Genomic DNA, 57,671 nt, shown 5'->3' on the forward strand with positions numbered 1-57,671 from the left:
ATTGACTGTCGTCCTCACACCGGGCGAAAGCATCAGATACGCCGGCACCTGAAACACCTAAGTCATCCCATTATTGGTGATGCACGCTACGGAAAAGGACGCCACTCACGATACTTCCGAGACTATATGGATGCACCGCGGTTACTTCTTCATGCCTGGTCACTCGAGATGAACCACCCCTACACAGGTGAGCTTCTGACCCTGATCGCACGGCCGGATCGAATCATGCGTCAACTTTTCGACCGCTTCGAATGGAACCTGGCCTTACCGGAATCATTGCAGTCAGAGCTCCAACACCCTCCGCACCCCTCTATGGATGCCTTCTTACTCCCTCCGGAGCTCCGAAACCCAGAGAAACCGTGACCTGCGCACGGTTACCCACACTTTCTGTGGATAACTTTATGGATAAGTTTTTTAAAAGTGGCTGGAACCCGCATGAAACAAGGGGTGCTGTCATTTTGCTGAAAAAATTAACAGTAAATTTTTCTATATAAATCAGCAACTTATAGATTGACAACTCTATCGATAAGAAATTGACGCTATCCTGTCAGTCCTGTGACGCCATCGTATTTTGGTGTGAATAACAAGTTTCAAATAGTTTTCGACTGTCAACACCCGAACACAGGTTTTAGAGCTTTTTTTTGAAAAAATGTCGCAGTTTGTCCCTGTTAAGTTTCCCACAATTTCTGTGGATAACTTTGTGAGTAATAATTTAAAAACTCATTCCAGCCCAGATAAAATGGGCATAACACTTAGATTGTATGTTTTTTGAACAAGTAAAAAACCTATATTTTTCAATGACTTATGAAAATCAATAGATACTTTCATATTTTCTACGCCAGATTGACACATTTATTCGGCCACTATTGAAGATGTGCATAACAACGCACCAAAATAAACCCAGACGCACTGAAAAAACCCTCAAAGGGTCGTTGACATTCGCTTTTCAGGTTAAACCATCGCGTCAACCGGGAAGAGCACGCAAAGCTTCCTTTCTGGACAACTATCAGAACAATTTGTGGATAACTCACTCCAAACCCTATGCCTCCTGACGTCAGGTTATTCACAAGAGGTATGTGATCGAAGTGGGGGCGTAAAAAAACCCGCCGAAGCGGGTTTCTAAGATGGTGCATTAACAATGCATCGCTTATATACCGAGTCGCTCTGCAAGCTTATCTGCTTCCATATACCCCGGTATCAGCTGGCCATCCGAAGTGACAATAGCGGGGGTACCGCCTACACCAATGGCACGACCCAGATTGTATTGTGCTGCGACCGGAGACTCGCAGGAAACCGAGGACACCAACGACTGCATTTCACCGCGCTTCTCATCAAATGACTTCATGGCAGACTCTCTGTCAGATCCGGAAGCATTCCGTACACGACTATAAGCACCAGACAGTTCGCCCTGCAATGATTTGATTTCTGTCATAGCGTCAGCACGATCATCCTCGTCCTGGCACCATACGTAATTCACTTTACTGTATGACTCGGTGTAACCACCCGTCTGATCAAAAATACCCGCGCGCGGATACGCGAGGTAACGGACAGTTATACCCTTCGCATTGATATCGTCCATTTCGCGATGGAGCTTCTGGCAATAGCCACAATCAATGTCCGTAAACACATTAATGACTGCCTTCTCATCTCCCTTCGCAGGAAATACGACCGTATCAGCATCGGGAATGGATGCCATTTCTTTCTTGCGTAACGTCACTTTGCGCAGGTCACTGACGTTATCCAGCCCGCCCTCACTGAATTTGTACAGGGTGTTCTGATAGATGAGGTAGTTGAGGTCAGGCGTCATATGCATTAAAGACCCATCGATCATAACCACTTCATAAATCTGACCATCGCCCAGTGATACCACCTCGGTGACATCAGCCCGCGGGCCAAGCACTTCCTTCATCTTGGCTTCGATGGTTTCTTTCAGCTTCGCATTGTCAGCGAGAGCCGGCGCACTCATCAGCATGGCTGCGACCAGTGCGGTCAATGTCTTTTTCATGTCTTTGCTCTTCTGCATTCGTATGTGACTTTCACTTATCAGGCTGACCATAACAGGAATATGTATCTGTCACGCACAAAAAAACGGGCACACGGCCCGTTTTTCGGTAAAGAAAGGTATTCCCGGAGGATTATACCTTTTCTTTGATACGTGCAGACTTACCGCTACGCTCACGCAGGTAGTACAGTTTCGCCTGACGCACGTCACCACGACGTTTAACAGCAATGCTGTCAACCAGTGGGCTGTGAGTCTGGAAAGTACGCTCAACGCCAACACCGTGAGAGATCTTACGTACGGTGAAAGCAGAGTTCAGGCCACGGTTACGCTTACCGATAACCACACCTTCGAACGCCTGCAGACGCTCACGGTTGCCTTCTTTTACTTTTACCTGAACGACAACAGTGTCACCAGGGCCAAAAGCTGGAACAGCGTCTTTCAGCTGCGCGTTTTCAATCTGCTGAATGATTGGGTTCTTGTTGCTCATTGTTCGCTCCTTAACAGTCTGACGAGTGCTCAGCCGCGTTCTCGTCAAGGTATTCTGTCAATAACTTTCGTTGCTCGGTTGTCAGTTCCAGTTCAGCCAGTAAGTCTGGTCTGCGTTGCCAGGTTCGGCCCAGTGCCTGCTTTAAGCGCCACTGGCGGATTTTCTCGTGATTACCGCTCAACAGTACCTCAGGTACCGCTTCGCCTTCATACACTTCAGGCCGGGTGTAGTGCGGACAATCCAGCAAGCCATCCATAAAGGAGTCCTGCTGTGCCGACAGTTCGTGCCCCAATACACCAGGCACCAACCGGATCACGGCATCCATCAACGTCATGGCGGGTAACTCACCACCGCTGAGCACGAAATCACCGACAGACCATTCTTCGTCGATTTCCGCCTCAATCAGACGTTCATCAATACCCTCGTACCGCCCGGCTACCAGGATCAGCTTGTCATGCTGAGCAAGCTCAAGCACACCTTCCTGATCCAGCTTGCGGCCCTGTGGCGACATATAAATCACCCTAGCGCCTTCACCGGCCGCTGCCTTCGCAGCATGAATGGCATCCTTCAACGGCTGAATTTTCATCAGCATTCCGGGGCCACCGCCGTACGGTCGATCATCCACCGTCTGGTAATTGTCGTAAGCGTAATCTCTTGGATTCCAACAGGTCACACTGACTTTATCCTGTTTGACTGCGCGTCCGCTGACACCTTGCTGGGTCAACGCCTGAATCATGTCAGGAAACAGAGTTACAACACCAAACCACACCGGTCTTCACTCCTCTCTGGCCCTGTTGGCCAGGGGTTAAAAATCCGGGTCCCAGTCTACCTGGATCACACTGCTGTCCAGATCGACCTCAAGAACGTATTGCTCTACAAAGGGAAGTAAACGTTGCTGCTGATCGATGCTGCCTTCACAAGGCATCACCGTCATCACCTGATTACCACCACCAGAGTCAAACAGTTCTTTCACCTGGCCCAGCACCACACCTTCGGTATTTACTACCTTGAGTCCGATCAGCTGGAACCAATAATGTTCATCTTCTTCAAGCTCAGGAAGCGCCTCTTCAGGAACCCCGACCTCACACTGATGTAAGCTCAATGCCAGATCACGGTCTGTAATGCCCTGAAGGCTTGCCACCAGACCTTTACCCTGAGGTTTACCCTGCAGTACTTTAAATTCCTGCCAGCGATTATCCTTGCGGATGTGCCAGACAGGGTACTCCAGAATGTTTGTCATCGGCTGTGTGTAGGAGTACACCTTCACCCACCCTTTGATGCCAAACGCAGTGCTTATTTTTCCCAGAACGCGAATGTTCTCAGACACTGCTTACCCCCGGTTAAACTGAATTACGCTTCTTTTTTAGCAGCGTCTTTCAGCAGCTTCTTAACACGGTCAGTTGGCTGTGCGCCTTTACCTACCCAGTACTCAACGCGCTCAAGGTCGATACGCAGAGCTTCTTCCTGGCCACGAGCAATCGGGTTGAAGAACCCAAGGCGCTCGATAAAGCGACCGTCGCGAGGCATGCGCGCGTCAGCTACGTTGATGTGATAAAAAGGACGTTTTTTAGAGCCGCCGCGGGCTAAACGAATAACTACCATAAAGTGTGTCTACTCCGGTCGTTTTATCTAGTGGCAGGTTTTGAAATCGCCCACCGTTCAACATCCCTCAATACCAGCGTTACGCAATAAGCACGCGGCCGGCTTGAAGGGCCTGGGGGCCACCGTACAGGCAACCCACACAAAAGGGCGCGTAGTGTACGCCAACTGACCCTCCGGTTTCAAGCAGTACTAGGCCCGCTTTACGACCGTATTCTGATGCCTTGAGATACACTCTGCGGGCGTTATTCCAAACTCCCGACGAAACGCGGTGATAAAGTTAGAGCTGTGGTTATACCCCGCCTGATATGCCACTTCACCGATCGACAGATTACCGGTTATCAATTTACAGCGGGCGCGCTCTAAAACTCGTTTACGGATGTATTTCTGCACTGTGATGTTGAAGGTCTTTTTAAACTGACTCTGAAGTGTGCTGACGCTCATGCGCCCGTTTCTGGCAATCTCGCTTAACTCAGCACCACTTTCAACGGCACTATCGACCAGATCCAATAATTGGTATTGCGCGCGACGCCCTGATATCAACGGCTGTTTGAGTTTCACAGACTCCTCCAGGTGTGTAAGTGCCGCAGCGATAATACCGAGCACATCTGCTTCTATCGTAAGCCTTTGACGTGCATCCGGAGACGGCTTCATTGTAATCAGCCGTTCAGCGACAGCATCCAGGGCAGGAGGCAACGCCCAGGTCTTGCTCGATCCGTGACTCTGGTACAAGGCCTCTATCATAGCCGTATCCCCACGGAAACGAGCGCGAAGCCAGTCAGATGACATCGTGATATTCAACTTTTTCACACGATGACCCTTTTCAATATAACGGCTGAACATATCTGACCGGCCAACAACCAACGCATGCATCAATGGCTGCCGATCCGCTGCGTCCTTGACACTGTGCCTGAGTTCGTAGGATTCACCACCCAGCGAGAACCTGATATCTGCCTCGTAAACCAGATTAACACTCAGACCCGGCGATACCTCTGACGAACTTACGGTCGTCTCTTTTTCGTAGCAGTCAGCCAGATGGAGAAAGAGATCGTTACTCAGTTGGACAGGAAAAAGTCGCCCTTCCATCAACACTTGTGCTGGTTGGGTCTCCGGCAGATGGTGAAATCCAGTGCCACCGTTGATAGCGCGCACATCGGATTCGCGAATCTGGCCCTCAGGCCAGCCTTCTCTGACCAATGAATTACTTTTCTGCATAACATTCCGCTCTTTTCCATAGCACCTGATGGTATCGCATTATCAGTGACGGTATACAATGCGAATCATTTTCATTAACAAAAAGGAACTATAGTTTATGTCCGCTCGCTTTCCTACTATCCATAGCGGTCTTGCCTTGGCCGTCAGTATAAGTATCACGGCATCTGCGCATGCCACTGATCAGTCGACCAGCCAGGACACCAAACAGCAACCGATCGAACTTGATAAAGTCGAAGTCTGGGGAACTGCGGTTACTTCCTCTTCAGTAAACATTGATCAGGACAATATCCAGCTTCGCCAGGCAGATCACATCTCAGATCTGCTACGCACGATTCCTGGTGTAGATGTGGGTGGCGCCCACTCTCTCAACCAGCGCATAACGATCCGCAGCATGGATGACAAGGACATCGATATCAGTATCGACGGTGCGCGACAGAACACGTACATGTTTCACCACATGGGCAATCTGCAGATTCATGCGGATATCCTCGAGTCGGTAGATATTCAGGTCGGTAAAAATTCAGTCGTTAATGGCGGCCTCGGCGGTACAGTGAAGTTCCGCACTAAATCAGCAGAAAAACTACTCAAACCGGGTGATACACTGGGTGGACGAGTTCAGGCAGGATATAACAGTAATAAAGGGCACAGCCTGGCCGCCACAGGATATGGCAAGATCACAGAGAACGTCGATATCCTCGCTTATCACAACCATGTCGAACGAGGTAACTATACCGTCGGTGGCGGCAAGATCCTTGACTCTGACGGCGACGAAATTGATGGAACGGACGGAGACGTTCTGGGCCTCGAGGGTACACAGAAAGATAGCTTACTGAAGGTTGGTGTTGACCTTGATGCTAACCAACGTGTCAGCATCGGTTACGAGCGCTATCGCGATGAAGGCGATTACAGTCAACGACCGGATATGGGGTTAGCGACCGACCTGGCCATCGGAGGCTCTCTGGACATACCGCTCGAGTGGCCTACCGAGTTCAACCGCGACACATACACGCTTAACTACGACGCCCAACTGGGTGGCACACTGCTGGAAGCGACGCTCTACGACAATAAAAGCACATTTAACCGGGATGAAAGTGGTTACGCAGAGAATCCTGCCTACACTGACTGGGCTGGAAATGGCTCGGGCATCGCGCACTTAAGAGGACTGAACCTTCTTGCAGAGAGTGGCTTCGATGTCCATACCCTGACTTACGGCTTCGAGCATACGCTCTATGACACAGAGTATCGTTTCGATTACGACAACGGATCTTCTGAGGGGAATGAAGAAGATTCGTCCACCATTAGTCTATATGTTCAGGATCGCTGGAGTATTGCTGACCTTGATCTCATTATTGGTGGCCGTTACGACACCGTCGAGCTGAACACCACACTGACGGATGAATCTTTCAGTGAATTCACCGGCGCTCTCGGCCTTGAGTATGCTCTGACAAATGCACTGAACCTCGGACTGCACAGCACACAGCTGTTTAAGGCCCCAGAAGTTGCGGAAGTTTACGTCGGCGCAGGCCTTTACGACACCCCGAATCCAGACATAAAAGCGGAAACCGGGATCAATCACGAAGCCAGTATCGATTTCGTTGATTCAATTCTGGGCGCTGATGCCTTCAAAGTCGGGGCAACCATATTTCAGACTGAGATTAACGACTATATCTACGACTATGCCGCTCGCGGTTTCAAAGACAACGTAGGCGATCTGACCATTCGCGGCTCTGAACTCTACCTTGGCTACGATATTGCCAATCTGCAAACTATGCTGACGTTTTCTCGCGCTGCCAGCGATCTGGATGCTACCAGTGACTATCCGCAGTTCGACGGAGCAAGAATTGATCGTCAGCAAGGCAACACGATCAGTCTTAATCTCGACTATGTACTGGCCGCACCGGGAGTAACCTTGCATGCTGATGTTCTTGATGTTGATGATCTTGATGGCGGCCTTGATATCGACGGGGCATCACTGGATAAAGCCAAAGACGGTTACACGGTTGTTAACGTATCTGCGCGCTGGGCACCCTCTACTATTGATGGCCTGAGCATCACCGCTGGCATCGACAACCTGACCGATGAACTCTACGCCTCTCAATCCAGTCGCACCGGAGTATCCAGCCACCCTCGCTTTGGTGAGCTGTACCTGTACGACTACGAGCCCGGACGAAACTACAAGCTGACGCTGGCTTATCAGTTCTGATAACGACATCACCTGGCCAGGCGCGTCATAAGCAAGACGCACTGGCCCAACCTGATCTTCAGGTTGATTTAAACAGCGACTAACTAGCCATAATCCGCTGGACGCCACTCAGAAATAAGCGTCCAGTTAGCGAACTATGGCATGAGGGTAAGAACGGCAAGAACGGTAAGAAAGATAAACTGAATGAAATTTCAGATCTGGCGCAGCGACCGGGATTGTTCAATGAAAGTGGACTGCCCCGCATTACGCTCCAGCCAATGACGATTATTGCGGGCATAGTCGTCGGCCAGAGATTTAGGAAGGTCATAGACTTCTTGCAGAATATGCGGCAGCGTGAGTAGCTCCACCGGGCCAGAGGCGGTGACTTTCCCCTGCTTTAACAATAAAACCCGGTCAGCCCATGCAGCAGCCAGCGACATATCATGCATAACGGCGAGTACACCGACGCCACGATCCGCAAAACTCCCGACTTTTTCCATCATACTGTGCTGATGTGCGGGGTCTGCAGCAGAAAAACATTCGTCCAGCAGCAGAAAATAACCATCACCCGAATGTTGATGACAATCCCAGATCTGAACGAGCACACGGGCCATTTGGGTGCGTTGCTGCTCGCCGCCGGAGAGCGTCGGATACTCACGCGAGCGAAGATGCCAGACATCCATCATCTCCATCGCGGCTTTCTGCCAATGACGTGAACGGCGTTCATCCATATGGCGACTACGCCCCAATGCCACGACATCACATACCCGCAAAGGAAACGCCAGCGTCATACCTTGTGGCATAACGGCCATTTTCAGCGCCCGTTCGGCCGCTGGCAGATCACCCAAACGACGACCGTCCAGCGTTATAGCCCCAGACACTGCCGTATATTCGCCGGTCAGACACTTTAATAGCGTACTTTTCCCTGCGCCATTCGCACCCAGAACGGCGACGCGATCGCCAGCATGCAGGTCGAAACTAACATTTTCCAACAAGCGTCTATTGTGAAGGTTAAGTGATACGCTGCGAACCCTGAGCGTCATACCCACCTCCGACTTTGCTGAACAAGAAGAAAAAGAAATACTGGCCCACCGATAATTGCCATAAGCAACCCTACAGGCAGATCTGCAGGAGCGATCACTGTGCGTGCCAGTGTATCGGCGATGAGCAGCAACAGAGCACCAGAAAGTGCAGACAGCCCGATCAGCCAGCGATGATCAGGACCAACGATCAGCCGTAACAGATGCGGGACTACTAAACCGATAAATCCGATCATTCCTGCGACAGCCACGCCAGCGCCGACCATCAGTGCTGCAGCAGCCAGTAAGGCACGCTTTTCCCGTTGTACTGGAAAACCCAGATGGCCCGCCACCTGCTCCCCCAGCAACAACGCATTCAGAATCCGGAAGCGACTCAGGCAATAGGCCAGAGGCGCTAGCACGAATACTGCACAGGCTGAAATCTCACGCCAGCCACCGTTGGCCAGGCTTCCCATCGACCAGAAGGTCAAATCGCGCAGCTGTTGATCATCAGCGACGTAAGTCAGAATACCAGTGGCTGCACCAGCCAGCACATTGATAGCAATACCCGCTAACAGGAGCAGTGCGACCTGAGTTTCGCCATTGCGCGTGCCCAGCCGATAGATCACCATTGTTACTGCTAATCCACCCACAAATGCCGCCAGAGGCAATGCATAAGGCCCCGTAAGACCGCTCCAGCCCTGCAGCAGGCTACCGCTCAACACGATAACCGCCACGGCCGCAAATGCCGCGCCGCTGGACACGCCTATCAGGCCCGGATCAGCAAGTGGATTGCGAAAGACGCCCTGAGTAACACATCCAGCCACTGCCAGTCCGGCGCCAACCACACAGGCCAGCACCACGCGCGGCAGGCGCAGCTCACGGATTACCCAGTCCGCCGTACCAGCCGTCTCGGCACCGCTGAACAATAGCTTTGCGGAGGTGATGATCTCGCCAGTACTGAAACTCATCGGGCCCGTCAACAGAGATACAACAATGGCCAAGAGCAGTGTGATACTCAACAAGATCGTTACCCAAGGCAGAGGCCTGAGCAGCGGACGATCTACCGGCTCATGATCCGCTGCGTCACCTGCGCCCTTCACAGGCTCAATGCTGCTGCGCGCACTCATATCCATGATGGCGTTACTCTGATTCCGCCAGTTTGTTCAATGAAGGCTCCAGGGAAAGTTCAGACATGCCCTTGATGCCGGTATCCTGCGGATATAAAAGCGGTATCAACAAACTCAACGCCTGTGGCAGTCTCGGACCAAACCCCAGTACCAGACTGACATCCACTGTGTGAATCCGTTTCTGCTCAGCTGCGGGTGTATGCGCCAGTGTACTGGCTGTCAAAGCGCTGTTATCCGGACCGGTATGACCGATCAAAACCAACTCTGGCGCAGCCTGAACTGCCCCCTCAGCACTGATGGGCTTGTAGCCCTGGTGTTCAAACGCATTATTTACGTTGAGCAATTCCAACAAAGCCTGTGCTCGGGTGCCCAGACCTGCAGCCATTAGTCCGCGACCCGACGTACCAAGCAGAAACAAAGTACTCGGTGACTGATCTGGCAAGGCTGCCAACTCCTCTGTTGCAGCCTGCACAACCTTAGCAGCCAACTGCTCCGCCCTGGCACTAAGCGCCAGTGCGTCTCCCACCTGACGAATGCGGCTGGCCACACCTTCCAGGGTGTCGGGAGCGCTGATGCGTGCGACCTTAACTCCCGCCGCCTGCAACTGAGCGAATACGGGTTCTGGGCCTGCGTCGTGGCTGGCGATCACCAGGGTCGGGCGCAAAGCCAGAATACCTTCGGCGTTCAACTGCCGCATATAGCCAACCTGGGGTAGCTCCGTTGCGGCTTCCGGGAAACGACTTGTCGTATCAACGCCCACCAGCCGATGTTCCGCACCCAACGCGTAAACAATTTCTGTCAGGGCACCATCAACACTGACCAGACGCTCAACCGCGCTGCTATGCAATGCCATCAGCAGCAGAACGGCTCCGCTCAAAAATTGCCGCATGCTCATGCCACTACCTCGTTAACGTTTAACGGGTATTTTTCTTCAAGGGATGCAACCAGCCCGCTCCACGCCGGATTCTCTGGCTGACCATTAACACGCTCACCAAACAACAAAGCCAGCTGTTCGTCGTTTTTGTCGAAAACCTCAAGAGAGGTGATGATGCCGTCGGACGTCGGTTTACGCACGACCCAGGCAGAGCCTATCTGGGTCGTATCAGCGTGCAGATTGAATCCTGGATCGAGCACATTAAACCAGGGGCCTGTGCGCTTAAGCACCTTCACTGGACCAGTGTGAATCTGAATGACCCCAGGACTGCCGACAAATACCATGATTGACAGGGAATTTGCTGCTGCGCCATAAAGGGCGCCTTCGAACGCTTCGATATCGACCTGGCGCGCGTAATCGTCTCGTACCGCAGCGTAGGCCGTCGCGCGGTCAGTTTTGTGCTTTTTCAACAACGCCAGAAAGTGATGCACATCCTGCAGCTCGCCCCACTCCTGCTCCAGAGCAGCTACGTCAAGCGGTGCAGACTCTGTTTCCAAAGCTTCCTGCGCCGCGACCTCAACAGCAGTGTGTTGTTCTTCGCTGGCGAAATCATTCACCAGCTGCTGAAAGGCCGTCATGTCGGAGGTTCCACGAGCATAAATTTTATGCAAGGCCTGCCCGAATTGATCAAAAAACTGCAGGCTGCTGCGAGTGCCTGTCATGCTTTCCTCCTCAACCGCAAACGCACTGGCGAAACGATTAAAGAAGATCCGCAGATCTATGACGCCAAGAGCCAACCCCATATTCCCGTGAATGCTCAAGCCTTTGTATTGCCCGGTTTTCTCGTGAACCATTGCGTTGTTACGCGTCAATGCCATCACTTCACCCAGCGCTTCGATACGCAACAATATCTCTTTTGGTTCATTGCGCAGACGCGTGACGCCGCGTCCGGTTTTAGTTGCCAGTAATTCAGCCTCACTGACACCCAGAATTTCCGCTGCATTGCGTATGCGCAGTGTTGGATTTTTATCTTTCAGTTCCTGCCAGCGCTCTGCCAGCTCCTGATACGCCTGATTCATAGGTAGCTCCTGAGTTAACCTCGTTATTCGCTGTCACTTGCCAGAACACGGAAGCGCAGTTCAGGGCTACCTGATGCTCCCAGGCTGTAGTAATTACTGATCTGCAGCGTGTAGTTGGCAGCCGAGTCATCACTGTTATCGGCGTCGATGATGTAAGTACGGTAGTTTGGCCAGAGTTTGTGCTGCTCACTCAGGTTGTAGGCGTACCAGCTCTCCTCAGCGAAGAGACCTGCGCTGCTGTCCTTAGAATAGTGAGAAGCGATATTGCTCCCACCCACAGTAGTGGCGCTGGTGTAAGACGCGAGTGCGGTTGCATCGATAGCACCAAACACTGCGCCATTACCTGAGCCGAAAACACCGCCGTTCGTCCACATATTGATTTCACGTAGAGTGAGGTCAACTTCGTATCTCAGCTCCCAATTTCCGCTGCTGCAGTCCACCGCCTGAGCACTGTCAAAATCAAGGCAAAGCAGGGTCTCATCCTCACCAAAACTGGCACTGAAACTCTGTTCCGTACCGGCGAACTGAGAAGTACCTGACGCCTGTGTCGTGTAGCGCACGGTGATGTCGGTGTAGCTAACGGCATCAAGAAACAGCTTGCTGTATGTCTCGCCATCGGCATGACGGATCAGGTAGCCCACTGTGGTGTCAGCACTGATCTGATGCGTCATAAAGTTATAGCTATACCAGTCGCTCATAGCTGGCTCATTGCTGTCCTGCATGAACGTCAGGGTACTGGTGTCGTAAGGCGTGTCTAATGCAGTGGCTTCGATGTCAGCATCAGCATTCAGAAAAACATTGGCGTCAGCTGAGCCAGCCTCATCATAAAATTCGTCCTGAGCGTCGGCCAGCGCCACTGCAACATTGCCGCTACCGGAATCACCGCCGTTTACCTTTATTGCAGTTCGACGCAGAGCGATGTGCCATGCTGTGGAACTGTCAGCGGTACTGTCGTCAAGATCGAGCACTGTGGCATTGGCGAGATCCACATATACCCAGTCACTGTAGCTAGCGGCATTGACCTTCAGGGTCTCGTAGCTGGCATCCGTGGCGCCTGGTGATTCACTTTCGTCGCCAGGGGAGGATGTATCGCCACTGATATCGGCGCTGTCCTCACTATTGCTACTATCACCTCCACAGGCGGTTAATAACGCCAGAAAACTCGCGGTAAGTAACCACTGACTGATCTTCACTGTCTGCTTCATATTTTCCCCAGTTTTTTCAGAATGAAAGGTTCAGGCCGACGTAGGGAAAGCGTCCCTCGGAGGGCCTTCGGTCGTATGAATCCGACGGATCACGGACGTTATCCGTCAGGTTATTAATGCCTCCGAACAACAGAAGGTCGGAGTAAAGGCGAAACCCGGTTTTCAGATCAACGCGAGCAATGGGCCGGGAATAAGACAAATCGCCGTCATCACTGATACCGGTCACCATGCCGTTCTGCCAGTCCAGCGTGAGCGTTGTGTCCCAGGCGTCTGTCCACTGCGCCGTCAGAAGACCTTTAATATGATGCGGAGCACGGTTAATCAGTGGTTGATCGGTGTCCAGATTGAGAGCTTTGAGCCAGCCATAAGATAACCGTAGCGAAAGGGTTTCACCGCTGTATTGCGTGGCCATTTCAGCCCCTGTTGTTCTGGCATTTTGTATATTTTCATAGCGGTAAATCACCACCTGGCCATTGTTAAGGCTTTCACCAGAATCCTCTGCTTCAATCAGATCGTACAGGCGGTTAAAAAAGGCGGAGGCCTCAATGTTCCAGCGCGATTGATCGGTAAAGTTCGCGGATAACTGAAAGCTTCTGGAGCTTTCTGGAGTGAGATCCGGGTTACCAAGTACCATGTAGCCGTTAACACTGTGGTCAAAAACGTAATAGCGGTCTTTGAGATTGGGAACCCGGTAACCTGCTCCGAGAGATTCCCGCAGCTGGAGTTGCCATGTCTGCCCCAGCGGCAGACTCTGGCGACTGCTCAGGCCAGGAGATACATAACCGCCAAAGTCACTGTCGTTCTGAACCCGCACACCTGGCGCCCACTCCAGCGTGTTACCGTTATGCGATGTGCGCGTCGCCGTCAGGCTCGCAAAAGCTTCCAGGCTATCGCGACTGGCGCTTTCAACTTCTGGGGTCGAGACCCGGTAATAATCGCCATAAACTTCAACCACAGCATCAGCAGCAGCGCCTTCGTCGCTCAGCAATATCTCAGTTTTGTTCTGGCTCAGACTTTCGCCTGCCCCTTCGATTCCGGCGACCAACTGAAGGTCATGCCCCCATTTCTGGCCGAACGACTGTTGTCGCTGCGCCGACCATTTATGCTGATTGTAATCAGCCTCGCGCCACAAATTTCCGGCGGGAATGGTTGCGTCGTTATTCAACTGAGCAGTGTCGTCGGTCTGATTCTCGGACAGGGCCTGTGCTTTCCATTCGCCATGGTTGTCAGCCAGAGCAAGCTCTCCGGTAAAGCGTGTTCTGTCGAGCTGTTCCGTTTTACTCCCTTTAAAACCAGCATTGGTCAGGCGACGATTCTCAAGGTCTTCCTCATATTTTTCTGCATTCAGTTGCCACTGCAGACGACCTTCGGCTCTGCGATTGCTGACGCCTGCCTTATATTGGGTTTTAGTGCCGTCAAACCCCTGAGTCGGATACGTATCAGTATCAAGATCAAACTCGCTGCTGATACGGCGGTCGATCAGAGCCGTGACGGACACACCTGACACTTCAGTATGTCCGGATATCAGCGCATGACGCTGGGGGAGCACCTCAGACGACAACTCACGATCCGATGAAAAACTTCCCGCCTGTAATGAAACACGACCACCGGTTTTCTCAGGAGCCTGGCGGGTAATGATGTTAATGACACCTCCCATTGCGGCACTCCCATAGAGTGACGACGCCGCGCCTGGAATCACCTCAATCTGTTCAATATCGAGCGCGCCCAGTTGCGAGGTATCCACCGTCGAACCCGTCGTGGCCGACACCGGCAGACCATCGACAAGAATCAGAACGCGATCGCCATTGAGCCCCTGGAGCTGAACTTCTTCACCGGTTTTCCCATGAATTTCACGTAGTTGAATCCCCGGAAGCATACGCAGAGCGTCACGAATATCGCGGCTATGTAACTTCTGAATTGTTTTAGATTCCATCACCAGAGTACGTACTGGTACGTCGGCCAAAGGAGAAGGCGCCCGAGTAGCTGTGACCACCATAGTACCCAGAGAGATAAGGGCTTCCTCAGGATCTACTCCTGAATGTTCAGAGGCGACACTGCTTACGCTGATAAAAGCCCAAACTAATAAATACCGACTCACCCGCACGCGACAGACCCCATACTGCATTTGCACGGGAGTCTATACACAACGATATTTAAATGCAAATCGTTCGTATTAGCATTGTATTTTAAGAGGATATTTTCATGGTACTTCGTTGTAAAGGCAGCGGATAACGTTACTATTGCGCGAGACAGACACACGAGTCGAAAGTGAGCAATAAAATGAATATCCAGACCATTCAGGACCGGGCAATCGCCCTCAAGAACAACCGCGCTTTTGAGCTGTTTGTGGTGGGGGTCATCATCATCTCAGCGCTTCTCGTGGGGGCGAAAACCTACGCCATTCCGGATGCCGTATCACAGATGATCGTCTGGCTGGATGTCGGTATCACCTTCCTGTTTCTGTTTGAGATCATCGTCCGGTTTATTGCCGAACCGAATAAAAAGCGCTTCTTCCACAATGGCTGGAACGTCTTTGACACTCTGGTCGTGGTTGTCAGCCTGATCCCGATTGATAACAGCGATATGGCTCTGGTAGGCCGGCTTGTCAGGGTCTTCCGGGTGCTGCGTATGGTCTCGATCATCCCTGAGCTACGCATGCTGCTGAACTCTCTGGTGCGTGCCTTGCCGCAACTCGGTTACGTTGTACTGTTGATGTTCATCATCTTTTATATCTACGCAGCCATCGGCGCCACCTTCTTTGCACCTATCAATCGCGAACTTTGGGGTGACATTACCATCTCTATGTTGACACTCTTCCGGGTGATGACCTTTGAAGACTGGACCGACGTTATGTACGAGACCATGAAGGTCTACCCTCTTTCGTGGAGTTTTTATCTGTCGTTCATTTTCTTCACCGCGTTCGCTTTCCTTAACATGGTGATCGGTATTGTCGTTAACGTGCTGGAAGATGAACACGCCAGAGAACGTGCAGAGAAAGACGAAGAAGAGGGCAACGCTTCCATGAATGATCTGCGTGACGAAATTCAGGAACTGAAGTCCATGATTACGCGCCTTGAGCAACGCGGAAGCAGTAATCAGTAAATATTGCACTTTTATGACATGGAAATGACTTTCGAGGTCATTTCCGTCATATAATCGCGCCCCTCATCGAGACTCTAAAGTCACCGACGGACCCAGTTCCATTGTCGCGACCGGATTCAGGTAAGGTATGAACTACACTCTTTTCGACTTCCTCCAGCTCATCGGTGCCCTGGGCATCTTTATTTTTGGCATGAAGATCTTCAGTGAAGGCCTTCAGAAAGTGGCAGGAAGCCGCCTCAAGTCAGTGCTTAGCGGCATGACCCGAAACCGTGTTACCGGTGTACTCACCGGCTTCGCAACGACCACCATCACCCAGTCATCGACGACAACGACCGTGATGGCCGTGAGTTTCGTAAATGCCGGGCTCCTGACGTTCGTGGAATCTACAGGCGTGATTATGGGCGCGAATATCGGCACTACAGTGACCGCCTGGATCGTTGCGCTGTTTGGCTTCAAGATGAAGATCACCCCCATCGCCATGGCAGTGATCGGTCTCTTCTTCGCGTTCCTGTTCTCTAAGAACAGCCGCTTACGCAACATCGCCGAGACCATGGTCGGCTTCGGTATTCTGTTTATTGGCCTTGAGTTCATCAAAAACGGCGTGCCTGACATTCGCAGTAACCCGGAGATACTCGAGTTCCTCGATATGTTCACTGGGTTCGGCTACGCCTCGCTGCTTATTTTTGTTGTCATTGGCACCCTGCTCACCCTTGTCATGCAATCATCTTCGGCGGCTACAGCGGTGACACTGGTTATGCTGTTTGAGGGCTGGATATCCTTTCCGCTGGCGGCTGCTATGGTGCTGGGGGAAAACATTGGTACCACAGTCACCGCCAACCTCGCCGCTATGGTGGGGAACGTGCACGCCAAACGGGCAGCCCGCTTCCACCTGATATTCAATCTGATCGGGGTTGCCTGGATGTTGGCCGCCATTTATCCCGTCATGCACCTGATTGATATGGTGGTACAGAACTTCTCAACGGCACCGGTTTCTATTCTGAGCGATGCCCCGGAAGCCAGACCCAACGCAACCCTGGGCCTGTCGCTCTTCCATACTTCGTTCAACATCCTGAATGTCATCCTGCTGTTTGCCTTTATTCCTTATATCGTGCGCTTTATCGAACGCATTCTTCCGGAGACCGCAGGCGGGGCCGACGACTTCCGCCTGAAGTACATCAGTGCTGGCGTGATGACCTCTCCTGCACTAGCGCTGGAACAGGCCCAGAAGGAAGCTCAGCAGTTTGCCGGGATACTTAATCGTATGCATGCTGACGTCGATGAACTTCTTTTCGACAGCAAGGCATCAAGATCCAAGCTGCTCAAACGCATCGCTGCGGCTGAAGAAGCCACAGACCAGCTGGAAATCGAGATTTCCGACTACCTCGTCCGGGTCAGTGAGAACACCAATCTTGAGCACGACCTGACAGAGCGCATCCGCTTCCTCCAGACCATGATTAACGATATGGAGCGTATCGCCGACATCTACTTCCAGATTTCGAAACTGTCAGAACGCCTTCATGAGGCACGAAGCCACTGGCCGGATGATGCCCGGGCTGACATGGTGCAGATGATGGAAGCCCTCAGAGCGGCTGTAGAGAATATGCAGCAAAGTGCCTCGATGGAGCCTTCGGAAGTCAGCCTGGAGCGCGCTATCAAGCTTGAAAATCGTATTGACGAGTTACGTGACTCTTTCCGTGACACCCACTTCGTCCGTCTCGAAAATGGCGACTACAGCCCCCGCGCCGGTGTGATTTTCATCGACGTTCTCAACCGTATAGAACGCATCGGCGATCATATCCTCAACGTCAATGAGTCTGCGGCGAACCACCGACTCAAAGCACAGCGCGTGTAATCCCGAAAGGCAGTCTGTTCACTGCGGGGAACAGACTGTCGCTGAAATTACAGGAACCAACGACCTGTCTGGCTCTCTCACAGAGACATACTATCTGTGAGGAGCACATCATGAGCACTTCAGCCTCAACAACGAACACCCTTTTCAAGCCTCTGAATCTTGGTTCGCTTGAAATCCCCAATCGCATCATCATGGCACCGTTAACGCGCTGCCGTGCCATCAACCATCTGCCCAATGAGCTGATGCGTGAGTATTACACCCAGCGTGCCAGCGCAGGCCTGATCATCACTGAATGCACTATGGTCACACCACAGACATCGGCCTTTGCCAGTGAGCCTGGTATCTACTCTGACGAACAGGTTGCCGAGTGGAAAAAAATCACGGATTCAGTTCATGCCGCTGGCGGGCGGATATTCATGCAGATCTGGCACGCAGGTCGTGCAGTGCACCCTGAGCTTAATGATGGAAAACCCGCCGTCTCAGCCAGCCCGATTGCTATCGAAGGTGGGTCAACCACACCTGAAGGTCAGTTCGAATATCAGAAACCAGAAGCACTCACTGAAGATCAGATTCAGGATCTGGTTAACGACTTCCGTAAAGGCGCTGAGAATGCCAAAAAGGCAGGTTTCGACGGTGTTGAAGTTCACGGTGCAAACGGCTACTTGTTGGATCAGTTCCTACGTGACGGTGCGAACAACCGTGACGATAACTACGGCGGCTCATGGCACAACCAGGTTCGCTTCCTGACGGAAGTGCTGGACGCAGTCTGTGAAGTATTTACTCCTCACAGGGTCGGCGTGCGTTTCTCGCCATTGAATAGCTTCAACGACATGAAAGACAGTGACCCGGTGGCATTGGTTAAATACCTTGCGGCACACCTGAACCCGAAGGACCTCGCCTATGTCCATCTGATGCGCGCTGATTTTCTGGGCGAACAGAAAGCGGACGTAGTGACACCGTTCCGCTCGCTCTATAACGGCCAGGTAATTCTTAATATGGGATATAGCCCCGAAGAAGCCGCTGATACCGTCGACTCTCACAATGCGGATGCAATCGCGTTCGGCACTGCGTTTCTTGCCAACCCTGACCTGCCAGAGCGCATTCGCCAGGGAGCAGAACTCAACGAACCCGACCCGAATACCTTCTACACGCAGGATGAAAAAGGGTACACCGATTATCCAGCGTTAGAAGCAGCTGAAGCTTAATCCAAAATACATAGTATGAGAGCAACGCCGGGCATTTTGCCCGGCGTTATCTGTGCACGCTGATCGAAAGATCAACTTCCAGAACGTTAAATTGAAACGCGGCTTTCCATAGTTATACGGCGCGGGAATCGGGCGCGAGCCAGGCACGACAGAGCACCGGAACAACCATCAGCGTCAACAAGGTCGACATTAACAGCCCTGAAATGATGGCCCATGCCATTGGCGGCCAAAGGGTCGAGTCTGAGAAAGCAAGCGTTAGCAAACCGAGCACAGTAGTCAGTGTTGTCAGTAATACCGGAGCGGTACGATGACGAATTGCGGCATCAACAGCATCATGAATATTTCCACCGGCGCGCAGACGGCCATCGATCGCATCGATCAGAACAATAGCGTTGTTTACAACAATTCCCACCAATGCGATAACCCCCAGTAAAGACTGAAAGCCAAATGGAGAATCGCTGATCACCAGACCCGGTATGATACCTACTGCGGCGAGAGGTATAGTCACCAGAATAATCCCCAACCGGCGGAAACTATTAAACTCCAACAACATAAATACCAGCAGTAACATGGCCCCCAGAGGCGCTGTTTTCAGAATTGCGCTATTCGCGTCACCCGAGCCCTCGGCATCGCCACCAAACTGAAGTAGTACACCATCCGGCAACGGGTCAGCTTCAAGCGCATCCTTAACTGCCTTAAGTATCTTGTTATAAGCTGCCCCGGGTGCGAGCTCGCTCAGTACCGTAACCGTTCGGATTCCCTGATAGTGCCGGATTACCGCTGGACTCCACTCAAGCGTAACCGTCGAAATAGCGCCCAGAGGAACAGGCTCCCTACTCCCGCCGTGCAAATGCATACCCATCAGCGTTGCCGTATCGGTCAGTTCACCCTCGTCAGAGCGTACCCGGATATCGATCGGATCATCTGCGTACCGATACTCCCCGGCAGCCGCTCCGCGGGATTGGGAAAAAAGAGCATTAGCAACGTCGAGAGTGGAATACGCCAAAGAGTCCGCGACTACTTTATCAACATCAATTTTAAGTTCAGCCATTCCCGTATCGACGTCCGAGCGGATCATCTCCGTTCCCGGCGTCTCATGCAGTATTCTCAATACTTTATCAGTTGCCATCGACAAGGCCGTTGCATCATCACTCTGTAACCGGATCTCAACCGGTGCGGGAGTGGGCGGCCCCTGTCCAAGACGTTTCGCCACCAGCATTGCATCTGGAAACTCCGGCTGCACAACATTCTCTACCCATTGGATAACAGATTCATTCGTTTCACTGCTGTCTGTATTAATCACCAGGCGAGCCGTATTCGGTGCTTCTGTCTGTGCCTGAACATTGTAGTAAACGCGAAAACCAGAAGCGCCAACCGTTCGATAGACTGACATAACATCCGATCGCTCAAGTAAGCGGCTTTCGATCTCTGCACTGATCTCCCGAGCTTCCTCCGCTCGGGAACTGGACGGCAAAGTCACATCAACGATGAGCTGAGCGCGATCAGCCAATGGAAAAAACTGGAGTTTTAAACCAGGCGCCAGAGCGGCAGCCCCCATAATAAGTAACCCGACAAGCAACAATGTTCGTCGACCATAATCCTTAGAGCACTTTATGATGAAGTGGGTTAAACCCGAAATAAACCGGCCGCGCTCTCTTCTTTTTTCTTTGACGATATACTTAGCTGCCAAGGGCAACACAATCACGGATACAAAATAACTGACAATGAGAGCCAGAATAATCATCACCGGAATGCCACGCGTAAAATCTCCGGTTCCGCCCTTACTGAGTAATAGAGGAATAAATGCTGCTACAGTCGTCCCTGTCGAGCTGAATAGCGGCATCGCCATCTGAGAAAATGTTTCTCTTACGGCATCTGAGCGCGTCATACCTTTTGCAAGGTTCTGCTCAATTGCCTCTACCACGACAATGGCGTTATCGATGAGAATACCCAGAGAAATAACCATTCCGATGACAGCTATCTGATGAAGAATACCCCCGCCCAGGTTGTACAGGGCCAGCGAAATAATCGCGACGACAGGCAGCACCGCTGCAACAACCAATCCATTTCTCAGGCCCAGCGCCAGCACAACAATAAATGCAATGATGGCGACACTGCCCGCGAGGTTCCACTGCAGACCATTCAGCCGTGAAGCAACATAGTCCGGCTGAAAGAAAACCTCTTCGATCAACAAGGGGGCGAAGTCGTCGTGGAAAGAGGATAACTCTGCCCGTATCGCTTCTCCGAAGCTCAACGCATCAACCTGCCCACGGCGAGTCATAATGCCAAGCATGACGGCTCGTTCACCATTTATGTAACTCTGAGCACTGAGAGGCTCACGGGCTGAAATGGCAATATCAGCTACACTCCCGAGAGGCACCGACTGACCATTTGCGAGTGTTAGGGGAATATTTTTCAGCGTATCGAGCGACTGAATATCCGAGAGACTTGCCATACGAAGTGCACGACCATCCAGCTGCGCCTGACCGCCTGGAACCAGATAGTTGCTCCGCTGAATTATCTGAACGATCTGATCCCGGTTAATACCCAAGCGATTCAGTTCTGCTGTCTTTAACGTGACAATCAATTCTTCCTGAGGATCGCCGCTCAATTCTATTCGAGAAATCTGAGGTATCCGCAACAAGCGTCGCTTTAACACTTCTGCCTGCTGGGCCAGCAGGATGACGTCACTGCTTCCCTTAACGGCCAGAATGACAGCCGGAATATCCATCTTTTTATCTTCGAGATAGAACTCAGTGACTCCGTTAGGGAAATCTTCTTCTGCCCTCGACATAGCAATACGAACTCTTTCCCAAGCCGTATCCGTGTCGTAAATGTGATCATGCATTTCAATAATCACAACAGATACACTGTCACGTGATACCGAACGAACCCGGTCCACCTCATCCACCTCAAGTAAACGCTCTTCGAGAGGCTGAGTGATTAATTGCTCGGTCTGTTCTGCCGTAGCACCAGGGAATACAGTGGTAATCACACCATTGCGGTAGGGAAAACTCGGGTCCTCCTGACGAGCCATGGTAAACCATGAAGCTAAACCGACGACCAGAAGCATTACGGTTAATGAAAAAACCAGTCGGCGATAATGTTCAAGAACAATAAATAGTTTCATTGACTGACCGCCACCTGTGCCTGATCAAAAAGACGTTGCACACCTGAGATGACGATACTGTCACCGGACTCAAGTGCCCCCTGAACTTCCACACCATTTAACTGTGAACTTCCCAGTACAACGTCAACGGCCTCGACACGTCCGCCATTATGGAGGCGATAAATAACCGCCCCTTTTCCTTTTCGCGACACAGCTGTTACAGGAACAACCCAACCGTCGCTTTTCGGCACAGAAATTTGAGCAACGATGGTTTCGCCAGCAATTACATCCGGTACTGTCATAACAACAGAAGGTAGCGAACCTCGATCCCGGAATGGGCTAATTTCTTTGACAGTAGCGTAACTATTGAATTCGCTTCCTCCTTCAGATGTTCTCACAGGAATTTCAACGCCTGCCTCAATGATCTGTGCGACTGCAAAGGGTAAAGTGATTTCGACTTCGTACTCCTCATCTGAAGCCAGCTGAATAACAGACTGCCCTGGATTCACTACCTCACCAACGTCTGTGATGATTGCCGTAACGACTCCAGAAAAAGGTGCGCGGATCAAGCGCTCACTATTTACCCCGGACGCTTTCAGGTAATCATTTTCAGCCGCAAGTGCTGCCTCTTTCGCAGAGTTCAATGCGGTGCGCGCTTGTTCAAATTCCTGACGACTTGCCTGCCCGCTCTGATACAGGGCGTTCATTCTGTCGAAGTCACGCTGTTGCTGCTCCAACTGAACATTAAGCTGTTGCCACCGCACTCTCGCAGACCGGGCTGCGGGTGCTGCTTCGGGGTTATGGAGTTCAGCAATTAAATCTCCAGAAGCAATTTTTTGCCCCAACCGGACTGGCAGCTCTTCCACGCGTCCACTGATCTGAGTTCGGATCACGGCTCTCTGAGCGGAACGCACAATGCCGGTGAATTCGTAGTGATCGAAAACGGGTTGAGGCGAAACAGAACGAACATTCACCGGGATTTCAATCGCTGAGTGACGCCCCTCAGAGACCGGATCAGCGTCGTCAGATCCGCTGCAAGCGATCAGACCACTAAGTAAAAATATCCCCGGTACGTATCTGAAGTTCATATCAATTTCCTCATCAGAATCACTTATTGACATAATGTCAATTATTGACAATATGTCAGCATATCGGTACTGTCAATGCTCAAATGCAAATAACAGGAAGTAGCTTTGGCAACACGTTCGCGCAATACAGAAGAGAAGCTAAGCCGACGGGAGTCGATTCTTGATGCGGCTGAGAAAGCATTTATAGAACGTCGGTTCGACAAGGCATCCATGGGCTCGATAGCCAGCAGTGCTGGACTTAGCCGCGCGCTGTTGTACGTATACTTTCGCGATAAAGAAGATATTCATCTGGGGTTGAGTGTCAGGGCAGCCCGTTCACTCCATCAGCTCATGGCCGATTTCGCTGCGCCGTGTGATACCGGCGTGGGAGCCATGTACGCAATCGGCAAAGCCTACCTGCACTTTTACCACCACAAAAAAGATTACTTTCGTATTCTGACTCTTTCGGCGGGTATGCGACCTTCAGGGCCACCGGTAGGCGAAGACTGTACAGACTCAGAGGTTGATTACGCCGCTGTCGACGAAGCCATTTTAAGGCTCATGATTGATGCTGTTCAGCGGGCCTATGATGACGGCTCTCTGATACTGCCCGGAAGCCCGAAGCCGGTTGAAATTGCTCTGTATATGCGTGGATCTTTGCACGGCCTTATCATGCTGCAGGACGGCAATGGGGACTTGTTCGACCGCCATAATGTTATTCCCGAAACCTGGCTGGAAAACAGCCTCAATCTTATAGCACGCAGCCTGACACCAACTTGAGACAACACATCAAGAAACTGCCGGGTAGCACTACGAACTTTAAAACATAAAAAGAACAATTCTCAGTCGTTCGGATCATTACAAAATTCCACCGAAAACCCAGTATTTACAGGGTTTTCGGGTTGTCCATCGTGCTTCGCCGCGCTATCTTAATCACAGTTAATTATTCAACCCGGAGCCCCCCATGAAAGGCAGCCAACGCGTCATTGATCAGCTACAAAAACTTCTAAATTGTGAATTGGCCGCCCGAGATCAGTATTTCGCTCACTCGCGCATCTACGAAGATATGGGTCTGAACAAACTCTACGAGCGTCTTAGCCATGAAATGGAAGAAGAAACCCAGCACGCAGATGTGTTGGTGCGACGTATTCTTTTCCTGGAAGGCACTCCCGATCTTTCTAATGCAGACGATCTTAATGTCTGTGAAACGGTTCCTGAAATGCTACAGGCCGATCTGGATGTCGAGTACTACGTAGCTGACCTGCTGAAGGAAACGATGGAAATCTGTGAAGAAGAGAAAGACTATCAGACTCGTGAATTGCTTCAGCCTCTACTTTACGATACGGAAGAAGATCACGCTCGCTGGCTTGAACGTCAGCTACGACTGATCAAAATGATTGGTATTGAGAACTACCTGCAATCACAAATGTGAAGCTCTCTTTTTTATCAAAATAAGAAGCGCCTTTATGGCGCTTTTTTATGTCTGCTATTAACTTACATCAACTTTCCCAACGCGTGCTCTACAACCTGAACCCGCTCTTCCAGCGTATGAGGGTGCGCAAGCAGGCCTTCGATAACATAAACCATCAAGCGGGCGTCCAGAACTGCCACCGCTGGCTCAAGACCTGCCTTAATGAGTTCTGATACTGACAACTGCTCCACCATCTGATGAAAGCGATCATGCCAGTCACGCACAACCTCTGAATGCGATACCCGGGCATGAACATCCGTCATCAAAGAGCCCGAACTTTCAAAGTGCTCAATCAGCTTCAGCACCCGCTCAGTCAGGGGGGCGTTCTGCATTGCGATGACCTCAGGCATCATCTGCATTACCTCCCGGTTCAACACAGCAATCAAGAGATCATCTTTATTCTCGTAGTACCAGTAAATGGTATTCGCAGCGACGCCCGCAGCCTTCGCGACACTGGCCATAGACGTCTTCTCATAGCCCTGTTCTTTAAACAAGGCCATTGCCACCGCTTCTATTTCTTCTCTTTTTATCTTCTGCTCTACATGACGCTTGTTACGTGCCATCGCTTACCCAGCCGCTTTCTTGATTGACGTTTAAGATACAGATGCGTTATCTTGAATACCATTCAAGAAAGCAAGTTGGAACATCAAAAGGCAAATGACCATGAACGTACTGTCCGATAACCGCTTAAAAGGATCATTCGTAAACCAGGGGGTGCGCTGTGCTTCGACACTTCACAGACCTGAATCAAGCAAAGGACCATACCCGACGATTCTGATGGTGCATGGTTGGGGTGGAACCCAGCTCACGCTCGTCACAGAATTCATCAAAGCGTTTAATGATGCAGGGTTTGCTGTACTCACATTCGACTATCCTGGCTGGGGCGACAGCGAGGGGTTACCGAGGAACGTCATCAGCCCGTGGAAGCGGGAAAAAACCGTCGAAGCGGCACTTGCCTATACCAAGTCTCTGCGAGACGTTGATCAGACCAACATCATCCTTTGGGGCAGCTCATTTGGGGGAGGTCATGTCGTCAAGATGGCAGCCGAGCATCCCGAGCTGCGTGGTGCCATTGCTCAGGTCCCGATGCTCGACGGAATACTTGCGGTGAAAGCGGTTCCGCCTGCGCGGATGATACGCTTTGGTATCGATATGATGCGCGATATGCTCAATCCATTCTGTGCACACTACCTGCCGATCGTATCACCTGAAGGTGAATACTCGTCGATGGATCGTGATGGCGCATGGCGAGTGGAAGGCTGGATTGAAGATACACTGAACCGTCAGCACGATAATCGTGTGGCCGCCCGCTCACTGGCGACTATGGGTTTCTATCGCCCACAGAAACACCTGAAAAAAATTAAAATACCAACTCTGGTCATTGGCGCTACCCGCGACACAGTTGCGCCCTTTGACGAACATAAGGTACGTAGACTGTCCTCAGACAGTGTCGAAATTCAGACCATCGACGCCAACCACTTTGACCCATACCTGGATCACTGGTTTGAAGATAACATCGAAAGGCAGGTTAGCTTCATAAAAAGGCTCGTACCCGCAACCTACTGATCATGGGGTAAAAGAAACACTTTCCGTGTTTCTTCCATATACTGCTCAAATAAGCCCTGAGCTTTCATCTCGCTCAACACCTGCTGCAGAGGTTGAGCGAGATTGGCGTGCCTCCGGTGAAGTACCGGGTATACGACGATATCATCTTCGAATTCATCAACCTGAATACCAGCCAGACTCAGGTCCAGAGATTCGATCAGGGCAGATAGCCGCCCCGGAAAATCGACAAAAACATCCGAGCGTCCTACCAGCAATTTCTGAAGCCCCTGCTCCGGGCTGGAAATTGCAGACAAATAGCCCTCTGTGACCGTATCTTCGAGCATGTCCCCCAGAGGCTCGACCCCTCGAAGGTATTCCACTCTGTAAGTCTGATTCTTGAGGTCAGACAACCGCGCAAGCTGTATTTCCGGATTGACCGTCGCCATTCCGTATTTAGTCGTGAGGATTGATTCCCGGACAATCACCGCGTCCGGGTTGTCATCTTCATAGCCTGCAGCGCGTAAACCTTCCACGTCGATCTTGCCTGTCGCTAACATGGTGCTCGCCCGCAAGGGAGGATAAACGGCGTATTCCAGCGTGATGCCCAAACGGTCAAAAGCCTCCGAAATCAGTTTGTGATACCAGGCCATGGTCAGGCTCTGCGCTGGATCAGCCGTATAGGCCATAATGAACCTGGTTCGTTCGGAAGTGCTGTCGGCATGAGAGAAGAGCGATAGGAGAAGAAGAGACCAAAGAAAAACGCGGCTAACGTACCGAAGCCAGCTGAAAACTGTCATAAATTAAACCTGAGAATGTCAGAACAAACCCGCAGGACAGCCATAGATCCATAGCGTAGTCACACATTGCCAGCGGGTTGTACCTACATCATAGCAGGGCATTGATAAATTACTCACTACGTCGCGCCACCCTGAAACTGCCAGCAGTGTTAGTAATCGTTATCCCGACAAAGATAAACCGCATCGCCAGTAGAAACTGTCCCGACCCCCGAAATATCACCGTAAACACCCAGGTTCTGCTCAGCTTCGCGGACGATCGTTCTGAGCACCTGGGTGTCTTTCGATATTCCCTGTTGTTCACGAACAACGGCACCGCACCTTGGGGCTGTATCCGAACATGAAATAGTGACCTCACCGATCTTCAAAGAACAACCAACCCAAGCCTGTTCCAGCAGCCCTTCCATACCAGGGAGTGTTTCTACAACAATATTTGGCCGGAAGCGCTCAATACGCCAGTCCGAATCAGGATTCTTGCCCTTCAGATACTCAAGACTGGCCGTAGTAATAATATGAAACGGAGAGACCAGAAAGAAACTCCCCAACACTGAGACATACGTCTGCATCTCTTCGGGTAAATGATTCAGGTCTGGGAGAGGCTCTCCCGGTAGGCGTTCAAACGTCGCTTTTAATTCATCAAGCCAGGTGTGATTGTCTTCTTTAAAACGCTGATAAAATGCTTTGTCAGAAGCTGGCCTTAAAGCCTGAATACGACTGGAGTGACCAACCAGTTCTGACAGCTTTGCATCCACGCCCTCCGCATCTGACGGAAGACACTCACCATCAGGAAAGCGAATCGTGACACCACTGTGACTGTCGCCGGGGTCAGTAAATTGTGCGCGACACTGCAAAAGTTGAGGGCGAAATTTACAGCTCTGAATCTCCTGACGAGCAACATCCTGAACTGCCAGTATACGATCACCCTGTATACCCATACGCTGCACATCCGCCGCGGGTAATGACTCACCCGCCATCCCTTTCACCGGATAACGCCAGACCGATTTAACCGTGCCTACTTTAATCATCAGAACCTCCTCGTATCACCAAAGTAAACGAGCAAGGTCACAGGAACCATACGTTATAGGACGTAGATCAGTGCTATTAATCAGATGTTCTGGCCAATACGCCAGAGCACACCACTGGGATCGTGCACCGTAAAATCACGCATGCCCCAGGGTTGATCGCATAGATCAGATACGCGCACGCCCGGAAACCGGTTTTCCAGATTCCCGACGGTTATATGTGCATGCCAGGCCTCTGCGTCCTCGACCAAGAGGTGCATTATAAAATTCTCAGCCAGCGCTTGCTCGTAAAAATCCTGAAGCAGAAAACTGCAATGACCGTAATAAAAGTAAGCAACACCATGTCCATCGGATGCCAGGGTAAACCCCAGCGCCTGATAAAACGATTTCGATACCTGAAAATCTTTCGCTGGTATAAACGCCTTGATTTCGACCGTATTCAGAGAGCCTGCCATGCTTACTCCTTTTTAATAACGTATTAAGCGTAAGTCCGGGGTGGAATCCTGTAGACCACTTCATCCAGCAGGTTTCCGGAAAGCGAAAGAACTTCCTGCTCTTTAATCACCGTTCCTCCAAGAGATTCTGCGATACGGCGGCTGGCTGTATTCTTTTTATCAACGGGGTACACAAAGTGATCAACAATAAGATGTTGCGACGCCCAGGCATGCAGACAGCGAATGGCTTCCCGCCCTAAGCACTGCCCGTGGGCTGATTTTTTAATCCAGATACCCAGCTCCGGAGTCCTTAATTCACGCGCGTGCAAACCTGCGCAACCAAGAAAAGTACCCTGTTGATCAGTAATAGCAAACACCAGCTCTTCCGCACGAGCCAAACTTTCCTGAGAGCGTTGAATAAATTCCAGAGTTTCTGAAATATCTGAGGCTGGAGGTGGCATCATAAAACGCGTAATCTCCGCCGTAAATTCGCGGAAGATATCGTCTGCGAACTGCTCTGATACTGGCATCAGAATCACACGTTCGCCTGAAATTTTCAGTGTATCCAGCGCGCCGGGCGTGGCTTTAAACCTGAAAGAATTCACCGTTTTATTCTCTTCAACCTGCCCCCACGAGGCGGTAACCACCTACAACAATAGCACCGGTAATCGATAGCACGCAGCCGATACCAGTGCGCTCATGCCAAAGGTTCCAGAAGTCATACCCCTGCTCATTGCCCGACAGTAACGACTGGTACCGTCGCTGAACCGTAAAGGCTGCAACAGTGTTCAAAAACACAGCCGTTACGCCTAGTCCGACTTTGACCTGCAATAAAGTATCCCAATACGCCGATTGAAGAAGCATTCCCCCCGTGATGGCCACCAACAAAATTGCCGGGATCTCAACAAACCGGTCGATCATGGCATGCAGGCGCGCAAGATTACTTGATTCTGGTGGCAGCTTCTCCAGCACCAGTTCAAGCATCACTTCGGTTAACACACAGCCTGCCCAGATACCCAAGGCAATGAGATGAATAAATAGAAAAATGTTCATAGTATCTAAACTGAATATGGGTTCTGAGCCATTAAATAGCGGCGTAATTCAGCTTTATCAGGATGATTCTCGAGCCATTCGCGAATCTCTTTTACCTTCAGGTAATCGTCCTCACCGAATTTGCTCTTATACAGAGACACAAAATTCGAAGCAGTGCCTTCTTCACGCAACTGCTTCTGCCACTGATCCGTCAGAATACTGTTGATCTGCGCCGCCAGCCCGTGCTCTTTGAGATACTCCCATTCACCGGCATCAAGCCACACTCCCCCAACGTGCGGGCTGTAATCGAGCTTATGATCCGAATCACTCTTGATCTTATACTTCTGCATGATGGTGCCAGTCACAGGGCACAACAAAGCTTTCTTGGAGTCATCGGCTACGTACGAGTCAGAGCCAGAAAACGTCTGATCGCCCTTCTCCATCCAGGCAACAAAGTCTTCGATCAGTATCCAGTTGCCTTTGCACAACAAACAACTGTGAGCGCGAAATCCATCTTCAATAAAAGAGGGCTTTAGAGAGTCCTTTTTACAACTTGGGCAGTTCATCTACAGAAACATCCTGCTGGCGTATCGAAATCAGAACTAAGTAAAACAAAATATGATCAAAGGGTCACTAAACGACCGGAAAAACGCGCGGTTGATCAAGGCTTGCACCAGGCACTCGTAGGAGCGATTCAGCCAGCTTGCCTGGCTATTCGCGAACATCGTTCTGAATACCACAGATCCCATCTGTAGGAGGGAATCTTATTCCCGACAACTCATCCGGTAATTCACGGTTAAGACTTCAAATCAGCTTGTAGGAGCGATTCAGCCAGCTTGCCTGGCTATTCGCGAACAACTTTGCAAACAGCTACTTCCGGAGGCTTATGGCCCCCAATAATCAAACTCAAAAACCATTCCTGCGGGGATATCGAACTCGATTTCAATGCAAGCCTGTATCGTATGCACCCCGGGGGGCACTTCGGCAACTTCACCCAAACCATAAGCCCAGATTTCGCCATCCAGCTTGATTGGGTGACAGTTCTTACCGTTGTCTTTCAGAACGGCAAAGTAAGTTTTCCCATCATCAGAAAGCGAAACCTGCCCGCGCAGGTGATCATCACCAGAACAAGATGCTAAGAAGCTTGCAAGCATACATAGAAGTACAGATTTCAAGTAGTCGCTCCCTACTCCGACCCTAGTCATGCATCATCAACCTACAAATTAGCCTCTGCATCTAAAGAGGCTACAACCACGACTGAATGCGCAGACAGGCCGTCCAAAAATCCATTTGGACTATATCTCAACGTGAACTCCTCATCAGGAGCCAAGACGTCATTACTGCCTGCCGACGTAAAATCACTTCGCACGCTATTTCCGTTCTGATTCATAAGTATAAGATATAAAAAATTCAAAGCACGATCGTCTACTTTTCCGAGAGTCTGTCGCGACGTATTTTGAAAGTTAACTGGAAGAGCTTCGTTGTCCCATGCAAAGGAAATTGGAGCAAAGGGAGGTATTAACTCGAGGTATTCAGAGTTTGATAGCAGATTCTGAAATTCCAGTTGATACATTATGAACTACCGCTCCCCAATTTCAGCCACATAAGAATGAAGAAAACCAGAAACCTTATGTTTTAGCTCGGAAGTTCTTAGTAATTCATAAACTTCATCAGGCGATTTTCCGATAAGGGGGATACGCAAAAAATGGTCCTCAAAAAATTTATTGCTTACTGTCGAAAGAACCAGCCTTAATGAATAAAGCATATCATCTCCACGATGAGAGGCATGCGCTAACGCTACTGGTTTATCGACAATTTCAAATCGAGAAACCATCCAGTCGATTGCGTTCTTCAGCCCGCCGGGAATGGCTCTGACATATTCTGGGCTTGAGATAATCAGGCCATCGCACTCTTGAACTAACTTGATAAAGTCACAAACCACATCTGGTGTTAAGGCGCCCTCTGCATCTGGAGAGAAAATGGGTAACGAATCAAGACTACTGAAAACTGTAAGTTCGACTCCTTCGGGGGCCGTATCCTTCATTGCATTCAACAAGGCTGTATTCGTAGATAATCTGCGGGAACTTCCTGATATAGCGAGTATTTTCATAGCATCCTAGCTAACACGGTAATTTCATAAGTAGCGTACCTCCACAATCGGTATCGCTCTCGGGACAAAGAATAGCTTCCGGCTGCTAGTATAGAAAGCGCCCTTTCATCCAACCAGATTGCTAGTCTACTTCCTATATCCTACTCGATGAAACCTTGTCCGGTAGTTGTAGTAGGGAGTCTTATTCTCTCCTACAGTGATTCGCGCAGTTAATCGCGAATAGCCAGGCAAGCTGGCTGAATCGCTCCTACATGGTGTGATTTACCTATAGATTCCCAGAAAATAAAAAAGCCGCTAATCATTGCTGACCAGCGGCTTTCTTTATGAGCAGATGGTAGGCAGTGCCTACCCAACACAGGCAATGCAGTTAGTTCTCAAAGGAGTATTGCAAAAGCGTCGCTGACGACGAATTGGCTAGGCAAATCTGAACGAAAAAGCGCAGTTTACACGCAGTAAATGAGCACCTCGTAAAAGACCTGAGAACGTCAACGAAGCAGTCAGAGCAAGGCAGAAACCGGGGCAAGAATCAGGAGCATATTGAAATATGTGACTGATTTGCGCCGGTTTCTAACACAGCTCTGGCAATGCAGTTAGTTCTCAGCTGTTCTCAGAACACCACACCCGCGCATTCCGGAACATCCGCATCCACGCTCCGTCTTCGTCCCACTCTCCAGGCATATAGCTGTTCTGGATCGCGCGGAATACACGCTCTGGGTGCGGCATCATAATGGTGACGCGGCCGTCAGCGGCAGTCAGGCCGGTAATACCCTGCGGTGAACCGTTCGGGTTCAGTGGGTATTGCTCGGTGACTTTGCCGTAGTTGTCGGTGTAGCGCAGTGCAATCTGGCCTGCCAGTTCGTCGATGTCTGATTCATCAGCGAACTCCGCACGGCCTTCGCCGTGGGCGATGGCGATTGGCATACGTGAGCCTGCCATGCCTGCGAGGAATACAGAGTCAGATTCCTGAACTTCGACCATAGCAACACGGGCTTCGAACTGTTCGCTGGTGTTGCGAACGAAGTGCGGCCAGTGCTCAGCGCCCGGAATCAGTTCGTGCAGGTTAGAGAGCATCTGACAGCCGTTACATACGCCCAGTGCGAAGGTGTCGTTACGCTCGAAGAAGGCTTTAAACTGGCCACGTGCCTGTTCGTTGAACAGGATAGATTTCGCCCAACCTTCACCGGCACCCAATACGTCACCGTACGAGAAACCGCCGCACGCCACGAGGCCACGGAAGCCTTCAAGCGTGATGCTGCCAGACAGGATGTCGCTCATGTGTACGTCGACAGTAGCGAAGCCAGCACGGTCGAAGGCGGCAGCCATTTCGATCTGGCCGTTAACGCCCTGCTCACGCAGAATCGCTACCAGCGGGCGCTCATCGCCCAGATCCGCTGTAATATCTTCGTTAATATCGAAGGTCAGTTCAGCGTGAATGCCCGGATCTTCGGCATCGAGCAGAGCATCAAATTCCTGCTTGGCGCAGTCAGCGTTGTCACGCAGAGCCTGCATTTCGTAGCTGGTCTGCGCCCACAGGCGCTGCCAGGTAACACGGCTTTCGCTGAGGAATTCTTCATCCTGGAAGCTAAAGGTAATCTGGTCGTCGTCATTCAGCGTACCGATCACCTGAGTGCAGTCACCCAGACCCGCCGCTTCAAACTGTGCCAGTACTTCTTCCAGATCGTCACGCTTCACTTGCATCACCGCACCCAGTTCTTCGGCGAACAGGGCTGCGGCAAGCTCATCTTTGTTCTCTGCCAGCAGGTCGAGTTTGATATCCAGGCCAGTATGCGCAGCGAACGCCATCTCGGTCAGGGTGGCAAACAGACCACCGTCTGAACGGTCGTGGTAAGCAAGCAGTTTGCGGTCGGCGTTCAGGCCCTGTACCACTGCGAAGAAGGCTTTCAGGTCTTCTGCGTCATCGAGGTCTGGTGCGGTATCACCCACGCGGTTAAATACCTGTGCCAGACAGGAAGCACCCAGACGGTTCTGACCGCGACCCAGATCGACCAGAATCAGGTCAGAGGCTTCGTCAATGCGCTTCAGTTCTGGCGTCAGTACTTTGCGTGCATCAGACACTGGTGCGAAGCCAGTGATGATCAGTGACATAGGCGCAGTAACCGCCTTACTTTCTACCTCTCCATTGGCACCATTCTCTTCCCAGCGGGTTTTCATCGACATCGAGTCTTTACCCACAGGAATGGTTACCTGCAGCTCTGGGCAGAGTTCCATACCCACGGCTTTTACGGTGTCGTACAGTTTGGCGTCTTCGCCTTCGTGGCCAGCTGCACACATCCAGTTAGCCGACATCTTAATGTCAGCCATCTTATTGATTGGTGCTGCGGCGATGTTGGTAATGGCTTCTGCCACTGCCAGACGACCGGATGCTGGTGCATCGATCAGCGCAACAGGAGTACGCTCACCCATCGCCATGGCTTCACCGGCGTAGGTGTCGTAAGACGAGGTAGTTACTGCAACGTCAGCCACCGGCACCTGCCAAGGGCCAACAAACTGATCACGTGCGACGGTACCGGTAATAGAACGGTCACCGATGGTGATCAGGAATGATTTACTCGCAACCGTCGGCAGCGTCAGGATGCGCTTAGCAGCGTCCGTCATGTCGATTCCGGCACTGGTGAAGCTGTCTTCAGCTTTACCACGGGTCGCAACGTCACGGTGCATACGTGGAGCTTTACCCAGCAGGACTTCAAGCGGCAGATCTACCGGGCTGTTGTCGAAGTGGCTGTCGGTGACGGTCAGGTGTTCTTCTTCGGTGGCGATACCCACTACAGCGTATGGGCAACGCTCACGGGCACAGATAGCGTCGAACGCGTCCATGTCTTCTTCCGCAACGGCCATCACGTAACGCTCTTGAGATTCGTTACACCAGATCGCCAGCGGGCTCATACCCGGCTCGTCGTTAGGTACGTTGCGCAGTTCGAACTTACCACCACGGCCGCCGTCAGAGACCAACTCTGGGAAGGCGTTAGACAGACCGCCCGCACCGACGTCGTGGATAAAGGCGATGGGGTTGTCGTCGCCCAACTGCCAGCAGCGGTCGATCACTTCCTGACAGCGACGTTCCATTTCTGGGTTTTCACGCTGTACCGAAGCAAAGTCGAGGTCGGCATTCGACTGGCCAGAAGACATAGACGAGGCTGCACCACCGCCCAGACCAATCTGCATCGCCGGGCCACCCAGTGCGATCAGGCGTGCGCCCACCGGGATATCACCCTTCTGTACATGCTCGTCACGGATGTTGCCGTAACCACCAGCAATCATGATTGGCTTGTGGTAACCACGAACTTCGCCATCGTGCTGCAGTTCGAAGGTACGGAAGTAACCGCACAGGTTCGGACGACCGAATTCGTTGTTAAATGCCGCACCACCGATAGGGCCTTCGATCATGATATCGAGGGCAGATACGATGCGATCAGGCTTGCCGTACTGGCTTTCCCATGGCTGTTCGAAGCCCGGAATTTTCAGGTCAGATACAGTAAAACCAGTCAGACCCGCTTTTGGCTTAGAGCCTCGGCCAGTTGCGCCTTCGTCACGGATCTCGCCGCCGGAGCCGGTTGCTGCACCAGAGTGCGGTGCAATCGCGGTTGGGTGGTTGTGGGTCTCAACCTTCATCAGGATGTGCATTTCTTCCTGATGGTAAGAGTATTCGCGACCGTCTGGATTGGGGAAGAAACGGCCAGTGTGGTGACCACGGATCACAGAGGCGTTGTCTTTATACGCAGACAGGATGTTTTCGTTGTAACACTCGTAAGTGTTTTTGATCATGGCGAACAGGGATTTGTCCTGGTCTTCGCCGTCAATCGTCCAGCTGGCGTTAAAGATCTTGTGACGGCAATGCTCAGAGTTCGCCTGAGCAAACATCATCAGCTCGACGTCAGTCGGGTTACGATCCAGCTTGATGTAGTTTTCAACCAGATAGTCGACTTCGTCGTCGGCCAATGCCAGACCCAGGTTCTGGTCAGCGGCGATCAGTGCATCACGGCCGCCGCCCAGAATATCAATCGTGCTCAGTGGCGCAGGCTCAGCGTGAGAGAACAGGTTCTCAGCGGCGGCGCTGTTTTCCAACACGACTTCAGTCATGCGGTCGTGCAGTGCCGCAGCTACCGCATCACGGTCAGCCGCTGTTGCACCTTCAACGTAGTAAGCGATACCACGCTCAAGACGATCAACATTCGCCAGACCACAGTTATGAGCGATGTCGGTTGCCTTAGAAGACCATGGCGAAATCGTGCCAAAACGCGGTACGACTAAGAACAGCTCACCCGCTCCGTCTTTCTGCTCAGCCTTTGGCCCATAGCGCAGAATGCGCTCGAGGACAGTGAGTTCAGCGTCATTCAAATCGGCTTTCAGATCAGCAAAGTGCATAAACTCGGCGTATACGCCGGTTACTGCTGGCACCGCTGATTGCAGCTTGTTAAGGATTTTGTTCTGACGGAATGAGGAAAGCGCCGGGGCGCCACGCAGCTCAAGCATGGTGGTTCGACTCATAACAGGAAAAAAATGAGGCCGAATTGTACTGGATCAGCCCTTCGTCTGCCATACGGAAGGCGAAGCAATAGAAAAACAGATATGACTGAAAGAACAGTCTGTTCCTGAGGTCAGAGTGGCATGTTGTGCCAGACAAGCTCTATTTTCTGTATATATTTCAAAGTACTACCTGCAATTCACTGCTTAAGGCGAAGGTAAAATTCTCCCGCATCGCTGTTTTAACTCATTCACAGGAGCTAAACTCTCAAGTCCAAGGGAGATGTAAAATACTTATGACCAGGCTGCTGAACACCATAAGGAATACAAGACGTGTACTGACCACACTCGTTGTGGTTGCACTGCTTGTGAGCAGCCGGCACCCCACTCTGCTCGACCGGATTATTGAAGATGGTCGCCTTATCGTTGTTACACGTAACAATCCCACCACCTATTATGAAGAGCGTCACGGCGCGACAGGGTACGAGTACGAACTCGTCGAGTCTTTTGCGGATTACCTGGGCGTAGAGCTTGAACTGATGGTCGTTGATAATCTGCAAACAGCCATGGAAGCTCTCGAAAATGGCGATGCACATATATCAGCAGCGGGGTTCACCAAAGAGCAGACATCAGGCTACCCGGTTGTGTATGGCCCAACCTATTCCTCAATATCAGAGCAGATCGTTTACCGTCTGCGCACCACAAAACCTGAATCGATTGAAGACCTGCAAACCGGGCGCCTGATGGTTCCGGCTAAGTCACGTCATGCGCGCACGCTCAGGCACTGGCAGAAAACCGAGCTGCCCTCCCTTTCATGGCGGGAAACCAGCGAGCTGGATGCGTCTGACCTGCTGCAGATGGTGTCAGACCGCGAGCTGGATTTTACGCTGGTGAACTCGAACGAGTTTCGTCTGATGCGTTCGTACCTTCCGAACCTAGATGTCGCATTTACTCTGGGTGAAATTCAGACCGTTGCCTGGGTTATGCCGCGCCGCGCAGATGACTCTCTGCGCGACCGGACTTTCGACTTTTTCTACCGCCCCGAGACCGGCGTACTCATGGCCGAACTGTCTGAGCGGTTTTATGGTCACGTCGGGCAGTTTGACTATGTCGGCGCTCATCGATTCCTGCGTCATAGCCGCAAGGTCTTGCCCCGCTACGAGAAAGACTTCAAAGCAGCCGCGGAGAAACACGGTTTCGACTGGCGCCTGCTCGCCGCTATGGGCTATCAGGAAAGTCACTGGAATCCACGCGCGCGTTCATTCACAGGCGTCAGAGGCCTGATGATGCTGACCCTGAGAACCGCAGGTGAGCTGGGCGTTACCAACCGCCTCGACCCATCACAGAGTATTGCTGGCGGTAGCCGTTACCTCGCTGGGTTACGCGAGCGTCTCGATGAGTCAGTGCGCGAGCCGGACCGCACCTGGATGGCGCTGGCCGCCTACAACGTCGGCTTCGGCCACCTTGAGGATGCCCGCAGACTGGCGGAGAAACTGGGGCGTAACCCGGATCTGTGGATCGATGTGAAAAAGGTACTGCCGTTATTGACTCAGCAGCGCTACTACCGCCAGACGCGTTATGGCTATGCGCGTGGCCAGGAGCCAGTGACCTATGTTCAGAATATCCGTCGTTATTACGATGTTCTGATCTGGAATGAAGAGCAGGTTGTCGCAGACGAGACCGACAACGACAGCATTCAGGACTCCGATGTGCCCGTGACGGTTATTCCACCCCTGCTCTGAAGCGCAAAGTACTTAAAATTCAGTCTGCCGCAGGCGAGGCTTTCTTGAGCTTCTTTTTACCTGCTCTTCGCGCAGCAAAAAACTCGGTCATGGTGGTAGCACATTGCTCAGCCTTTACGCCGCCCACGACCTCTACCTGCCAGTTCAGAAAGGGCTTTTCAAAGAAGCACTCAGCGCTTTCCACCACGCCCGCTTTGGGCTCGGTAGTGCCGTAAACCACCCGCCCGATGCGACTGTGAATAATCGCACCTGAACACATACTGCAGGGCTCAACTGTGACATAGAGCGTCGCGCCACTCAGCCGGTAGTTTCCGATCCGCTGTGCAGCATCACGAATCGCGTTAACCTCCGCGTGAGCAGTTGGATCGAGACCAGTGATCGGCGAATTTGATCCGACGCCAATGATTTTGCCCTCACTGACGATCACAGCCCCTACTGGCACTTCGCCCTGCTCTGCAGCCAGAGCTGCCAGCTCAAGGGCACAAGCCATGCCCGCCTCATCATCGGCAATGTCGAGGCCGCACAGACTCACAGGATCAACTGCCACTGTCCCAGCCTCTGTCGTCGAGTTCGGTATTCGCCTGATCGTCTGACTTAAGCACTTTTTCCAGATCGGTGGCGTGCTGTTTGGCAACCGTCAGATACTTCTTATCGTCCTCGATTACTTCACTAAGAGCGTACAGGCTCTTCTTGTCGTGGTGCTTAAACAGCTGTGCCGCTCGTTGTGCCTGGTAGGCACGGAATCCCATCAGCGAAAGTGCCATACGGCCCATCGACAGCGCCGAATCAAAGGTTTCCCGCTCAATATGGTCAGCACCGGCGTGAATTAATTCAGCGGCCTCACGGCGCCCAGCGGCTCGCGCCAGAATCTTAATATCCGGATGATGACGCTTAACCTGATGGATGGTTTTCAACATCCGCTGATGATCATCAATCGCCAGTACCAGCAAATCCACGTCTTCAATGCCTGCGGTTTCCAGCAGATCCATCCGGGCGGCATCACCGTAGTAAACTTTGTGGCCAAAGTTACGGACAAGATCCACCTGAGCAGCATCGTGCTCAAGTACGGTAATTTCAAAGCCGTTCATACGCAACAGACGCCCTACAATCTGGCCAAAACGACCAAACCCTACAAGGATCGCCTTCCCTTCCGGTTGTTTAATCGCATCGTGGGGACGTTCGGATGCTTTCACTCCGCGCAGGCGCGGCAACACAAAGCGCTCATTGATAACAAACAGTAATGGTGTCAGTGCCATCGATAAAGCAACAACAAGCGTCAGTGGGTCAATAATGTATGGCGGCAATACATCCTGCGCAGATGCAAAACTGAACAGCACAAAAGCAAATTCACCGGCCTGCGCCAACGAGAAAGTAAAGATGGCATTACTGCGGCTACTGAGGCCGAATGCCTTACCCAGTACCAGCAGAATCACCAGCTTAACCAGCACCAGTCCGCCAACCATCGCAAGAATTGGCCACGGATTTTCCATCAATAGAGCGAAGTCGATAGACGCGCCCACGGAGATAAAGAAGAGCGCCAGCAGCAGCCCTTTAAAAGGCTCGACCTCGGCTTCTAATTCATGGCGATATTCAGAGTTCGCCAGAACCACACCAGCGACAAACGTACCCAGCGCCGGAGATAGACCAATGTGCTCCATCAGTAAAGCAATGCCGACCACCAGAAAGAGTGCTGTCGCAGTAAACATTTCGCGTAGACGGGTTTCAGCAATAATGCGGAATACCGAGCGGCTCAGCCAGCGACCGACAACAACGATCCCGATAACCACACCCAATACCATCAGAGCACTCTGATAGCCCGGCAGATTATGTTTATCACTATAAGTACCGACCTCAGCCACCGCCAACAACGGCAGCACGGCAAGCATAGGAATGACGGCAATGTCCTGAAACAGCAGCACGGCAAATGCGGACTGGCCGCTGTCATTTTTCATCAGACCTTTTTCGTTCAGGGTCTGAAGAACAATTGCGGTAGATGATAACGACAGAACCATGCCGACGACGACCGCATGCTGCCAGTTGTCGAGATAGATAAGCGCTATACCGGCAATCACGGCAGTAGTGAGTACGACCTGCAACCCACCCATACCGACAATAGGCACACGCATACGCCAGAGCTTTGATGGATCCAGTTCCAACCCCACGAGGAACAGCATCATCACCACACCGAACTCAGCGAAGTGCATAACTTCTTCAATGTCCTGACCAATCAACCCCAGCGCAAACGGCCCGATAACCGCTCCGGCACAGAGATAGCCGAGAACAGACCCCAGCCCCAGGCGCGCAGCAATAGGTACAGCAATAACCGCCGCGGCCAGAAACACGAACGCCTGCATCAGAAAACCAGTTTCATGCATCGGTCGGGAACTCCTTAAGGTACTTCAACAGACAAGACCGATATTGCTCAGCGGCTTTATCTATATCCTCATCCGGAGAGTGGCGTCCGTGATACACCTCAAAGGTTGGTTTCATATCGAGATGACAGACGTTGGCCATACGCGGATAGTGGTGAAAGTAATCACTCAGTGGACGCTCATTGACGCCTGTTTCACTGTAAGTGTGTTCCGGCGCTCCGGCCGTTAATACGACCCACATCTGCTTACCTGCCAGGCGCTGCTGTTTACGCCCGTAGGCGTAACCGTATTCCAATACAAGATCCTGCCATTCTCGCAAAAGCGCTGGCATGTTGTACCAGTAAACAGGATGCTGAATTACGATAACGTCGTGCTCCAGAAGCAGCTTCTGCTCGGCCTCTACGTCGATAAAGAAATCCGGATAGGTTTCATAAAGATCATGCACGGTGACGTTATGCAGATCGCTGATCCTGTTCAACAGAGCACGATTTGCTCTTGAGCGCTGATGCGCAGGATGAGCATAGACAATCAGAGCCTTGGCCAATATCAGCCCCCTACTTTTTTGACAGTAAATCCACGCTTAGTCAGCTCAGAGACCAGCAGATCACGCTGTTCGCCCTGAATCTCAATCACACCATCTTTGAGAGCACCGCCCGTACCACACTTCTTTTTCAGTTCTTTTGCCAGTGTTTTCAACTCACTACCAACAAGAGGCACGCCCGACACCAGAGTCATGACCTTGCCGCCGCGACCTTTGGTTTCACGCGCGACCCTGACAATACCGTCGCCCTCGGGCACCTGCTCCTGATCACAGACACACTGATCAACAGGCTCGCCGCAACCCGGGCAGGCACGACCAAATTCAGTGGAGTAAACCAGGCCACCAGATGAAGATTTTTTAGACATGACGTGTTTCCGTTGTCAGAGTAGTTCAGCTGGAAACTACCCTAACCGGGAGATGGGTTCAATCAGGGGAGCGCTTCAGAAGAGCACATTATCTCTGGGAAACTTAAGAACAACCATAGTGCCATGACCTTCCTCACTGGCCATGCTCAATTCACCGCCCTGATTTAACATCAGGTTGTAGGCGACGGTCAGGCCCAGGCCGGTTCCCTCACCGACGGCCTTATTGCTATAGAAAGGGTTGATCGCTTTTTCCAACTGGCCCGAGTCCATGCCACAGCCACTGTCCTTTATGAAGAGATTGATGTAGCCCTCTTCAACCTCAGATGCAATCTCAATGTTGCCCCCCGCAGGCATCGCTTCGCAGGCGTTCTCAAGTATTTTGCCGAGGATTAGTCTCACCTGAGATGGAACAACCTCGACCTCAAGATCCTCGTCGACCAGACTGATCAGTCGGATTTCATCTCTCTGGCAGCCATCGACGGTACGAACAGCTTCGCGTAACAAATCATTCAGCCGCACTTTCTCCCGCGCGAGAGAATCAGAATCGGCAAAGGTTCGTAGTTCACTGATGATGTTCCGGACACGCTCAAGGCTATGTTTCGATGCTGAAATTAACTCTGGCCCATCGTCTTTCACAAAGGCCAGGTCAATCGCCTCGCGCATTTTCTCCAGCGCTAAGCGCAATTCGTTATCGTTAATTTTATCTTCGGCATGCTGATACTCTTCGGCGAGGCTGATCAACTCACTGAGATATTCACTCAACGTCGCGATATTGCTGTAAACCACAGCGACAGGATTATTGATTTCGTGAGCGACGCCGGCAGCAAGATGCCCCAGAGAGGCCATTCGCTGGGCTTGCAAAAGCAGCGCCTGCATTTTTTGCAACTGATCAAGGCTGGCTTGCAGGTTAGTATTACTCTCGTGCAGTTCGCGCGTTCGGGCATGTACCTTTTCTTCCAACTGCTCATTCAACTGCTTCGCTTTCTGCTCAGCGGCCTGTCGCCGCTCCATCTGCGATTGCATCGCCGATAAGAGATCACGCATCTTCGATGTCAGGTCATCCAGCTCTGTACCAGCCAGCGACTCCTCGACTTCGATATTAAGTTGAGTAGGACTATGAATGTCGGTTTCGATCAAGCGCCGGGTCAGGCGTCGGACCGGCCCAGTCAGACGTAAACGAAGTACAATCAAAAGAACAACGATCAGTGTCACTGTGCGGCCCAGATCTGCCAGAAGCACAATGATTGCGCGGCGCTCGAAACCTGCGTTGATCTCAGATTTGTCAGCAAAAAGCGTGACATCCCCAATGACCGACGGCGGCGCGGCGTTGGCTGTGCGATACTGCTGAGGCACGAAGAGCTCGGTGGTGAATTCCAGTAACTCCTGACGACCAGACACACTGCCCTGACGGATCATAAAGTCAGTATTTACTTCGCTGACCTGGGCAGCAACAACCCCAGGGTGGGTGAGCATACTATCGAGCCCTGCGGTCAGACTGCGTTGATCATAGTTATACAGTGCCAGCGCAGCCGTAGAGGTAGATCGCTCTAACAGGGTATTAACAGATTGATCAAAATTTTTCTGTGCATCGCGATAGTCCACCACCATCTGTATGCCGCTGAAAACGAGTCCGGCAAGAAGGCTCCAGATTACAACCTGAAGGGTGAGCTTTTTATCGATCGAAGTCACTGGCGACACTCAGATTCTGTAATGTATCCCGAAGTATAGACCCTATCGGGGAATTGGAATCGCAGTACGGTCCACAACTTTACGCATCACAAATGAAGAGTGTACGCCGCTGACGCCTTCAATCCGTGTCAGGGTGCCCAAAAGAAACTGCTGATAGGCGTCCATGTCCTCTACCAGCACCTTAAGCACATAATCGGCTGACTGGCCGGTAATCAGATAGCACTCCAGCACTTCCGGGCAGGCGGTCAGCTTCTCCTCGAAGTTATTGAAACGCTCTGGGGTATGACGGTCCATGCTGATATTGATCAGTGCCAGCAGGTCGAGGCCAAGCTTACGGGCGTCTAACAGAGCCCGGTAGCCCGTAATCAGCCCGCTATCCTCCAACGCTTTCACCCGGCGCGAACACGGCGACGGAGACAAGCCGACTTTATCGGCAAGCTCAAGATTACTGAGACTGCCATCCTGCTGCAGGAGCTCCAGGAGGTGTCGGTCGGTGCGATCAAGCACCACAGGAGTTATTTTAGCCATCGGCTCGCCCTCAGAAGCAATATTTAACCAATTAATATTATAATTACAGATACTTATTGCTCGTTCAATGGTTTTCAAAGGCACATTTGCAATCATTCTTCGCAATAACAGGCATACACTATATCCATACTGTGAAGGCAGCCGGTGACTCCAATCAGAGCCCGGTGGCGGGAAGCTCAAAAAGCTGACCGAAGTAACACTCAAAAGGCAGTTACGGGCCAGCCAGACAGTCTTAAAACCAACTGAAACTACCCATTCAGAACCAACGGACAGATAACGGATACGACAATGACGACGCCTACAAACCCACGCTTCAATCACACCAAATACCGCGCCTTTCCGCGCGTGACGCTTGACGACCGCCAGTGGCCATCGAACGCCCTGAGCAAAGCGCCACTCTGGTGTTCTGTGGATCTACGTGATGGTAACCAGGCGCTTATTGATCCTATGACCGTTGAGCAGAAAAAACAGATGTGGGCCTTGCTGGTGCGCATGGGCTTTAAAGAAATTGAAATCGGTTTTCCATCGGCGTCACAACCTGACTTCGACTTTACCCGCTGGCTGATCGAGGCCCGCCAGATACCAGAAGATGTCACTGTTCAGGTACTGGTACAGGCACGCGATGAACTGATTGAACGCACCTACGAAGCATTGCGCGGCGTACGCCGGGCTGTGGTGCACGTCTATAACTCCACCTCGCCCGTGCAGCGCAACAAAGTCTTCGGGCTCGAGAAAAGTGGCATCATCGACATCGCCCGCAAAGGCGCGACCAAGGTGATGGAAGAATCGAAGAAATTTCCTGAAACAGAGTGGGTGTTCCAGTACTCACCTGAAAGCTTCTCAAGCACCGAAGTCGACTTTGCGACAGAAGTGTGTAATGCCGTGATCGATGTCTGGCAGCCAACGCCAGAAAACAAAACCATCATCAATCTGCCGGCCACGGTAGAGTCTGCCATGCCGAACGTCTTTGCTGATCAGGTTGAGTGGTTCTGCCGCAATGTCGATAAGCGTGACTGCATTACCGTGAGCATTCATACCCACAATGACCGTGGTTGCGCCGTCGCAGCAGCAGAACTTGCCTTACTGGCTGGCGCCGATCGGATCGAGGGGACGCTTCTGGGGAACGGCGAACGCACAGGCAACATGGACATAGTAACGATGGCCATGAACCTCTACAGCCAGGGGATCGATCCCGAGCTGGATATCAGCATTGCTGACGACATCATTGCGACCGTCGAAGAATGCACGAATATTAAAACGCACCCTCGCCACCCTTGGTTGGGAGAGCTGGTTTACACGGCCTTCTCAGGTAGCCACCAGGACGCTATCCGTAAGTGTCTTGCGCAACAGAGCGAGGAAGAGCACTGGGATGTTGCCTACCTGCCGATTGATCCACAGGACATTGGCCGTACGTACCAGTCGGTTATCCGCGTGAACAGCCAGTCGGGTAAAGGTGGCGCCAGTTATATCGTCGAACAGGCGTTAGGTGTGACACTGCCACGCTGGATGCAGATAGAACTGGCGCAGCACATTCAGTCAGCATCGGAGCGTGAAGCTCGTGAGCTGAGCAGTGATGAGATTGTTGCCATCTTCCGTCAGGCCTTTATGCCTCGCGGTGGCCACTACGAACTGTCGGGTTATCAGACCGAGCATGACAGTCTGCACCATACCATTCAGGCGACGTTGAATGACGGTCAGAATCTGATCACTCTGCACGGTAAAGGCAGCGGCAGTATCAGTGCCTTTGGTGATGCACTGCACAAAACGACCGGGCTCGATCTTCAGGTGGTGCAGTTTGAAGAAGTATCTCTCGGCGAAGGCTCAGACGCGCAGGCAATGGCGTTTGTTCAGATCAGTCTGCAGGGGCAGCGCTTTACTGCAGCCGCTCAGGACGGCGACACTCTGGCAGCCAGTCTGGAGTCGATTGTGACTGCACTGAATATCGCCATCAGTCAGGGTGTTAAAGCAGCCTGATCTGGGAGTCAGTCCGGGAGTCAGTCTTCTGGACTCTCCTCTCCTTGCTCTGCGCCAGTCAGACCAGCCCCACCCAATGCGGTGGGGTCATCTTTGACACGAATCACCCTGGCTGGAATGCCTAAGCGTTCGAACTCGGCGAACCAGACTCGCTGATTTTTCTGCAAGGTGTCTCCAGGCCCTTTGACCTCCAATAATTCAAAGCCCTCACTCGTGGGGAATCGGATCAGATCTGGCAAGCCGGCTTTATGCTGTCTGAGGTCCTGAAGAAGAAAGCGGAAAACACCCTGCCACACGCCCACAGGAATGCGCTCAACAGACAAACGAATCAGGTCTTCGGTCAGCACCGCCCAATGCACAAACGGATTCGCGATACCCTGCTTCTTCTGATAGGTTTCCAAAGCTCTCTCTAAAAGAGTGTCAGCGGATTCTAATGCCTGCCAGCAGACATCAAACTCTTTCTGGCGCAATGTCACGAAGTCCGCTTCATAAAGGTCTGACGGCCGGATCTGGAATGGGTGGAAAAACGCGCCGGGGACTTCAGCATAAATAGCCGACCAGAAGATCAGGCCGAACATCCCCGGAATTAACAGATTTTCGCAGTACACCAGCCGGTCACCGGGATGCTCCGATTCAAATGCAGCAGCCACTGCGCGCTCAACACCAAGCGATAATCGCGTTTCAGCCGGCATAGTCATAACGTCTTCCAAGGGAGCCGACACCCGCTCTGCAAGACGCTGACACAGTTCATGGTTGTGCTTCATTTTTCGCGGCACAAATGAAAGTAAAAACTGGTGCTCTTCTTCGTTGACGGGAGCCTTCGCCATGGCGAACGCCAGCTCATCAGCGTCCTCCTGCTGCCCTTGCGCAACTAATATCCTGAGCCGGCGCTCCCGGGCCGGGTGACGCATGCTGCGCTCATAGATAGTGAGAGCTTCATCAGAATACCCCAGCCGTTCTATCTGGCGCCCGATATCGACCAGAAAGCGATGACGTCGCCGCCTGAGGGTGGATTCTTCGGACGCCGGCAAACTGTCGGCGATCCGGCACAGGCTTTCTTTGCTTAGATCCTTCAGGTCTCCGGCTTCTTCACGCAAAGCGTAATACAGCCGGTGTGCTTCAAGATCACTACGTTGATGGCACCAACGACTGGCGGCATTGAGGTCGTAAGATTCGTATCGGTAAATCCCCAGATCCCGCAGTACAAATTCCGTAAAGTCCTGATAAAGATTGCCAAAAAAAAGCAGCCGGAAGGTGTCCAGCTCCTGCTCTCCGTAAACGCAATAAATCTCCGTGTCAGGCAGACCGGCAACAAGCTGCTCGCTGTTTTCCTCGAAGCGTGTCAGCAACTCTTGCTTGCGCAGCGACGCTGGCACTTTCTGAGCGGTAGAAGTCTGTATAGCCGTGGCCAGTTCCTGACGCGTGAACAGGTTCTGCCAATCATCTTCCTGGGGCAATCCGCCCGACTGAAGGTCATAGATTTCGAGAAAACGCTGGCTCTGCAATTCGACTGCTGCGGCAGTGATATCGGGGATTTCTGCGTACGCCAGTTTGTCACGCCTGAACCAGTCCCCACGGCGACTGAGCAAGCGAACATAAAGACACTGTGCACTTTCCGACAGCCCAATAAAATCGTCGTAAAAGGTACGCTCGTCCTCGTTAATAATGTCTGCGTAAAGTTGCGCGACATGATTGAGAACAAGATTAAAGTTATCGAGGTAGTATTTCTCGGGAAGATCCGGAGCGACGGGCATGCGCAGGTAACTCGTCCTGTGTGGTCAGTGTCAGGACATAATAACAGGCGCAGCAGCCTGCCCAAGACCGCTGCGCAGAATTCTTATTTTTTTGACTGGTGAGGGTGATGATGTACCGGAAAGGTACGACCGTACGTAATCATCTCTCCCAGGATCAGACCACCGAAGAAGCCTGTCAGTGCAGCTTCAAGGGACGCGCCCACCATGCTGCCGATTACAACGCCAAAGGCGGCACCAAGCAGGCCACCATATACCATTGACTTGCGACGATACGCCGCTATTTTACCTTTTCTCATTTGCATTTCCTCCAGATGTTCAACCTGTTGAACAGGGCATGCTTGAAGACAGCCTACTTTCTGAAAAGTTGCCGTTGTAATAACAAATTTCCAGATTGTTTCTACCGTCTGACTTTTAATTTATCACAGCTTGTTAAGGCTTCAATCCGGTGGCGCAGAAGGTCTCAGTTTTCACAAAGAAAATACGACTCAGATCAAGATTGATGTACAAATTAATGCTGACGAATGGTGCATGATTACTGGTATTTCAGAGGGGCGCACCAGTGGTGTGCAGTGAGATGTACAGTATTGGTAAATAAGGCGGGAGGGTCTGAATTTGTCGGCTTTGACAGAGGGATGAGAAGTCAGCGAAGAGCAGACCAGCGCCTGGCCTGCTCTGTCATACGAAGATCAGTGCTGAACGCCACCTTCGCCGTGCACGTGACCGTGCTGCAGTTCTTCTTCGCTCGCTTCACGAATGCTCTCAACTTTTACAGAGAACGCCAGTGACTTACCTGCCAGCGGATGGTTTGCATCAACAGTCACTTCAGTTTCGTCAACTTCGGTAACGATCAGGTTGATTGGGCCGTGTTCAGTCTGAGCAGTGAATGCCATACCCGGCTCTACTTTCTCAACGCCCTGGAAAGCTTCGTGCGGTACTTTCTGGATACGCTCGTCGCTGTATTCGCCATAAGCATCTTCAGGAGCGATGGTCACTTCAAGCTCGTCACCCACCTGCTTGCCTTCCAGTGCAGCTTCCAGGCCTGGAATGATGTTCTGCGCACCGTGCAGGTACGTCATTGGCTGACCACCTTCTGAAGAGTCGATCACTTCGTTGCTGGCAACGTCAGTGACTTTATAGTGAATAGTAACGACTTTCTTTTGTTCGATGGTCATAGTGTTTCCCGTAATTGTTTGCCCGACTGGGCTGAATGTGGCCCCAGTATAACAAGCCACGCGCTGAGGAAAACCGTCACAGCAAGCGGATTTTGTCCATGACGGCATTTCTTGAGAGTGTTCGCACCCTGGAATCACTGTCAAAACGGACTTTGAGGTAATCGCTGTCCTCACTGATAACAATTCCTGTCCCCAGGGTGTCATGCACAATTCTGGTCAACTTTTTATCATCATTGAATTTGCTGTCGATCACACCGCCCGGGCGTTTCACCTGCCCGACAGTCGACGAAGCGGGTACTTCAAAACGTACTTCAAGATCCCCGGCGCCGAGGTGCGCAAGGTACGTCCCCAGCCATTGTGGTTGATAGCCGTCCTGACCGCGGAGAACGTAGGTACTGTCTCCCCGGGCTATTGCCTCGAGCAAGTCTTTCGATCGTGAAACACCCAGTTCACGCTCAAAGGTACTCGGCATCTCACGCTCTGAACACTCACGCAGAGGTTTCTCGGGCGTATCCGGCGCTAACAGATGCAGCTGCTTCCGCGCCCGGGTCATGCTGACATAGAGAAGTCTGCGTTCACTGGCGACATCGGCTGCTGTGGTGAACTCCCCTTCAGGATGGTACGGGAAGTACTGGCCATTCAGGCCCGGGATAATCACAGTATCCCACTCCCTACCCTTGCTTTTGTGCGCACTGGTCAGGGTGACTCTCTGATCTGAGTGGTTTTTCTGCGCTTTTACTTTCTGCAGCAGTGCACGCCAGTGTTCCGATAATTCACTGGCGCTGAGGTCGGTCGTACGAGCGTAACTCATGAAGGCGCGAATGGTCTCTATGCGATCATCGCTCTGCTGTGCACTGAAGGCATTATCGCGAATGCCCTCTTCCAGCTCAGTCTGCTCTGCATAATCTTTCAGCAGCCGCCAACCCTTCATATTGGTCAGTTCTGCGGCTGAAATAATCTGCGCACGCGTTTCAAGTTGTTGTATCTGCCATTTGCTCAGATCGTCCGGAAGCGCCTCAATCAAGGCTTCGCCGTAACCATGAGTCACAGCGCCCATTTTCTGAGCAATACGTTCCAGGAGTGCTCGTCTTACTTTTGGAAAAGGCGTCGTCAGTATGTGCAGCCAACTGTCTTCCCGACTGCGGACTGAACGCTCTGCAAAACGTCCGGACGCAATCTCCAGTAATAACCAGAAAATGCGTAATTCCCAGGCCTCAAGAACCGAACGACTGTGATCCAGGTGATAAGGAATATCTTCCTTGAGAAGACCAAGCTCCAATGCCGCCGACAACGACCAGATACGGTGGATAACGACAATCTCTGCGTTCTCATCCTGCTCAATGGCATCCCGGATTAACTTAATACTGAAAGCAGCTTCATTCCGCACCCGGTGCAGTTTTACCCGCGTCTCGGGCGTCGTCGAATGCGACAGACCCGTGACTGCTTCGCGCTCGCGATTGTGGTAAATCAAGTGATTAGCACAGAAACTGAGGGCATGGCCGTAGCGGAAGGTATGAGGCAACTGATACGTCGTCACATCGCCAAATTCCTGAGCAAACCGGCTTACGATAAATTCGGGTTTTGAGCCACGGAACTCATAAATCGTCTGATCTGGGTCACCGATCACGACGACATTTCCGCGCCCACCCCAGAGCATATGAAGAAGCGCCTGCTGAACATCGTTGATGTCCTGATACTCGTCGACCAGTATCCATTGCATATGACCGCCAAAGTGATCGGCCAGCTCAGGATGCGATCGTAAACACATCACAGGGTCGTAAAGCATGTCAGAGTAACTGATGCGGTACTTCGACCGGCGCCAATCTTCAAAGCGATAAAAGAGTTCAGTGAAGATCCGGCACTCTGGCGGATAATCGAGGGTTTCCAGAACATCCGCTGCGGGCAATAGCCCTGACTTAACCAGATCAAGAAATGCCATCGCGGGCTCTACCCACTTGCGCCGCTGGGAAAGAATATCCTGACGCGTATCATCGTCTGCTATTTCCTGTAGCAAGCGCCAGACAATGTTCTCGGTCTCTCCGTCTGACAGGACCTTACCCTGCCACTGTGGCAGTGCCCCCATAGTGATCAGGCGATCATAAATTTTCAGACCCAATGAGTGGAATGTACGAATCTGGGGAAGCGGCTGACCACTGACAAGTGATGTCAGACGCTTTTGAAAATCTTCCTGCGCCGCTTTGTTGTACATCAGCACCAGCATGCGCCGCGCTGGTACGCCATCGTGCAGACGCGCCTGAATAAAATGCGTCAGTGTCGATGTCTTCCCTGCCCCGGCCACAGCGATCACACGTGCATGCCCCTGCTTATGGGCAACGACGGCTTGCTGTTCAAGGGTGAGTTGGGCGATGGACACTGGTAACGGACTCAGGATGCAGAATCAAGGAAACCCCGAATGTTACGGAGTGACCTGTGTGGATGCAATTCAAAACAATAAGCGGATACCCGAAAGCCACGTCACAGACACCTGTGAAACTTGCGAAACCTAGACAGCCAACGCTGACAGATTGAAGCGTATCTGAAGAATAAAGCAGCAATGGCTGAAGCCGCAAAGCAACAAACAAACACCGAGATGCCCCCCCCCCCAAAAAAAACGACAGAGAAAGGGATTCGGGCAGTATTAATGGCTCTGATAAGTTCTGAAGTTATACGTTCTCTCAAGCTGCGTGGGTGCAGAGAACAGAGTATAGACACCGCGCACCCTATGCGTAGCCCCTGAATGGGGCTTCTTGTATCCGGGGCAATTCGGGCAGGACTATAAAAAGCTGTTTGGTGAAATGCTGTCGGAGACGTTAAAAAACGCTAGTGAAGTCTTCACGGTCGGTTAATACCCACTGGCAGATCAGTGAGTATCAATCAGTTCTGCTGTCGCCGGGTCGTATACGACCCCCTCTATCCGTTCCGAGCGTACTCGCTCGACTGCATCGTCGATGACGTTCAACGGCACTAAAAACCACTCCCGTGGCTTCACTTGCTTGCCAAAACGATCAGGAATAGTCAGATCTAACTGGGCCGGTGCAAATAGCCGGTGCAACAAATTTTCAAGTTTGGTGCGATTTATACCAGCAAGTTTATAAGTCGCGACGATATCGACTTTAGCCAACAGATACGTTGCGTCGTTCTCAGCATTGGCTATGCGCGCTTCTACCCTTCCGCCGGTAACACCTATTTTATGAATCAGGTCACGATGGCTCGCGACCGTCGGATGATCTGACTGGCTGCGAAGTACATAGATGGTGCCACTTTCGACATCCTCATCCCCCCACTGATCGCTAAACAAAGGGCCAGCGTCGGGCTCGGTCACACGCCGGCCAGTATCATCTTTGTACAGTGCTCGAATCAACGATCGGCGCAGAATATTGCTCTCGGTACCATTGGAGTAAATCACGCGCAAGCGGGCATCGTTGTCTCCGTTCGGCGCTTTAATAGTCTCACCGACCTCAGCGACATACGCTATCTGACCGCCCAGAATAAACAGATTGGTTCGCTCGATGCTGGCATCTTCTTTAAAGCGCCGGGTTACGCGTAATCCATTTTTAATCTCGCGCTCCACCCGCTCAAAAATAGGCTGGAAGTCGTCAAAATCTTCACATGTTTCACGCTTAGCTACTTCGTCAACTTCGCGCTTTTGCGCCGCACTGCGCACATGCTTAAGCTCGGTTAATGAACCTCCAGCAATCTCACCCAACTCAGCCAGAAGCTCATCATCACTCGGGCTGGAAGATTCATCGTTACCGTACCCCGGAGGCTCTTCTCTTACACTTGACACTGCATCCGACGCCCCCGATTCAGCAGTCCCATTCAGTATCCCCTGGTGATCCAGCGGCGTTAGCAATTCTGCGCACTCTGGTAACGCACGCAAACGATCTAAGCGCGTGGCATACAAGCGCTCAAAGATATCGCCACTCTCACCATGTTGCGGAATGCGTTTGTGCTCATCGTAAAAGCGTTGAATATCCTCAAAACCCGCAACAATACGCTGCTCTTTCGCTGACAGCGTTTGTTTTTTCTCTGGCTTTGCATACTCATCAAGCTCTGCACGCAGATCATCAAGATCCATCGTAGCGACCCTCATCTTTAAATCGAACGAAGGCAGCTGCGCCTTCGGCCATTGTTTTTTCCCAGGCATCCTGCGCGCCGATAGACGGCAAGCGTCCGCGTTCCTTCTTGAATTTCATTGCCCGTAGTGCCAACTCTTTCGCCTCTTCCGGGGTAAGGCGGGTCTTTTTCGCCGCAATCGCCGCAGCGACCTGCTTTAACGTATCTTCATTCATCGCGACCGACAGGATCGAATACGCCTCGCTGAATGGGTTGATACTGTCGATCAGGTCAATATCCAGCTCGCGCACGTCCATCGAGAACTTACGAATCCCCTGAATCAGCGCCGTATTTGGAGCTGGGTCTCCAGGTGTCACAGGGTCAATCAATATGCCATCCTGATCGGCGATATCCAACGCAACCTGCTTACCCTGCTGAATCAGGTTCAACGCCGTAATCGCGTGCTGACGTACAGCCTCCTGATCTTCATCATCCAGTTCTGGGTACCGCTCTTTGATGATCTTACCCATACGCACCTGAGTCAGCTCTTGCGGTACGGTTTCTTCATCAAACAAGCCGCGCTCAATGGTCGGCTTGTCCTGCACAAAGGTCGCGATCACCTCGTTCAGATCCTCGCGACAGATGCGCGTTGCCTCGTCACTTTTCGGCATTGCAAGACCGTTAATTTCGATCTGGAACTGGCCTGTGTCGTGGTTGAAGCCGACGTTGGTTTTCTCAGGATCATAACCGCCATCTCCGTAATCAAACCCGGGGGTTGGTTCGTTCGTAGGATTCTTAGGGCGGAACTCAAACCGTGGAGCCAATACCTGCTCCATCAACAAACTTGCCGCAATCGCTTTTAACGTATCGTTAATCGCTTCGGTTACCGCCTCTTCGCTGGCATCCGGTTCAGCAATCAGATTCGTAAATCGGGCTTTGGTTTTACCCGGTGCATCGCGAGTAGCCCGACCAATGATCTGTACTACCTCAGTCAGGCTGGAGCGATAGCCTACCGTCAGGGCGTGTTCGCACCAGATCCAGTCAAAACCTTCTTTCGCCATACCCAGCGCGATAATGATGTCGACATGATCGCGGTTATTCTTCTGTTTCGGATCTTTCAGCGAGGCAGACACCTTGTCACGCTTACTGGCATCGTCATCAACCAGATCGGCAATCCTTAGAATGCGACCCGACTTAGTCTTTACCAACTGAAAGCCTGTGTTGTCATCCGTGCCCTGCCATTCACCCAGCTCTTCAATGATGTGTTCAACTTCGCGGATTTTATCTTTGGTGCTTTCACGCGAGTTAACACTCGGAATATGAATAATGGTTTTCTCATCCGGGTTCAGTACTTTCAGCAAGTCATCTGCATACGGGCCTGTATAAAAGAAGTAGCCAATATCAAGTGTCTTCAGGTACTCATACCCATTAAGCTGCTCGTAATAGGTGTAAGACACAGGCACAAAGCGGGCCTCATCCTCAGGCGCCATAACGGCTTCAGCATCACCTCTGAAGTATGAACCCGTCATCGCGACAATATGCACCTTATCACGGGCCATCAGTTCGGCCAGTTGTGCCCCCAAACGGTTCTCGGGATTAGCCGACACATGGTGAAACTCATCCACGGCAATCAGGCAGTCATCAAACGCCTCTACCCCAAACTTCTCGACAGCATTACGGAAGGTCGCATGCGGGCAGACCAATACCTGTTCGTCTCCTGCCAGAAAGCTGCCTACCGAATCCGCCTTACTGCCCTCACCGGGGCTGTTACACAGGTTCCACTTCGGTTCTACATGCCAGTCAGCCCAGAAGCCGAACTTAGTCAGCGGCTCGTCAGCAAAGCTGGAGCCGATGGATTTCTCCGGTACCGTGATAATTGCCTTGCGCAACCCTTGGTTATGCAGTTTATCCAGCGCGATAAACATCAGCGCCCGGCTCTTACCAGAGGCCGGTGGCGACTTGATCAACAAGTATTGCTCACCCCGGTACTCATAGGCGCGCTCCTGCATCGGGCGCATACCCAGCTCGTTGGATTTATTGGTCTTACCGCTCTGCGCGTAAGACACCGATACAGAAGGAACATGTTTATTCATATCTTTCGCCTAAATTCTTAAAAGTTACCCTGGCTGATTGATCGGGCCTCGTGCCCGAACTGTGTGTTTGTAACTGAGCTGTCACGCTGACTAAGCGGAACCGCGCAATACCGCGCAATACCGCGCAATACCGCGCAATACCGCGCAATACCGCTCAAAACCGCTCAAAACCGCTCAAAACCGCTCAAAACCGCCCATAACTGCCCATAACTGCCCATAAGCAAGACTCAGTCCACTCGCAATACATTCATAAACGAGTACCTGCGACACTTGCCAATGCAGCCTTTAAAACCTGAATACACACCCTAGCAGTATGCTCGTCAGGAGAAAAACGGGATGCCATTTGCTCATATGGGTGAATATAATTACGAAAATCTCGAAGGCCATGACTGAACTTTTTAACATCTGGCTTCAGAAATCCAACCTCACAAGCAACGTCAATGAACTGCGACAGAGTCCACTCGTGGAATGGTCGAACACGCTTATCCATCACTTTGGGACTGGCAGAAGCCTGATTAAACTTTTGTGGATACTTTTGGGCCAATCCAAGCAGCACTCCCTCCAGTACACTACCGCATAAAAAAATTGTCGAAAGGTATGCACTGGCGCCCATTGCAAGCCGCACTTCATTCAGCCGAGACTCAATAATAGGTACTGCCAATGGCTCTATTGGTAAATTCCGAATATCTGGCAGTGAAAACTCTATATCGAGAAAATTGGAATCTCCTTCAGAAGGAGAATCAGAAGAGCTTACAGGGAGGAGTCTATGAACGATGCAACGAGCCTTTTCAAGTGCTAAGACATCGACTGGGTGCCCACTGAGGTGATGCGTTGCTTCATAGAGATCAAGCATGTCACCTAAGACAGAGCCGACTTTATCGTCTGGCATCTGCTCCCAGAAGGAACGCAATTTCTTTGCCTTCGAAGTACCGTAGGTCTGATATTGGATCGCGTGAATATCTACGCCCTTGGCATTAAAAAACTCACCATATGTCGCATCATTAAAATCAAGCACATACCCCGATTGCATTCCAAACAGCTTCTCAAAATAGAGTTTCTCCGCTGATGTTAATGAACTCACATTCAAGCTCCTTTTTTACCCGCCGTCATCTTACTGTACATCTCAAACAGCTTTTCCAGCCGTTCGGTGTCGTTGCGGAAGCGGCGACCAATGTAGATGCGTTCCAGCACTTCATCGTTGCGTTCATGGGCGGCGCGCAGATCGTCGGGCATAGCATCAGGTTTGTAGAGGTCAGCAATGGTCGCCGGAAAGTGGCGTTCGCGGGCGAGCAGAATATCTTCCGCGCAGCGGGTCAGGTCTTCTTTGTTTTTCTCCGTAAGCTTAGGCACGGGGAAAGTGTTCCAGCCCATAGTGTTGGAATATCTATAACGTGTTTCCAGCTTGCCACAAACCGTACCGATCCAGACCAGATGAATCCGGGAAGCGATCAGAGCCATATTCCAGAGAGGGGCGTCGAAAAGTGCAAAGGCACTGCCATAGATAATGGTAGATCCACTCTCGATAGATACTGGCAAGTACTCTCTATTTTCAGAGGAATGAACAGGTAAAACGATGATCTGGTTTTCGTTACCACTCTGTCGGATCTCATCGAACCGGTAAGGCCGCTCTGCAGACTTATTAGTAGCAACCTTTTTACTAGACAGTCGCATTTCTCTTACCGATTCTATTCTGGCTCTAACATCAGGTATAGATTTGGCTAGTTCATAGTTACTCTCATCAATCCATAAGCAGAATCGCGGTGTTCCCGATATCGACTCATTAGAACCGACAAAAGGGCGAATCAGTTGATCTGCGCACTGGCTACGAGAGCAAATTTCATCCTTTTCGGAGCGAGAGAGAATAAGATTCCCCCCATCTACTGGGTAATTCCCTTTCACCATGTTAGATAATCCGAAAGGGGAGGCTTTAACAGCGGTTAAAGAATCATAACGCCCTGGTATAAGATATGGATTTATACAATCAACATACTTTACTTCAAGCTCCCCTTGTTTACCGATTGAGTAGATTCGACAACCTTGATTATTAGAATTCGATAAACCAATGATAATTACGGTAACCCCCGCATTATTCGCAGCCAAATTAGACCACTTGAAGCTCAAGTGTGCGAAATCAATTTTGATGCCGAGTCTAAACAACTCTGGCCATATCAGTGGAACTTGCTGTCCCTGACAAATTGAGTTTGTAGTTACAAACGCAGTAGCAACTTGGCCGAAACGACCGTATTCAGCAGCTTTAAATAACCAACCGGACACATAATCCATTGCTTTCCAGGAATTTATTCTCCCATCAAACATTGCTTTCATATCTAGCTTATGTTGCTTATCTTGCTCGCGAGTTCCAATATAGGGAGGGTTCCCACAAATATACGTCTCTCCACCCTCGTTATCAAAATCTATTTCAGCTTGATCTAGTGGAGTTTCAAAAAGATCATCCGCAATGGTCTTGACCCCGGTACCGGTAGGCGGACAAATGCTCAGCCAATCAAGCCTCAGGGCGTTACCACAGGTAATCCAGTTTTCTGCATTGAGTGGCAGGAACTCCAGCAATGCTTCACGCTGCCCACGATAGAGAACATCACATTGGTATTCGGCAATAATCAAAGCCAGACGGGCGATCTCGGCGGAAAAGTCACGCAATTCGATACCGCGAAAATTGGTGAGTGGAATATCGCTTTTGCGACCCGGTTCACCTCGGCGTTCGTTGATGGTATGTTCAATCTCGCGCATTTGCTTGTAGGCAATCACAAGAAAATTACCCGAGCCACAGGCTGGGTCAAATACTCGAATGCGCGCGATGCGTTTGCGCAGGTTTAACAATTTACGCGGGTTATCGCCCGCTTCTTCGAGTTTCTTGCGCAGGTCATCTAAAAACAGTGGATTCAGCACTTTAAGGATATTGGGCACGCTGGTGTAGTGCATGCCCAGCTCGCCGCGCTCTTCGTCGTCGGCAACGGCCTGAATCATAGAGCCAAAGATATCCGGGTTGATCTGTGTCCAGTCGAGGTTACCGATGTGCAGCAGATACGAACGGGCGATTTTGCTGAAGCGTGGCACATCCGTACTGCCTGAAAACAGACCGCCATTTACGTACGGGAAGTTATTAGCCCAAGAGCGCAGGCCTGAGCCATCGCGGTCTGCCAGCTTGGTGTTCATCGCTCGGAACATCTCACTGATCACTTCATGAGTATTAGAACTGTCGCGGGCGCTCATCTGCTCGATGGTGGCGGTAAACAAGTCGGTGCCAAGAAAGATATCGGTGTCTTCGGCAAAGAAGCAAAAGATCAGCCGCGCCATAAAGTGGTTCATTTCATGGCGTTGGTCTGCCGTGCCCCACTCCGGGTTGTCTT

48 protein-coding genes (2 of these 48 only partly in view) are annotated in these 57,671 nt (G+C 51.5%); 10 read left to right on the plus strand and 38 right to left on the minus strand.

Annotated elements, in window-relative coordinates; genetic code table 11:
* Positions 1–363: the 3' end of a pseudouridine synthase gene (locus BW941_RS07750; RefSeq protein WP_076515026.1), read on the plus strand. It extends 450 nt beyond the left edge of the window; only the last 363 of its 813 coding nucleotides appear in the window; the start codon falls outside the window, past its left edge; it ends in the stop codon at positions 361–363.
* A 784-nt stretch (positions 364–1,147) separates the two neighbouring features.
* On the opposite strand, the gene BW941_RS07755 is transcribed toward BW941_RS07750, so the two are convergent.
* From BW941_RS07755 to BW941_RS07780, 6 genes are all read right to left on the minus strand, one after another.
* Positions 1,148–2,005, minus strand: a complete 858-nt coding sequence (locus tag BW941_RS07755; RefSeq protein ID WP_076515027.1) for a DsbC family protein — start codon at positions 2,003–2,005, stop codon at positions 1,148–1,150.
* A 130-nt stretch (positions 2,006–2,135) separates the two neighbouring features.
* Positions 2,136–2,489 carry a 50S ribosomal protein L19 gene (gene rplS / locus BW941_RS07760; protein ID WP_068434889.1) on the minus strand — a complete coding sequence of 118 codons (354 nt, stop codon included), beginning with the start codon at positions 2,487–2,489 and terminating at the stop codon, positions 2,136–2,138.
* Between the two features lie 10 nt (positions 2,490–2,499).
* Positions 2,500–3,258 (minus strand): tRNA (guanosine(37)-N1)-methyltransferase TrmD, encoded by a 759-nt coding sequence (gene trmD, locus BW941_RS07765; RefSeq protein WP_076515028.1) that lies wholly within the window; start codon positions 3,256–3,258, stop codon positions 2,500–2,502.
* 36 nt (positions 3,259–3,294) lie between these two features.
* Positions 3,295–3,816, minus strand: coding sequence for a ribosome maturation factor RimM (gene rimM / locus BW941_RS07770; protein ID WP_076515029.1), 522 nt, complete (start codon positions 3,814–3,816; stop codon positions 3,295–3,297).
* A 23-nt stretch (positions 3,817–3,839) separates the two neighbouring features.
* Complete coding sequence (gene rpsP / locus BW941_RS07775; RefSeq protein ID WP_068434880.1) at positions 3,840–4,091, minus strand: 30S ribosomal protein S16; 252 nt, start codon at positions 4,089–4,091, stop codon at positions 3,840–3,842.
* Positions 4,092–4,280: 189 nt separating this feature from the next.
* A complete protein-coding gene (locus tag BW941_RS07780; RefSeq protein ID WP_076515030.1) occupies positions 4,281–5,303 on the minus strand; it encodes a helix-turn-helix transcriptional regulator in 1,023 nt (340 codons plus the stop codon).
* Positions 5,304–5,400: 97 nt separating this feature from the next.
* Here BW941_RS07780 and BW941_RS07785 point away from each other — a divergent pair, with 97 nt between their 5' ends.
* Positions 5,401–7,506 (plus strand): TonB-dependent receptor domain-containing protein, encoded by a 2,106-nt coding sequence (locus BW941_RS07785; RefSeq protein WP_076515031.1) that lies wholly within the window; start codon positions 5,401–5,403, stop codon positions 7,504–7,506.
* Positions 7,507–7,697: 191 nt separating this feature from the next.
* On the opposite strand, the gene BW941_RS07790 is transcribed toward BW941_RS07785, so the two are convergent.
* The 6 genes from BW941_RS07790 to BW941_RS07815 are packed head-to-tail and all read right to left on the minus strand — an operon-like array spanning position 7,698 to position 14,755.
* Positions 7,698–8,528 carry a heme ABC transporter ATP-binding protein gene (locus BW941_RS07790; protein ID WP_076515032.1) on the minus strand — a complete coding sequence of 277 codons (831 nt, stop codon included), beginning with the start codon at positions 8,526–8,528 and terminating at the stop codon, positions 7,698–7,700.
* A complete protein-coding gene (locus BW941_RS07795; protein WP_076515033.1) occupies positions 8,525–9,640 on the minus strand; it encodes a FecCD family ABC transporter permease in 1,116 nt (371 codons plus the stop codon). The genes BW941_RS07790 and BW941_RS07795 overlap by 4 nt, the downstream gene beginning before the upstream one ends.
* Positions 9,641–9,647: 7 nt before the next feature.
* Positions 9,648–10,529 (minus strand): heme/hemin ABC transporter substrate-binding protein, encoded by an 882-nt coding sequence (locus tag BW941_RS07800; RefSeq protein ID WP_076515034.1) that lies wholly within the window; start codon positions 10,527–10,529, stop codon positions 9,648–9,650.
* Positions 10,526–11,587, minus strand: a complete 1,062-nt coding sequence (locus BW941_RS07805) for a hemin-degrading factor (protein WP_076515035.1) — start codon at positions 11,585–11,587, stop codon at positions 10,526–10,528. The genes BW941_RS07800 and BW941_RS07805 overlap by 4 nt, the downstream gene beginning before the upstream one ends.
* Before the next feature lie 23 nt (positions 11,588–11,610).
* On the minus strand, positions 11,611–12,792 hold the full coding sequence (locus BW941_RS07810; RefSeq protein WP_076515036.1) for an HmuY family protein: 1,182 nt from the start codon (positions 12,790–12,792) through the stop codon (positions 11,611–11,613).
* A gap of 16 nt (positions 12,793–12,808) precedes the next feature.
* Positions 12,809–14,755 (minus strand): TonB-dependent receptor plug domain-containing protein, encoded by a 1,947-nt coding sequence (locus BW941_RS07815; protein WP_175607880.1) that lies wholly within the window; start codon positions 14,753–14,755, stop codon positions 12,809–12,811.
* A gap of 305 nt (positions 14,756–15,060) precedes the next feature.
* On the opposite strand from BW941_RS07815, the gene BW941_RS07820 reads away from it, so the two are divergent.
* From BW941_RS07820 to BW941_RS07830, 3 genes are all read left to right on the plus strand, one after another.
* Positions 15,061–15,894 carry an ion transporter gene (locus BW941_RS07820; protein WP_436286954.1) on the plus strand — a complete coding sequence of 278 codons (834 nt, stop codon included), beginning with the start codon at positions 15,061–15,063 and terminating at the stop codon, positions 15,892–15,894.
* 127 nt (positions 15,895–16,021) lie between these two features.
* Positions 16,022–17,746 carry a Na/Pi cotransporter family protein gene (locus BW941_RS07825; protein ID WP_076515039.1) on the plus strand — a complete coding sequence of 575 codons (1,725 nt, stop codon included), beginning with the start codon at positions 16,022–16,024 and terminating at the stop codon, positions 17,744–17,746.
* Positions 17,747–17,856: 110 nt separating this feature from the next.
* Positions 17,857–18,951: an alkene reductase gene (locus BW941_RS07830; RefSeq protein ID WP_076515040.1), complete on the plus strand. Its 1,095-nt coding sequence runs from the start codon at positions 17,857–17,859 to the stop codon at positions 18,949–18,951.
* A 112-nt stretch (positions 18,952–19,063) separates the two neighbouring features.
* Here BW941_RS07830 and BW941_RS07835 read toward each other — a convergent pair whose 3' ends face one another.
* The gene (locus tag BW941_RS07835; protein ID WP_076515041.1) at positions 19,064–22,081 is read right to left on the minus strand and encodes an efflux RND transporter permease subunit; all 3,018 of its coding nucleotides are present in this window, start codon (positions 22,079–22,081) and stop codon (positions 19,064–19,066) included.
* Entirely contained in the window at positions 22,078–23,148 is a 1,071-nt protein-coding gene (locus BW941_RS07840; protein WP_076515042.1) for an efflux RND transporter periplasmic adaptor subunit, read from the minus strand. The genes BW941_RS07835 and BW941_RS07840 overlap by 4 nt, the downstream gene beginning before the upstream one ends.
* 105 nt (positions 23,149–23,253) lie before the next feature.
* Between BW941_RS07840 and BW941_RS07845 the strand changes: the two genes are divergently transcribed.
* Positions 23,254–23,907: a TetR/AcrR family transcriptional regulator gene (locus BW941_RS07845; protein ID WP_076515043.1), complete on the plus strand. Its 654-nt coding sequence runs from the start codon at positions 23,254–23,256 to the stop codon at positions 23,905–23,907.
* Between the two features lie 184 nt (positions 23,908–24,091).
* Positions 24,092–24,559 (plus strand): bacterioferritin, encoded by a 468-nt coding sequence (gene bfr / locus BW941_RS07850; RefSeq protein WP_076515044.1) that lies wholly within the window; start codon positions 24,092–24,094, stop codon positions 24,557–24,559.
* 62 nt (positions 24,560–24,621) lie between these two features.
* On the opposite strand, the gene BW941_RS07855 is transcribed toward bfr, so the two are convergent.
* Entirely contained in the window at positions 24,622–25,161 is a 540-nt protein-coding gene (locus tag BW941_RS07855; protein WP_076515045.1) for a TetR/AcrR family transcriptional regulator, read from the minus strand.
* 100 nt (positions 25,162–25,261) lie between these two features.
* Between BW941_RS07855 and BW941_RS07860 the strand changes: the two genes are divergently transcribed.
* Positions 25,262–26,164, plus strand: a complete 903-nt coding sequence (locus BW941_RS07860) for an alpha/beta hydrolase (RefSeq protein WP_245820070.1) — start codon at positions 25,262–25,264, stop codon at positions 26,162–26,164.
* On the opposite strand, the gene BW941_RS07865 is transcribed toward BW941_RS07860, so the two are convergent.
* From BW941_RS07865 to purL, 9 genes are all read right to left on the minus strand, one after another.
* Positions 26,158–26,829, minus strand: coding sequence for a type 2 periplasmic-binding domain-containing protein (locus BW941_RS07865; RefSeq protein ID WP_076515047.1), 672 nt, complete (start codon positions 26,827–26,829; stop codon positions 26,158–26,160). The two genes, BW941_RS07860 and BW941_RS07865, sit on opposite strands and share 7 nt — an antisense overlap.
* A gap of 260 nt (positions 26,830–27,089) precedes the next feature.
* On the minus strand, positions 27,090–27,962 hold the full coding sequence (locus BW941_RS07870) for an MOSC domain-containing protein (protein ID WP_076515048.1): 873 nt from the start codon (positions 27,960–27,962) through the stop codon (positions 27,090–27,092).
* 80 nt (positions 27,963–28,042) lie between these two features.
* Positions 28,043–28,414 carry a VOC family protein gene (locus tag BW941_RS07875; RefSeq protein ID WP_076515049.1) on the minus strand — a complete coding sequence of 124 codons (372 nt, stop codon included), beginning with the start codon at positions 28,412–28,414 and terminating at the stop codon, positions 28,043–28,045.
* A gap of 23 nt (positions 28,415–28,437) precedes the next feature.
* Positions 28,438–28,998 (minus strand): GNAT family N-acetyltransferase, encoded by a 561-nt coding sequence (locus BW941_RS07880; protein ID WP_139325791.1) that lies wholly within the window; start codon positions 28,996–28,998, stop codon positions 28,438–28,440.
* A 13-nt stretch (positions 28,999–29,011) separates the two neighbouring features.
* Positions 29,012–29,446, minus strand: a complete 435-nt coding sequence (locus tag BW941_RS07885; protein WP_076515050.1) for a hypothetical protein — start codon at positions 29,444–29,446, stop codon at positions 29,012–29,014.
* Positions 29,447–29,451: 5 nt separating this feature from the next.
* Positions 29,452–29,991, minus strand: a complete 540-nt coding sequence (locus tag BW941_RS07890; protein WP_076515051.1) for a TFIIB-type zinc ribbon-containing protein — start codon at positions 29,989–29,991, stop codon at positions 29,452–29,454.
* 318 nt (positions 29,992–30,309) lie between these two features.
* Positions 30,310–30,600, minus strand: coding sequence for a hypothetical protein (locus BW941_RS07895; protein WP_217693579.1), 291 nt, complete (start codon positions 30,598–30,600; stop codon positions 30,310–30,312).
* A 404-nt stretch (positions 30,601–31,004) separates the two neighbouring features.
* Complete coding sequence (locus BW941_RS07905) at positions 31,005–31,535, minus strand: NADPH-dependent FMN reductase (RefSeq protein WP_076515054.1); 531 nt, start codon at positions 31,533–31,535, stop codon at positions 31,005–31,007.
* 597 nt (positions 31,536–32,132) lie between these two features.
* Positions 32,133–36,026 (minus strand): phosphoribosylformylglycinamidine synthase, encoded by a 3,894-nt coding sequence (gene purL, locus BW941_RS07910; RefSeq protein WP_076515055.1) that lies wholly within the window; start codon positions 36,024–36,026, stop codon positions 32,133–32,135.
* Between the two features lie 287 nt (positions 36,027–36,313).
* Between purL and mltF the strand changes: the two genes are divergently transcribed.
* The gene (gene mltF, locus BW941_RS07915; RefSeq protein WP_076515056.1) at positions 36,314–37,759 is read left to right on the plus strand and encodes a membrane-bound lytic murein transglycosylase MltF; all 1,446 of its coding nucleotides are present in this window, start codon (positions 36,314–36,316) and stop codon (positions 37,757–37,759) included.
* 19 nt (positions 37,760–37,778) lie between these two features.
* Here mltF and tadA read toward each other — a convergent pair whose 3' ends face one another.
* The 6 genes from tadA to BW941_RS07945 all read right to left on the minus strand — a co-directional run bounded on the left by tadA (position 37,779) and on the right by BW941_RS07945 (position 43,254).
* On the minus strand, positions 37,779–38,306 hold the full coding sequence (tadA, locus tag BW941_RS07920) for a tRNA adenosine(34) deaminase TadA (protein WP_281251176.1): 528 nt from the start codon (positions 38,304–38,306) through the stop codon (positions 37,779–37,781).
* Positions 38,296–40,134 (minus strand): monovalent cation:proton antiporter-2 (CPA2) family protein, encoded by a 1,839-nt coding sequence (locus tag BW941_RS07925; protein ID WP_076515057.1) that lies wholly within the window; start codon positions 40,132–40,134, stop codon positions 38,296–38,298. Before BW941_RS07925 ends, tadA begins: the two co-directional genes overlap by 11 nt.
* Complete coding sequence (locus BW941_RS07930; protein ID WP_076515058.1) at positions 40,127–40,675, minus strand: NAD(P)H-dependent oxidoreductase; 549 nt, start codon at positions 40,673–40,675, stop codon at positions 40,127–40,129. Before BW941_RS07930 ends, BW941_RS07925 begins: the two co-directional genes overlap by 8 nt.
* Before the next feature lie 2 nt (positions 40,676–40,677).
* Entirely contained in the window at positions 40,678–41,037 is a 360-nt protein-coding gene (locus BW941_RS07935; RefSeq protein WP_068435511.1) for a translation initiation factor Sui1, read from the minus strand.
* Positions 41,038–41,112: 75 nt separating this feature from the next.
* Entirely contained in the window at positions 41,113–42,726 is a 1,614-nt protein-coding gene (locus tag BW941_RS07940; protein ID WP_139325792.1) for a sensor histidine kinase, read from the minus strand.
* A 42-nt stretch (positions 42,727–42,768) separates the two neighbouring features.
* Complete coding sequence (locus tag BW941_RS07945) at positions 42,769–43,254, minus strand: Lrp/AsnC family transcriptional regulator (protein ID WP_076515195.1); 486 nt, start codon at positions 43,252–43,254, stop codon at positions 42,769–42,771.
* A gap of 288 nt (positions 43,255–43,542) precedes the next feature.
* Between BW941_RS07945 and BW941_RS07950 the strand changes: the two genes are divergently transcribed.
* Complete coding sequence (locus BW941_RS07950) at positions 43,543–45,228, plus strand: 2-isopropylmalate synthase (protein ID WP_076515060.1); 1,686 nt, start codon at positions 43,543–43,545, stop codon at positions 45,226–45,228.
* 20 nt (positions 45,229–45,248) lie between these two features.
* On the opposite strand, the gene BW941_RS07955 is transcribed toward BW941_RS07950, so the two are convergent.
* The 8 genes from BW941_RS07955 to BW941_RS07990 all read right to left on the minus strand — a co-directional run.
* The gene (locus BW941_RS07955; protein WP_076515061.1) at positions 45,249–46,982 is read right to left on the minus strand and encodes a VRR-NUC domain-containing protein; all 1,734 of its coding nucleotides are present in this window, start codon (positions 46,980–46,982) and stop codon (positions 45,249–45,251) included.
* Positions 46,983–47,065: 83 nt separating this feature from the next.
* The gene (locus tag BW941_RS07960) at positions 47,066–47,278 is read right to left on the minus strand and encodes a glycine zipper family protein (RefSeq protein ID WP_068435522.1); all 213 of its coding nucleotides are present in this window, start codon (positions 47,276–47,278) and stop codon (positions 47,066–47,068) included.
* Between the two features lie 390 nt (positions 47,279–47,668).
* Complete coding sequence (locus BW941_RS07965) at positions 47,669–48,154, minus strand: FKBP-type peptidyl-prolyl cis-trans isomerase (RefSeq protein WP_076515062.1); 486 nt, start codon at positions 48,152–48,154, stop codon at positions 47,669–47,671.
* A 76-nt stretch (positions 48,155–48,230) separates the two neighbouring features.
* Positions 48,231–50,528 carry an ATP-dependent helicase gene (locus BW941_RS07970; RefSeq protein WP_076515063.1) on the minus strand — a complete coding sequence of 766 codons (2,298 nt, stop codon included), beginning with the start codon at positions 50,526–50,528 and terminating at the stop codon, positions 48,231–48,233.
* 486 nt (positions 50,529–51,014) lie between these two features.
* Positions 51,015–52,232, minus strand: a complete 1,218-nt coding sequence (locus BW941_RS07975; protein WP_139325800.1) for a GIY-YIG nuclease family protein — start codon at positions 52,230–52,232, stop codon at positions 51,015–51,017.
* Entirely contained in the window at positions 52,222–54,303 is a 2,082-nt protein-coding gene (locus BW941_RS07980; RefSeq protein WP_076515065.1) for a DEAD/DEAH box helicase, read from the minus strand. Before BW941_RS07980 ends, BW941_RS07975 begins: the two co-directional genes overlap by 11 nt.
* Before the next feature lie 247 nt (positions 54,304–54,550).
* Positions 54,551–55,384, minus strand: coding sequence for a hypothetical protein (locus tag BW941_RS07985; protein ID WP_076515066.1), 834 nt, complete (start codon positions 55,382–55,384; stop codon positions 54,551–54,553).
* A gap of 2 nt (positions 55,385–55,386) precedes the next feature.
* On the minus strand, positions 55,387–57,671 hold the 3' portion of the coding sequence (locus BW941_RS07990; protein ID WP_076515067.1) for a class I SAM-dependent DNA methyltransferase. Its footprint extends 472 nt past the window's final position; the window shows 2,285 of its 2,757 coding nt (coding positions 473–2,757); the start codon falls outside the window, past its right edge; its stop codon occupies positions 55,387–55,389.

The organism is Thalassolituus maritimus, from assembly GCF_900156675.1.
Lineage (GTDB): Bacteria > Pseudomonadota > Gammaproteobacteria > Pseudomonadales > Oceanobacteraceae > Thalassolituus > Thalassolituus maritimus.

Bases quoted from the DNA above. Each gene is read 5' to 3' on its own strand.
- BW941_RS07840 (WP_076515042.1), bottom strand. From the start codon at position 23,148: ATGAACTTCAGATACGTACCGGGGATATTTTTACTTAGTGGTCTGATC.
- BW941_RS07980 (WP_076515065.1), bottom strand. From the start codon at position 54,303: ATGAATAAACATGTTCCTTCTGTATCGGTGTCTTACGCGCAGAGCGGT.
- BW941_RS07935 (WP_068435511.1), bottom strand. From the start codon at position 41,037: ATGTCTAAAAAATCTTCATCTGGTGGCCTGGTTTACTCCACTGAATTT.
- BW941_RS07865 (WP_076515047.1), bottom strand. From the start codon at position 26,829: ATGGCCTATACGGCTGATCCAGCGCAGAGCCTGACCATGGCCTGGTAT.
- BW941_RS07810 (WP_076515036.1), bottom strand. From the start codon at position 12,792: ATGAAGCAGACAGTGAAGATCAGTCAGTGGTTACTTACCGCGAGTTTT.
- BW941_RS07955 (WP_076515061.1), bottom strand. From the start codon at position 46,982: ATGCCCGTCGCTCCGGATCTTCCCGAGAAATACTACCTCGATAACTTT.
- purL (WP_076515055.1), bottom strand. From the start codon at position 36,026: ATGCTTGAGCTGCGTGGCGCCCCGGCGCTTTCCTCATTCCGTCAGAAC.
- BW941_RS07870 (WP_076515048.1), bottom strand. From the start codon at position 27,962: ATGATTAAAGTAGGCACGGTTAAATCGGTCTGGCGTTATCCGGTGAAA.
- BW941_RS07790 (WP_076515032.1), bottom strand. From the start codon at position 8,528: ATGACGCTCAGGGTTCGCAGCGTATCACTTAACCTTCACAATAGACGC.
- bfr (WP_076515044.1), top strand. From the start codon at position 24,092: ATGAAAGGCAGCCAACGCGTCATTGATCAGCTACAAAAACTTCTAAAT.
- BW941_RS07825 (WP_076515039.1), top strand. From the start codon at position 16,022: ATGAACTACACTCTTTTCGACTTCCTCCAGCTCATCGGTGCCCTGGGC.
- BW941_RS07950 (WP_076515060.1), top strand. From the start codon at position 43,543: ATGACGACGCCTACAAACCCACGCTTCAATCACACCAAATACCGCGCC.
- rpsP (WP_068434880.1), bottom strand. From the start codon at position 4,091: ATGGTAGTTATTCGTTTAGCCCGCGGCGGCTCTAAAAAACGTCCTTTT.
- BW941_RS07795 (WP_076515033.1), bottom strand. From the start codon at position 9,640: ATGGATATGAGTGCGCGCAGCAGCATTGAGCCTGTGAAGGGCGCAGGT.
- BW941_RS07925 (WP_076515057.1), bottom strand. From the start codon at position 40,134: ATGCATGAAACTGGTTTTCTGATGCAGGCGTTCGTGTTTCTGGCCGCG.
- BW941_RS07830 (WP_076515040.1), top strand. From the start codon at position 17,857: ATGAGCACTTCAGCCTCAACAACGAACACCCTTTTCAAGCCTCTGAAT.
- BW941_RS07875 (WP_076515049.1), bottom strand. From the start codon at position 28,414: ATGGCAGGCTCTCTGAATACGGTCGAAATCAAGGCGTTTATACCAGCG.
- rplS (WP_068434889.1), bottom strand. From the start codon at position 2,489: ATGAGCAACAAGAACCCAATCATTCAGCAGATTGAAAACGCGCAGCTG.
- BW941_RS07800 (WP_076515034.1), bottom strand. From the start codon at position 10,529: ATGAGCATGCGGCAATTTTTGAGCGGAGCCGTTCTGCTGCTGATGGCA.
- BW941_RS07960 (WP_068435522.1), bottom strand. From the start codon at position 47,278: ATGAGAAAAGGTAAAATAGCGGCGTATCGTCGCAAGTCAATGGTATAT.
- BW941_RS07785 (WP_076515031.1), top strand. From the start codon at position 5,401: ATGTCCGCTCGCTTTCCTACTATCCATAGCGGTCTTGCCTTGGCCGTC.
- BW941_RS07885 (WP_076515050.1), bottom strand. From the start codon at position 29,446: ATGAACATTTTTCTATTTATTCATCTCATTGCCTTGGGTATCTGGGCA.
- mltF (WP_076515056.1), top strand. From the start codon at position 36,314: ATGACCAGGCTGCTGAACACCATAAGGAATACAAGACGTGTACTGACC.
- BW941_RS07755 (WP_076515027.1), bottom strand. From the start codon at position 2,005: ATGAAAAAGACATTGACCGCACTGGTCGCAGCCATGCTGATGAGTGCG.
- BW941_RS07805 (WP_076515035.1), bottom strand. From the start codon at position 11,587: ATGAATCAGGCGTATCAGGAGCTGGCAGAGCGCTGGCAGGAACTGAAA.
- BW941_RS07860 (WP_245820070.1), top strand. From the start codon at position 25,262: ATGAACGTACTGTCCGATAACCGCTTAAAAGGATCATTCGTAAACCAG.
- BW941_RS07855 (WP_076515045.1), bottom strand. From the start codon at position 25,161: ATGGCACGTAACAAGCGTCATGTAGAGCAGAAGATAAAAAGAGAAGAA.
- BW941_RS07835 (WP_076515041.1), bottom strand. From the start codon at position 22,081: ATGAAACTATTTATTGTTCTTGAACATTATCGCCGACTGGTTTTTTCA.
- BW941_RS07905 (WP_076515054.1), bottom strand. From the start codon at position 31,535: ATGAAAATACTCGCTATATCAGGAAGTTCCCGCAGATTATCTACGAAT.
- BW941_RS07945 (WP_076515195.1), bottom strand. From the start codon at position 43,254: ATGGCTAAAATAACTCCTGTGGTGCTTGATCGCACCGACCGACACCTC.
- BW941_RS07890 (WP_076515051.1), bottom strand. From the start codon at position 29,991: ATGAACTGCCCAAGTTGTAAAAAGGACTCTCTAAAGCCCTCTTTTATT.
- BW941_RS07975 (WP_139325800.1), bottom strand. From the start codon at position 52,232: ATGGATCTTGATGATCTGCGTGCAGAGCTTGATGAGTATGCAAAGCCA.
- BW941_RS07780 (WP_076515030.1), bottom strand. From the start codon at position 5,303: ATGCAGAAAAGTAATTCATTGGTCAGAGAAGGCTGGCCTGAGGGCCAG.
- BW941_RS07965 (WP_076515062.1), bottom strand. From the start codon at position 48,154: ATGACCATCGAACAAAAGAAAGTCGTTACTATTCACTATAAAGTCACT.